Here is a 57671-nt window from a genome sequence, read left to right as displayed (position 1 = left end):
CATTGCATAGGAGGTCTATCAATGAAGGATCCGAGTTATACGTGCAAGATTCGTCGGATTAAACTGGAGCATACTTATTTTCCTGAGGGGCTTAACTCCAACATGATCAGCTTGATGGATGAAGTGGAAGAGCTATTGTCTAAGGCTTACTACGCTGGTTATGAGCAAGCGAAAGATGAACAGTCGCAAGTTTGGAGCAATCAAGCTGCACTTGGCTATGTAATTTCTGCTGCTGAACAAGTAGGGATGGAGAGTGATGCAATAACCCAACTAATAAGATCGATTCACAGGGTATTTGATACATTGACATTATCGGAAGCAGCAGTATGTTACCGTCAATCTCAGTATTGATTAGAACATATCAATAGCGATGAAAGGAGCAGCAATGGTGAAATACTTTGGGATTAGATTCAATGGCAAGTTGTATGTACGCACTATCAAGGGAAATCTTATTGAATTACGGTTATTGGCTCAACAATAAACAAATTAGGAGGGTATTGAAATGCAGACAAAAGAACAATTGATGAAGGATGTAGTTAGAGGTCTCATTCAATGTGAGACAAGTCCAAAACATGCTTGTATGGGAATGGAACAATTGGAGACACAAGTGAAGCAGTGGTTTTCTGGCAAAGACAAGAAAAGGTTGATTACGTTCAAACAGGCGCGCTTGAATATGGGAATGAGCTTAGCAGACGTATCTAAACTTGCTGGCTTACATATTGAAGCACTTGAAGCCTACGAAGAAGATAGCACCAATATGCCCCTGCAAGAAGCAGTGAATCTATGTAGAATATACAAGCTTTCAGTGGATCATGTTTTCTGGGGAAAGACTCCTGATGGAAGTGTGAGGGAAGAGGAAGATACGACATCAGCTTTTCTAGAGTTCGCTCGTAGAAGAATCGAAGAAAGCATATCAATCCACTCTAATTATCCACTCTATATCGAAAAAGACGAAAAAATTACGGTACTGCTGCCTGAGCTGCTAAAAAAGAGTCCAAGTAGTGATTTTCGATCAAAGCTACTTGCCTTAGAAGACGCTTACTGTTTTACTTCAGCATGCGATCAAGAAAATGCATATTTCCAAGGATTCACAGATGCTATTCGGCTCTGTAAATAGAATAGGAGGGATTAGCTTGAAAAAGATTGTCCACCTTGAACAACTGATCGGAGAGCTAATAAGACAATTCGATATTGGTCAGATTGATGCTGCTATTGAGCAGTTAGGTGAACCGCAAAATCACATTATCGAATACTTTGTAAAGACTCTTGAAGAAAAGAAAAAGGGCCTCGTCCAGGCCACTTAATTTACAAGACAACGACAGTATAACAGATATTTACTAGATTCGTATAGTCGGAATACATGTTCGGATTTCATAGGAGGGTATGGATATGAGTCAAATTACTAAAATCACACTTGATGTTAAGGAAGTCGCTCAATTAATCGGAGTATCACCCAACTCTATTTATACGATGGTTGCTCAGAAGCAGATCCCGCACGTTCGTGTGCGGAGTCGTGTTCTGTTTCATCGTGACGTTATTGAGTCCTGGGTGCGTGGTGAGCAGCAAAAGGCCTAAGGGGTTGAAGTTATGGAGGGCTGGATTAAAGTGCACCGAGCCATTTTGGATAAACCGATATGGAAAGACTCGACTACTGAGCAGAAGGTTATTCTTATGACTCTTCTGCTCATGGCCAGTCACAAAGAAAATCAATGGGAGTTCAAGGGGGAAAAGTATGTAGTTCAACCGGGTCAGTTTATTACTAGTTTACCCTCAATTGTAGATAAGGCTGGAATAGGGATTTCAATACAGAATGTAAGGACTGCCTTGAAGAGATTCGAAAAATATGAATTTCTAACATGCCAGTCAACAAACAAAAATCGTCTGATAACCATTGTAAATTGGGCAAATTATCAGGGTGATGAAGCTGAACCTAACAGGCAAACTAACAGGCAGTTAACAGGCAACCAACAGGCAGCTAACAGCTATCAAGAATGTAAAGAATTAAATAAAGAAATAAAAAAAGAAGTAGAAGATAACGCGTGCGCGCGCGTAAATGACTCTGATAACTCTAATCTGAATCTATATGATCCACCTGCAGATACTGGACTAGGTTGGCTTTCTCCAGAAGTGGAGAATATCTCGACAGAGAATGACTGTGTGCGCGTATATGATTTCTATCAATCCAACTTCGGAATGCTATCGCCGTATCTTTCCCAACAACTTGGGAAGTGGGTTGATGACATGAATGGGGAGATAGTCATCCTGGCAATGGAACAAGCCTTGAAGAATAACGTTAGGAAGGTCTCATACATCAATAGCATTTTAAACGACTGGCATTCACAAGGGGCTAGGACTCTTGAACAATGTCAAGCACTCATAAACGACTTCGAATCGAGGAAAGGATGGGGAGCGCATGAAAAGCATCAAGCAGGCAACAAAGGAGTTCGACATGGAGGAGATTCGGAGGAGAGCAGCGGAAGCAAGAAAGAAGGCCCGTTTGCGTTCCTCGACGAGCGATACAAAAAGAGATGGGAGCCACCAGAATTCCTACAGGTGTCCAAAGTGCAAGGACGAGGAGGGTTTTCTGACCCGCTCTGAGGATGGAGCGGAGATATGGCGTATATGCGACTGCAAGGGTGCTAGGCGGTCTGAGCGGCTATTTAAGTCTTCTAGCATTACAGAAAAGTTTCAGCAGAAGTCCTTTAACTCCTTCAGTCTCAACGTAGATCCGGGAGTGCTAAGCGCCTATCACTGTGCGAAGGAGTATGCGAAGACCTTTGGTGATCTGATCAAGAGTAAAGAGAAGAACAATGGCATTGCGCTCCTTGGACAAGTCGGGAGTGGGAAGACTCACCTGCTTATGGCCATCGCCAATCACTTGATCAGACATGGAGTACAGGTTGTGTATTTCCCGTGGGTGGAAGGGTTCAACGAGATCAAGGACAACCTTTCCTTGCTGGATGAACGCATACAGCAGCTGCAGAAGGCTGAGGTCCTGTATATCGATGATGTATTCAAAGGCCGTTCTCGACCTACCGAGTTCCAAATCGAGCAGCTATTTGCAATCGTGAATTATAGATATCTGGAAGGTAAGCCGATCATGATTAGCTCGGAGAAAACCATGAACGAAATGTGTGAGTTTGATCAAGCTATCGGCAGTCGAATATCCGAGATGTGCGAAAACTTCACAGTCGTGATTGACAGGGAGATGACATCCAACTATCGCTTGAGAAAGGATAAGGTTGTTCTGTAATTTCGATTCTAGATGGTCTGGAAGGTGTTTTTATAGTAATAACGTCTATTAACCCTAAGCAGATTAGAAAACGCAATAGAACGGCAACAGATGAGCAATGAGAGCTTGATTTAACTTGAGGTGGATGTGATGTATGTCGTCATTCAAAAAATGAAGAACAAAAGACAGAATCAATACGGTGCCTATAAAACGTTGGAAGTAACAGAGTTCTCTTACTCGATAAACGGAGTGACCAAGACTAAATATAGCTATACCCGCTCTGGAGAGCGCTTTGACCGTCCTAACAAGGATGTATACAAGATAAGTGTTCATAAGAGCTTCCGTGAGAATGGCAAAGTCAAAAAGAAGCAGTGGGTTATCTGTACGATGGATTATTACTCGTTAGTTGATTCTTGGCCAGGTGATTGTATCCGTCAAGACAAACTCAATGCAAAACTCGAACAAATGGGCATAAGCGAGGGAGAGCTATGGGACCTTGTTTACGAGAAATTACAACCCATTATTGATCAGGTGAAAAGTGAATTTGAACAGACGGAAGAGTTTAAAACGGAACAGCATCATAGAGCCATCCTAGATGAGTACCGGCGCAATGAGAAGGAGTTTGAAGACAAATATGGTGCAGACACCTATGACTACTGTTACGACATATTCGGGGTCCTTCGTAATGCGGAATACCTAAACGATTTGAAAGCTCAATACAAAGCTAAGCAGGAGTATCAACAACGTAGTTACTACAGCCAATCACAGAGTAACTACAGCTATGAAGATTTCAGTAGTTACTTCGGTTCTGGTTGGAGTAACTACACCGAAAGCTCTAGTCAGATTACCTACACCGAAGAGGACAAAGTGCTGCTCAAGAAAATAACAAGAGCTTTGGTGATGCAATTTCATCCAGATCGCGGCGGTGATCCAGAAGTCATGAAGATGGTAACCCGCCTAAAGGAAGATTGGGGCGTTTAATCCGAGTGTAGTTACTGCTTCTGTATTGTGGTAACTACACATGGAAAGGGGGTGATTAACTGGATCCGTATCGTATGGTGCGTAAAAAACTTCTAATCTATAACGCGTACAGAGCAGACAGAGATGAGATATTAGAACGTTTGGAACAGATGGACCAAGATATACAACCAAGGCTATCTCATATGCATGGTCTTCCACGAGGAAAAGGTGGTCTTCCGCGTTCATCTGTGGAGCATGCAGTCATCAATCGCGAGGAGACGACTCAAGAGCTGAATGAGCGGCTTAAACGGATTGAGATGCACATGAAGCCAATTGAACTAGCTTTAGATTCTTTATCTTTTGTGGAGAGAAGCGTCATAACGGCCTTATATCATAGTCTTCAACATAATACCTACACCGAAATTGCTGAATCGTTAGGCTTTACTGTGAACGAGCTAATGAGAATCAAGAGAGAGGCATTAGTGAAGTTTGGTTGCGTGTACGGTGGATACTGGCTGAAGGCAATCGGTTGAATAGGTCGTAAATTCAATGTAGTTACTAGATTTAGAATGCAGTACCTACAGGATACATGAAAGGATTTTATGAACGTAAAGAGCATTAACAATTGGTTGAAGAATATAGGCGGCTACAAAGTTAGACGGTGTTTGTGTGAGCTGCGGCTTTCAAGAAAGATACCGTTTGAAGGAAGCGATCAGTTAACGGCAGATGATATTCAAAAGCTGCAGAATGTCATCGAGTTCCTCAAAGGCCAGGAGGCAATGTTCATAGATGTTTGCTCTTCACTCCAAGATGAACATAGAGCTGTTCTGACTGACAGATTACTGAATAATGATCGGAATGTAGATAAGGAAACATTGAAGCTGGCCAAGAGAGAACTCGTTAGGGAATTGAAACGACTACTTAAAGCCCAACATATTGAGTTTGAAGAGTTAAAAGGGAACTACTATGTCCGTTCACAAATGCCATTAGCGGAAGGAGGGACAACTGAATGAAGACCATCAAGCTAACAACAACTAAGGATGATGGGATGGTATCAATTGAATGGGACGGCTTTAAAACCCGATGGGATATGCTGGAGATGCTGTTGTTCTCCATATTCAGGCACTACAACATGAAACGTCCAGGAGAGGTTCGATACCTTATAAAGCTCATGCTTGCAGCTTATCGCAATAGCATCGATGAGATCGGATATAAAAAGTACAAAGAAGGTGAACAGAAGCAACTCACCAAGTACAGGGGAAAAGGGCCGGCTGCATCTAATCACAAAGGTAACGCTCCTTGCACAAGCAACATTATCAAAACTAACTCAACTCAATATGAGGATGGATTAAAGCTGGATCGATAAAGTATGCACACAAAAATGAGAGAGGGTGCACACGTATTGTCTAAGAGTGTTCAGAATGAGAACCTAACAAAACCAGACATTTCAAGGACAAGGGACTTGGGAATTGATTATTAGATGGCACCAGTGCACCTCTCCTTTTACAAAACAACACAATAGGGTGCAAGGTTCTTGATTCATGATGATGCGAAATTAAGATTGAATATTCAAAAAAAAAGTGTTGACAAAACGACACTTTATCGTGATGAAGTGGCAGGGGGAGGGTCAAAAATTTCCAAGGGCCTTTTTGAAGACCGCGTATCCACATTCGCACATAATTTTTTCGTTTTTTGAAAATTCCTGAGCTTCCCCTATTAAAGTTAAATGATTACAGGGTCATGGGGACCAGGTTAGGATGTCTTTTTCAATAGAGCCCCTACTTAATAAAATACTATCTCGATTCGGCACTTTCGGCAGCCCTAAAAGAGAATTAAATATGGCCTTTCGACTGTTATAAAAGCAATAATACTGAAAACAATCTATTAAATTAAGGATGGTGGAATTCATGAGCTTATGTATTTGCTTACAAAATAACGATGGACTAATGATTGCTGCTGACACTGCGTTAACAATTAATGCAGGAGGTCGGAGTTATCGATCGAGACAACCTTATCAAAAATTAGTTCAAATCGAGAATTTCTTGTTATTTATGAGCGGGAATGCAGAAGCTGCTCGGATGGTGTTAAAGGGATTTTTAAGAATGCCGGTTAAAGATGTGAACACCTTTAGATCAGCTCTAGTGGATGGATGTAACCAATTTACGAGGGAGTATCCTGACATTTACAATACATTAGATTCATTCACTCGTGATGTTGGAGCTTTATTGGCTGAGTTGACTCCGACAGGTGTACTTGTACACACTATGCAACCAAAAGATAACTTTGAGCTGCATACCCATCAAGCGACTCCTGCAAATACAATTCCACATACAGTTGGGATTAACGCTAACGAGGCTCAACAATTAATGGAGCCCTGGCTAAAGCAAGTGCAGAAAACTAAACCTATGGGGCAATGCGTTAAGGAAGTATTCGAGGCTTTAGCCGGTGGAAATATAGGTGGAACAATGACTGTAGCGATGATGAATAAAGAGGGGATTACATTTCTGCCCCCACAGATCATAAATGAAAAAGTTTCATTTCCATACTTTGAGGATCAGTTTGAACCATATGGCTCAATCTACACAGGGTCACTGATTGGTTGTCAAATTTCAACTGGTGAAGCAGGTATATTCCCGCGAGCAGAAATGAGCAATACAGATAAAACATTTTCAGTATGGTCAACACCAGATAAAGGGATTGAGATCCGCTCTTGGGGAGAAAACGGTGCTCCTAACTTTAGATTCGTGAATGGCAGTGACTATGCAACTGTTAGCCTACCTAACAGCGAAGCAGGATTGTATATGAACGGAAATCGAGATTTAACACTTGAGTTCATGAATATAAACCTTCGGGGTTACGACTCTATCAGGGTCATCGATTGGTCACGTGTCAAAAACGAACAAACGGGGGTATCCCTTTTATCAGAGCTAGAGGATAAAGCAAAGGTTACAGAAGCGGCATTTAACATGACGTTTGATGAAGCGACTAGAAACTTAAAGCTTTGGAGTAAAACAGGAAATTTGTTGGCACAAGTGCCAATTCCGAAATAATTCCAAATTAGTCCTTGCTGATAAAACATAAGCCGCCAATAATAAAGATATAAACGTTCAAGAAGGAGTGGAGTGAATGAAAAAGTTTATATCAGGATTTATTGTTGGTGTGCTTATGTTTGCTGGGACCGTAGTATTTGCTGATTCAGTAGGGCTTATAGGGAAGAAAGTGACAGGGATCTTCATAATTGAACAAAATGGCGAGAAGGTGGCGGACGCTGTGATTATCGATGGTTCAGCTTACGCTCCAGTTAGAGCTGTGGCAAAGGCATCAGGGACACCGTTGACGGTTGAAGGGAAAAGGATTGTAATGGGAAACTACGCATCTACTAATGCAAGTAATGATGGCATTCCAAAGGAAGTTGCGATTAGCAGAACAAAACTAGAAATAGAGTCTGTCAAAAAGAAAATTATGAATGTGCAGGGAGGAATAAGGTTATACGAAACGGACGTGTTGCCTCGTTCAGAAGAAGCCTATAAAAATTCAATAGGCACCAGAGAAGAAGCGGGACGCAAACAATGGCTAGACGATCGTAAGGGTGAATATGAGCAGTATAAAAAGGACTTGGTTGATCAAGAAGCGCAGCTAAAAGAACTTGAAGCTCAGTTATCTGAATTAGAAAAATAATGTGGTATCCAAGGCCTCGGTCATATCGGGGCTTATTTCTATATAACGGCCTTACGACTCTATTGCTTATCACGTAAGCGCGCTTCACGCTTTTCTCTTTTAATTATTTCAACAATTTCAGGAACGATTATTTTTAAAACACGTTCCATTTGTTCCTGACTAAGTTTAATTTTCATTAGACATACTCCTTCAATTAAGGGATCGCTCAGAAATTTCATAAAACGAATTTTCGCGTGAAAAAAGGGGATACGCGGTCTCCAAGAAGGTGCTTAAAACATTTTTGCATCCCCCTGCCTCATGTTTTTTCTTGAGGGTACTCAGAATTATAGCCCATCCAGCTAAATGATATTTTCTTAAAGCTGCTTGTATTTCCTCTTCTGTCTTAAGTACACAATCATCGCAGATATGTATAACGCTATCTCCTGAGTAGAATGTTTCAACAATATTGCCTGTTTCTTTACGCCGGGAACGTTTATTAACCATAGGAATTACCCCTTAGTTTACATTTATCATTAGTGCAGATATAGGTATTGTCCATTTATGAGCAGTTTAAACTGTATACTGCAGTATACTGAAAAGATCCGTTCTAACGGTATTCCTAGACTAAGCGCCTTGAGGGGAATTTTGTATAAAAAGTTATTCAAAATGAATCTGGGCTTTTATAACTGCATGATGTAATAACGCATACCCTTCATTGGTTGCAGGAGTATCTATGTAGCTTTTTGTTATGAGCTTAAAGGCATGGGGGGATCCTTTGAATTAAATTAAATTGAATATAGACAAAGAGCTGGAGAGAAAGAATCCCACAGCTCTTAAGGTAAATATATAATTAACATTTATTTCATGTGAATATTCTGCAAATTGCTGTAGAATACAAAAAAATAGACATTAAGGCGTAGGCCGAATGTCCATTAAGGTGCTTTCATTAATCGCATAAATATTATACTTCATTTTTACTATGTAGTCTAGTGCTTAGTGGACAAGGTGCTACCCTTAAGTAAAGGGGGTTATTATCTATGCAGGTTAATAGACTGGAATTTGAACGTGTAGTAAAGCGTGATCGAATAGTTCATGCTATCGATACTGAAAAGGTAAAATGCGACAAAACGAGCATTCAAACGATGTATAAGGACTTAAATGAGAAAAAACCTGACGTTCTTAAGAGGCTTTATTCTGAATATAAATACGCAGGGAAGACAGCTGTTAATATTTTTGAAGCTCCTGACTTCCCCTTCGAATTAAATAACAAAGATGCATTTCTAAAACACATAAAGGGAAAGCTGGGTATTAACTCAAGGGTTACAGGCATAGAATTTAGACCAGTATTATCACTCATGCCCAAAATAAACTTTGTTGACGATTTGGGAGATGCAATCCTAATTCAGTGGGTATCAGGTGAACCAAAAGTAGGATGGAGTGGATACGAAGTTGTTGAGCAGATAAAACCAAGCTTCGAAATAATGTTAATCAGATTCGGATCACCAGTGTTTGTGGAGGTACGATCTGGTTACACGAATAGTAGGAAGTTTCTAAATCACTTTGAACAGTTGATTTCCACCGATGAAAGGGGCATTATATCTATCAATTGGTTACCTGTAACACAAGTAACCGAGAAAGAAGCAGAGAAAATTGCTTCGATTCTCAATGCTGGTTTATTAGAGTCTGAAGTTATTGGAGAAGGTTGTATTGGAAGACTTTCCCTTTCGGCAGCTCCTGGGATAGAGGATTTAAATGAACAACAGCAATACAGGGACATGGTAAGTGGACGTGCTTATCTATCGCAGGTATTTCATGTAAATTATCAGGAACTCGATACTGGATATTCAACGAAAGTAAAATTTAGAATTAACCATAAAGGCGGATTTGAGTTTAAAAATAAAGTGAGCGAAAGAATTATTAGAAGGATTTTAGATGTATTTGTTGAAGTTAGGTATGGTTTTGAATCTAAGACTGATAGTGACGGAAATGAAGCAGTAGGCCTGTAACTTGCTTTGGAAGATAGGAGGGATACAGTGAGTATAAATGTATTCGAGGTGGATCAGGTACTTGAACAGTTGGCTTTAAACGGTGCAACTAGGTTTAACGCTTACTATGTATCCCATCTTTCAAAACAGGAAGATGTAGATGAAGTCAATGATTATCTAATGATGAAGGCGAAGTTCGGGGTGCTTATAGTAAGAGTTGAAACCATATGTCCTAATAGTCATGTCGATCAGCAATTCGATGGCCCACTACCGAATTATGAGATAGAATGTCGTTTTTGTGAAGAGATGTACACACCCGATCCTCTAAACACAAATGTAGTTTTTTATTTTACAACTACATTTGCAGAATCTGTTAAAAAAAAACAAGCTCTAATCAAAGTAGCAATTTAGAAGCAAGACGTGAGGGGTACATAAGCAATTTCTATACACTAGAGCGCGCTCACGAACGTGGCCACGTTATAAATATGTATTGTTTTTATGGAGGGCAGAATCAAATGACTAAAAATGAATTCGGAGATGTTAGTATATCTGCTTACGGCAGTGCTTTCGCAGTTGGATCAGGAAATACAGTGACTAATAGTAATCAATCAGTTCCGGAACTAGTGGAGTTAACTGAAAAATTACTAGCTGCTTTGGACGATCATGAAATAAATCATGAGAAAAAGGCAGAAATAGTTGAGGCTGTAGCTGCAATTAATGAGAATGCAAATAAATCAAAACCCAATAAAACCCTTTTAAAAGGTATGGTAGACGGCCTTAAGGGAACGATGGATGTAATAACCAAGTCCCCTGCATTAATTGAGGCATATGCAAAGTGGAGCGATTTTATTGGTTCTCTATTGTAAAAGTAAATCTATTACCGGTGACATCCACATCCATAAAGGAACCGTAGGAAGAGATGATACGTTCCCCCTAAAGCAGACAGGTTAAATAATTATACCTTTTGCTTTAAGGGAAGCATATCAAAGAATCCCACGGCTCTTTTGCTGTTTGTACATATTGGTCCTTAATCCCAACATTTCACTGCAAAGTAACGTGAAAAAAGTGGAAAACTTTATCCATGATACATTTTTTAATTGGAAGAGCCTCTGTAAATAAGAGAGACTCTTTTTATTCTTGTCTACTTGACAGGATTATGACCAAGGGACTGTCCCCCCCCCCCTAAAGTGAGTCAAATGCTCATACATAAATACAAAAAGTCCTTACAATATGGGTCGACTTTTTGTATTTTTATTGGAAGCACTCAATTGTTGGGTTTAATTAGTCTTAGAACAATATTTTAGTTGTAACTCTATACATTAAAAAAGAGTATAGCAACGTAATAATGACAATTATAGCAACCAATATACGGTATAACAAAACCAAAACAATAGCACTTGTTAACGTCAAGGACAACAAAAATAACGCAATATTAACAACTATATAAAGGATTGTCATTTGAATAAAGACATGTATCTGCTTTTTAATTTCACAATCTTGTAAAGTATTGTGTTTTGCGATAGTGGTAGTCGCTAACATTATAGCCGCATATCCAACTGCAATAGTTAAATCAAACGAGACAAATTTTTCAATAATTGCTTTTAACTCATTTACGTCAGTTGGTCCTACAAAGCCTACAAGAAAAAATAATATTATTCCCATAGCTATACATATGCAACAAAGTGCTGAGATAAATTTGATTGAGTTTTGTTGAATAATATTCCTAATATTCAAGATGTTTTTCACCTCTTAAATTGTAAGTAGCTTCTCATGTAAATAGAGGATGGAAGTTGAAAATTATTGCACTATAATGGATTCATAAATTCTACAAATTTTTTCCATAGTTTACGTTCATATTCATCTACTGGGATCAGTAATAATCCTAAACCGGAAGCTAAAGTCATAAGGCCACTTATTAGCGTACCTTCATATTTTATAGAGTCATAAACCACTGATGCTGTGTTTTCTAAGCTTGACCTTAAATATTCATCAGGATTGTTGATAAATGCTATATTAGCAGTATTCATTCGAGGATTTTCGATTAGTTTTGGAAGAACTTCGAGAGGTTCCATAATTTGCTCCTGAAGTTGGATAACATCATTCTTTAATACATAGCTTTTATAGAACAGAATGAGACTCACTACAATTAGGATTGCGACAATTACATATTTTGGTGTTCGCCAGCTCATCAGAAAGCCCCCTTATCTAGTATACTGTCTTACTCTTTGTTTACGACGGGGGCTAACTTTGGTTCCGTAAATAATTACATGGCTACCAATAATGACTTCTGTAAAAACGAAAAATAGCCGTGAGGTTCTTCCTCAACGGCTACCGTGTACCGGTGCTTCCGGATAGGTATAATATACCATTTAATTCGTTGGTTGTCTATAATTCTTGGAAATATCTCAAAAATTAACTCTTTATACTTAATATGAAAATGAGATGTTTCGTAGAAGAATACCTTATAGACCTCGATGCCACGGAAGTAGCAATAAGGGCAGGATACAGTAAAAAAATAACCTATAGTATTGGGCAAGAAAACCTGAAGAAACCTGAAGTGCATGAATATATCCAAGGCTTGAAGGCAGAACGTTCTAAACAAATTTTTAATTCATACAGGATACGGCACTAATGGTTGCTTGATAAAACTTGTTAGATTATAGATATTAGTATGAGTTAGTTGTCAGGGAGGGGTAGTATGCTTTCGATAGAGGAATACATAGCAAAAAGAAAACGAGAAGACAACTTGAATGAATTTAGTTTGGATGACCGTATGGAGAATTTGAGAATCTGTGTAAACTATGTATTTGAGTACTTCAATCAATATTTAGACATTTCGAAACTTGATAAGAAAACGGTATTGAATAATGAACGACTCGCGAAGTATAAAAATAATTTATCCAAGTATGATGAAGAGCTTCAAGAATGGTTAGTAGATCTCTATGATAATTATGGGAAGAAGTTCGATCGAATAATTATCAATATCCTAAATAAAGACGACTTATTTTATCTCAACAGTTCTGAGAGTGATTTCAGAAGTGTATCGTATGATTGTTATGCTCAACTTGTGAAAAAGCATCCATTCCTTAAAAACAAAACGGAGCTGTTATACCTGTTTATAAAAGATTATCACCAGATCCAAAGCCGACCAGATGGAGAGGTTCTGAAATTACAAATATCTGAGGAAGTACATGATTGGGTCGAAAATACATGGCAACGTTTCAACGTAAATATGATGAAATTTTGCTATGACTGGATCGATCAGTTTTATGATAAAGAAGACAGCTGGCCTGCAAGTCATAGAAGAAAGAGTTCTTCTCAATTCACTAAGTATGATTATGACTATAAACAAAAGAGCAACCTATTTAATCTCGATTTTCTGTACAGACGAACTTCTGACAAGCCATTCATTAAAGGCAAAAAACAGTTTCTTGAAATCTTAATGATGTATTTTTGGCTGCACGAAATGGTACCGGATGAAGATAATTATTGGGATGAATATTTGATAAAAGTAGGTCATTCGCATTAATCTTTTGTGATGATGATGTTTTCGGAGTTTTCAGAGTTTTCAGAGACCCAAAAAAGATGTATTACTAAGAAACCCTAAGATTATTTATAGCAGTACTCGACAGATTGTCTAGTGCTTGATCTGCGTGCTCACGCTCTATAATTTTCCTATTGGTACATAATATGTGGATCATAGATTTCTTGAGTTTTTCATGTGCACACCAATAATGATGCTAGAGCTGCCTGCAGTTTGAAATGACGCCAGACTATTACTCAAGAAATTACAGTAAGCTATTGCTCAAAAAAGAGCGACAGCTGGGTTGCTTAATTCTGTGGTATTAGCAGTTTCACTTAGTCTAGGGTTGACTAATCTGCGTACTCGCTCATATTTCGAATTTCAACCCCTGCACAATGCATTCTATCCTAGGCAGCATCACTTATTCCCATATCTAATATTAAACGCCTTAGATCGGGACACAGAAGCAACTGAGGTTATAGAGGTTTTCGTCAGTAGTGCCGAAAACTCTAAGATGCAAGGGAGTAGTTTGAATCGACATCCTTACATTACTCCTAGTCCAAGATCAAAGCGGTCAAAAATGACCAGGTTGCCCTACATGGATATATAGTGGGTATCTCCAATTTTGGCGGTACCTTCTTAACCTATCTAATGATGATTGGTATGAGACGAAAGGGTTAGTGCAGTTAAAATCGGCGATACTGATATATCATACAAATCATTCTAGATAATACTCAAAAGAGAGGTTAACGATTTGGACAATAAGGAGTTACCTAAGGCACCTGTAGTAGACGGAATGTCGCCAGAAGCTAAGGAAAATCTAGCTCGATTTTTAGCCAAGTTCTACTCGAAGAGAATTAATTTTTCTAATAATAGTGATCCATTGAAAGGAGATACAAGCAGAAGTGAATGAATGGATGAAAGTTTATAATAAGTAATTAATTACGATTCAAGACAATAACGGAACGGCATATTTGAATCTGGAGGATGTAGCACGCGGGCTTGGTTTTACTAAAATCGAGAGAAGCGGTAACGATATTATTCGTTGGGAACGAGTAGAAAGGTATTTGAACGATTTAGGCTTTGCACCCACAAGTGGGCGCAATAGATTTATTCCTGAGAACATCTTTTACCGTCTAGCAATGAAAGCAAAGAATGCAGCAGCTGAAGCATTCCAAGCCAAAGTGGCTGATGATGGTGTTCGGGGACACCTCCCCCCGGGTCAAAAGTTTTGCAAAGTTTTCACCCTTGGGCACCGGAGGGGGGCTCGACTGGCAAGTTATTTTGTTTCTCGCGCGATACAAACAATTGGTAATAAATGTTGGTTGTTGAATAGGCAGAAACAAATGATTTAGAACAGTTACAGTCGGCGATACTGATATTGAATACAAACCATACTAAATAATATTTAAAGGAGAAGTCAAGGAGTTGGACAATCATGAAATGCCTAAGGCACCTGTCGTGGACGGAATGTCTCCGGAAGCAAAGGAAAAGCTTGAATGGTTTTTGGCCAAGGTATATTTACGCTTAATGCGAGAACAAGAAGAGAATAATGGGAATCTTACAAAGAAAGAGGATGTTCCTCGATCAGATTATTGACAGTCTATAGGCGACTAACGACTGCCAATTAGCAATGGTGTTCTAAATTTGTGCATATAAACAGTGGCGTCCATCCATAAGTTTGAGAGCAATATCGAGAATAACCTGAAGAAATCTGAAACAATATACCTTCCTCGAAATCATAACAAGTTCGTAGTCGTCCCCACTTGTGGGGATTATGAATGAACCTTGTCTTTCTATTAAGCCCTATGCACATTGTGGCTTACGCTCAAACAGAATAACGGACTATGGTTACTCAAAAAGGAGCAGCCAATAATTCAAGGATGTGTGTTCAATACAGATCCTTGTTTTGTCTTTTCCTTCATGCCCACTTGTGGGTACGGACAATTCGTGAGTGTTAAATGGGACCCTTAATATGCATCTAAGCTCCCCGTCATATTTGACGGATAGATAACCAGTACCTCTAGATGAGTTTGTGTCGATCGAGCGCTTATATACTCATTGAGTGAGTATGGAAATGTAAACCAAAGGGATACTCGTTAAGTGAGTACCTTCATATGGATGATGCATCATCTCACATGGGCTTACTATAAGTAAGGTCATTGAAGTAGAGATATGTAATGGATGGCATACCTTAAGCAGCATGTCGACTGTGCTCTCGATTGAAACGAGATCATCCTATCTAACTTTCAGTATAAAGGGGAGGGGAAGATCAAAAATTTTCAAGGGCCGTTATGATGACCGCGCATCCACTCGTGCATGAAAAAAAGTCCCCGTTAACTTCAAAGAAACATGTGTTAGTGCCCTCTGTTCAAGCATCTTCCTTTGATGTGAATCTGATGTGAAAATTGATGTGATGAGATTGCAATTCAAATGAACATAACATAAGAACAACAAAAAAAGCTTGATTTTATAGGGTTTTATAGGACTATAACAGAACACAAAAAATCAGAATTCTACCTGGTAGGGGTACAAGCCTTTGTTTTGTTGGATATGTGATGTGGAAGGTATGTTGATGGTAATATGTGACGTTCTTGAAGCAGAGAAGTTGTTCCTCCATTTCGAATCTACATGAACATAAGGGGTTTACATATTAATAACGTCTTATTCATGAATAGGACGGTAACAGAGGATTTGTTTTGGAGAAATCACAGCAAACCATTTGATTAGGTGAACAATCAATTGCTGTTCGATTATCATCATCGTCATTAATTCCTACATCAGCACGAGTACTGTTTCCTACATATAAGATTTTTGTTTTAGAAGGATCATCACCATAACCCAATAGACGGAGAGGTATAAATATGAAAAATTCCTTTAAAATGTTCTCTATTACTATAATTGTTATAGTAATCGTGGTTATAGCAGCTTTGCTGTTATTGGGACGTAACAGCCATAGTGATTTATCAGGAAGCATTTTCGAAAAAGTCGATCAATATTTGACCAATGAGAAATTTCAAGGAACCGTCCTAATTGCAAAGGAAGGTGATGTGTTATTTTCAAAAGGTTACGGATTGGCAGCCGCTGATGTACCTAACAGCCCAAGCACGCTCTATCCGATCGCTTCGTTATCGAAAACATTCACTGCAGTAGCAGTCCTGCAACTAGTAGAACAGGAACGCCTAAGCCTAGATGATGCAGTTTCGCAATACTTTCCAGACTTTCCGAAGGGAGAGTCTATTACAATAAGTCATCTACTAAGCCATAGCTCGGGAATTCCGGATTATCTAAAGCCGAATTTCAAATTCGACTACAGCCAAGAATGGAATCCATATGATATTGTAAAAACCGTTAGCGATTCTGAATTAGAATTTACCCCAGGCCAAAGCTTTCGTTATAGTAATACGGGTTATGTGATGCTAGGACTTATTATTGAAAAAGTCAGCGGACAGTCATATGCCAATTATATCGAAGAGCATATTTTTGAGCCGAGCAGCATGTTTCATTCTATGTTTACGGTTCCAGCAGGCATGCCGCAAGCGGAAGGACATATAGAAGAAAAAGTCGGGCCCTTCATGCATCATTCTGCAGCGTACGCAGCTGGAGATATTATTTCTACAGCGGAAGACTTAGAGCGGTTTGACAGAGCCTTGCGCAATCATGTGCTGATAAGCAAAGAAACATCTGAGTTGATGGGTATGACCCATGCTAAAAAGTTTCCGCATCGATATGGATATGGATGGTACACTCAAGACGTTATGGGGAAAAAAGCAGTTGGGCATCCAGGAGGATATCCAAGTGGTTTCCGCCATTATGTTGCACGGCTGATTGACGAGGATTTAACCGTGATCGTGCTCAGCAACGAGATGACGGTAAATGCAAAAAGAATCAACCGTCATCTTACATCCATCGTTCTTCAGCAGCCAATTTGGATATGGGAAGAGCGACTTTAATGACTTGATTTCCCATCGTCTCGCTATTTTGTTGTCATTGGATTTTTGAAAAAGTTGAAGGATTGGCTTGCTCTGTCAGTAGGAAATGGAAGAGACGCGAGAATCCAAACGCCAATTATGGGGTTTATTTGGATACTTAGCGTCTTTTTTGTGCAAAAAGGGTTTTTGCAGAATTAAGATCAGTATAGATGGGTCAGTGATAAACACTTGGGGACGTTTTTACGATTACCCAATCTCTGGGGAACTGATACTGTGGTTATTAGTGAAGAACGTAAGAAGATGGAAAGCTTGAATCATCGATAAGCATGAAGATAACGGAGAATGAAGCAAAGAACCGAGTTCTAGTAAATAGTTAAGGAAGCAATAAGAAGCCAGAGACCGGAGTAGGTCCTTCGTTTATAACGTAGACAATTTATTATGAAAAGGGGGATAAGACATATTTAATGATGTATGTTAATTTCAATGTTTATATACATAGACATATGTTCATATGTATTATAGCATTGGTGTTTGAACGCATTCATAAAAACACGAAAAGGGTGGAAAAAGTGAAATTAAAAAGAATCAGTTTAATTTTGTGCGCTTTGTTTATTTCAATGGTAAGTTTCCAGCAGGTGTCTTTTGCTGCAACGGATGTGCCAGGATGGGTTGTAAAAACACCTATGCCTTCTGAACGAGCGTTATTCGCATCAGCTACTGTAAACAATAAAATATATACGATAGGTGGAAGAAGTAACTCAGTAGAAAAAAATAAGGATGTTAGAGAATATGATCCCATTAATGGAACGTGGACAAGTAAAGCAAGTATGCCAGGTGCTAAATCATACTTTAAAGCTGCAGTAGTCGATGGAATTATTTATGTGGTAGGTGACTCCACAACATCGGTGTATGCTTTTGATACGGTGGCAAATACTTGGACAACTAAAGCGTCCATACCAAATGCAAGAGAAAACCTCGGAGTGGTAGAGTTAAACGGTAAGATATATGCTATTGGCGGATATGACAGAGGTAATAATATTGAAACGAATAAAGTTCATGAATATGATCCTGCTACAAACTCGTGGACAACCAAAGCTGATCTAATTAAAGGAAGGTATAATGCAACTGTTGAATCATACAATGGAAAAATATATGTGGCAGGTGGATTTAATAAAAACGATGTTTTTATAAAAGAAGTTGAAGAATATGATCCTGTCACTAATAAATGGGCAATCAAAACAATACTACCTTCTGAAAGAGCAACAGCTTCTTCAGTAGTTGTTGGAAATCAGATGTTTCTAATTGGTGGAAAAGATCAGAACTTTAAAGATATTAATACAGTTGATGTATATAATTTTACAAAAGACGAATGGACATTAATTCAACCTTTAAATTATGCCAGATATGGCTCTTCAGCTGAAGTTGTGGATAACAAAATATATGTATTAGGTGGAGGAGCAGGAGGATATTTAAATTATATTGAAGAATATGATCTATCACAACTTGGTGGCGTTGATCCAGATCCTGAACCAAATCCAAATCCAGAACCTACTGGTGACAGAGCACTTTTAACTATTACCTTAACTACAGGTCTTGAAAAAGAATATGACCTTTCTATGGCAGAAGTAAATTCATTTATTGCTTGGTACGAAGCCAAGCAAGCAGGCACAGGTACAGCATCGTATGCAATCAATAAACATAACAACAATAAAGGCCCATTTGTTAGCCGTAAAGACTATGTAATCTTTGATAAGATCCTTACGTTTGAAGTAAGTGAATACAATTTGTCTAATTAATGCTAAGCCGCTCCTCATTGGAGTGGTTTTTCTATTTAAAACTCAATAGTTGATATAAACTTACAATATCTTACTTGAAACTATTGGATAAGTGGATTAAGGTGTAATTGGAACTAATTCCTATTATTAGGAGGTTATAATAGGAAGTTCAAAAAGATGTTACTTACAGTAATTACTGCAGTATGTGTACTCTCTATGACTCAATCAGCTTTTGCACAAACAGTCTCCCCAAGAATACAAGGTATGTATGACACATGGCAAGACGCTAAACCATTGTCTAATAGTGAGATTGTTGGATTAGCACTTACAAGTGCGAATGATGTAGATTGGTTAAAATGGACCAATGATACAGGTGTCACGAAGTACGTGTTTGCATCTTTACTTATGATTGAGCCAGATAATTTTACAAACTATAATTTGGACTTTACAATTGATTATCCTGATGGAAATTCAACAGGCCCAATGCCTACACCTGATTCAGGTCCTGGTAGTACAAATCCTGATTCACTTAGCTGGTTTCAGATCCCACCTAATGCAACAGTTTATCTTAAAGTCTATGCCAAAGAAGGAGCTTTCTCTGCTAAAACATATAAACTTTATTGGGGTACTCAAGATATTTAAAACTAGGCCAATTAATAGCCGCTCCACATTGGGGCGGTATTTTATTATGCTAACGATTCACAGCTTCCAGAATAATTCTTGATCATTCAAAGATAGAATGATAGATTTGACAGTTGGAGGAGATTTTCTTGGCAAGAAGAAAAAGTAAAGCAAAACAACAAGAAGAATTAATTCAAGGGGTAACAGGATTAATCATTTTTGGGTCATTATTAGGTACATATTATTTGACCAAGTCGGTACAGGCTTCTTTGATTGCTTGTGTTCTTTCATTTGCATTATTTATTGTCGTATTGATTATCTTAGGAGTAAGAAGAACGGAACGGCTTAAAAAATCAGGCATTGCTGATATAGATAAAATGGATGGAATACAATTTGAAACGTACTTAGGTTACGTATTCAAAGCACAAGGTTATAAGGTAGCGGTAACTAAAGCTAGTGGAGATTATGGTGCTGATCTTGTTATTCAAAAAGCCAATAGAAAGATAGTTGTTCAGGCTAAACGTTATAGTAAAAATGTGGGAATAAAAGCAGTCCAAGAGGCACAAGCGGCAATTGCCCATTATTCTGCTTCTGAAGCATGGGTAGTAACAAACAGAGATTATACATCTGCTGCATATGATCTAGCGAAATCAAATAATGTGAGATTAATAAATCGAGACGAACTTGTTGAAATGATTTTAAATTTGAATCCGAAAGCAGTTCCGACGGCTAAAGTATTTATCGCTTCCACTCCTAAAGATCAATTAGTTTGTCCAAAGTGCGCAGGTAAATTAGTATTGCGAAACGGATTAAAGGGTGAGTTTTATGGTTGCAGTGCCTTTCCAAGATGTCGGTATACACAAGATATATGATTGAGGCCGCTGATAACAGTGGCTTTTTTATTTCAATAAAGAGAGGTTTATTTCTAACCTTTAAGTAGACAATAATTTTTTAAATCATGTACAATCTAGCACCTTTCTATTTACTTTAATTTTGAATGGATTTTATGTGGAAATATATAGTTTTAATTCCTAATAAAGTGACGGAAATTTATCATTGATAGAGTTGCAGTATAAGATTCTCAAAATTAGATAATAATGTTTTGATTTTATGTACTCACATTATGTAACGTCACTATGGACACAACATAACTAATGAGTAAGGAGCAACGGGAAAAATGAAGAAATCAATCAGTCTATTACTTGCAATCCTCGTTTTCACAATGTTTTTATTACCAACATCAATTTTGGCAGAGCAATCAAGTACAGCAGTGAACGGAATGCTAGGATTCTCTCCTCCAGAAGGAACATCTATTACAGCCTCACGTGTATATCAAAACAATATTGCAGCGAATGTTCTTGATGGAAATCTTGAGACTTCTTGGAACGCTGGGCTTGAATCCGGAACACTAGAACTTACTTTCCCAACAAAGGTCAGCATTTCCAAAATTCAGATAGCTGCTTCATCAGTTCCGAGAGGTTCGAAATACTCATTTACCTTTAAAGGTTTAGTAAATGGAAGTTGGGTATCCATAAATAACCCTGGTGATGGTGATGTAACATCAACAGCCGGGGGAAGTAAGATCTTCGAACCCTTTCAAGTAAATCCAGGTAGCTATGAAGGTCTAATGATAGAAGCAAAAAATGATTCTTTCTGGATTGGAATAAGTGAACTTACGTTAATTAACGAGCAGACGCCTGAAGCACCGAGTAACTTAACTGCTATAGCTGGAGATCAATCCGTTACTTTAACTTGGGATGAAGTAGAAGAATCAACTAGCTATATTGTTAAAAGAGCTGTAACCGAAGGTGGACCATACTCCACTCTTGCAACGAAATTAAGTGAAACAACTTTTACTGATATTAATGTAAAAAATGGAACAACATACTATTATGTAGTTACTGCTGTGAGAGATAATATAGAAAGTAATAACTCTATTGAAGTACAAGCAACACCACAGGCTAGTACAGCAACTTTAAACATTGAGGCAATAAAAGATAAAGTGTTGTTAAATGAAACCTTTACAGTTCAAACTGTTTTAGAGAATGTTTATAGTATCTATGCAGAAGACTTCACTATTCAGTATGATAAAACGCGTTTTCAATTGATTAAAGTAGAAGCAGTAGATCATATGGGTGTTTTTCATAATGAAGTTATTACAGATGATACAATAAGGCTTATTACAGCAAGCTTAGGTAAAGCACATGGAATCAATGACAAGGGTACCTTGGTTAACCTTACTTTTAAAGCTGTAGGATTAGGAAAAGGTAAAGTGGATGTGATAAAGGGGAAAATTGCCGATAACGGAACTACTGAAACAACGTTATCAGAAGAGAACTTGGGAGAAACAGAAATTGAAGTAATAGCAGGAAATTTTACTTTAAAGCACTTAGGGTTATTAGGGTACCATTATTACGAAGATAAATCTATATTATCAGATGACCTAGCATCATTTTTGGGAACTACAGGTAATATCTCTGAAATCGATCTTACTGAGCTAACTAAGATAATCCTTGCTAACCCTGAATATGATTTTAATAAATAAAATCCTTGCCGCTCCTATTATGGAGCGGTTTTTCATCATTTGGGATTAACCTGCTATGACTTAAAAGGATATTATACAAGAGTGGTGCAAGTAGATGCTTCGTAAATGTCTAAATGTAGTGTTTTATTTATATATGATGTTTCTCCTCATTGAGCTTGTGGTGTTCTATTGGAAGTCCGTTCATGGTGGGTGAGGGATGAAAGATAAAAAAAGCTGCCAAAAAATCAGCAGCTCCATAATAAGCCCGCATACCGCAATCCTTTACCCAACGAGTATGGTAAAAGATCAAAGCGTTTAAAGAATGCTCTAGCACTAGTTTACTTCTTCTTGCACTTCTCGCATTCACACTCGATGATGATCACGATTTTCTTCGCACAGTGCTTCTTCTCTTTTTTATCTTTCTTTTTCTTGCAATCTTTTTTCTTATGATCATCGCATTTTTTATGTTTCTTGTGCTTTTTCTCTTTGCACGGATCGTATTCTTCATCATCGTCATCATCTTCTTCGTAATCTTCTTCGTAATCTTCTTCACACTTGTGATGATGCTTCTTCTTGCAAGGGTCATAATCATGGCATCTCTTTCTATGATCGTAGCCGTATCCCATGCATGGCACCTCCTTGTCCAGTGGTTGCTATATTCTATTCGCAGCTCGTTCTTTTGCTTGAGAGAGCTGTCTATTCCGAGTGAAAATAGGTTAGTCCACTACGCAGTGCAAGGAGAAAAACAGACAAGTGAGAGGAGGCCCAAAGCAGGGAGCGAATTCGGGTATGAAAAAAGCCTGTCTATCAGGAAAGATAAACAGGCTTAAGATAACGAATGTATTGCGAAATCAATCTACTTGGAACATTAAAGCATGTGGGTATGACCCTGTACCCATACGGCTTGAATATCAAAATCAGCATTTGTCAGCACTAGATCAGCTTGCTTGCCGACTTCAATGCTGCCGGTTACATGATCGATGCCGATCTGCTTTGCGGCATTGTAGCTTGCCAGCTTGGAAGCTTCTTCTACAGGAAGTCCCAGATGAGTCATCACGAACTTAAGCGCGCCGATCATCGTCAATGTGCTGCCTGCCAAGGAGCCGCCTTCTGCAAGACGAGCCACGCCTTCCTTAACCGTAACGTTAAGTCCGCCAAGGGAATAACCCTCGCCGTCTGGCATGCCTGCTGCAGACATCGCATCTGTAATGAGGACGAGCTTGCCTGGCGCTTTAGCACGATGCAGAATCTTAATGACGGCAGGATGCACGTGATGTCCGTCTGCAATGACTTCAGCTGTAATGCGATCGTCCGACAATACAGCACCCGCGGTGCCTGGATTGCGATGGTTGATTGGCGTCATGGCATTAAAGGTATGGACCGCTTGGTTCAAGCCGGCATTAACGGCAACTTCGATCTGGTCGTAGGTGGCATCGGTATGCGCTGCGGCAACATTAATGCCATGCGCACGGCACCAGCGAATCGCTTCAAGCGCCATATTGCGTTCAGGAGCAAGGCTTAGCTGCTTCATTACGCCAGGGTAGCGCTCGTGCCAGTCCTGAAGCCAGTCGATTTGCGGGTCCATCATGTAAGCATCGTTTTGCGCACCTTTATACTTCGGATTCACAAACGGACCTTCGAGATGAAGACCTGCCAGCTGTGTATACTTCGATCCGCTCTTCTGATAAGCGTCGACAGCGGATACGACAGCGTCCAGCGCCTCACGGGATTGGGTCATCGAAGTGGCAAGCATGGCTGTTGTGCCGTGCTCCATATGGAACTTGGTAATCGTGTCATAGGCTTCCGCTGTCGCATCCATAAAGTCTGCGCCTGCACCGCCATGCACGTGAATATCGATAAATCCTGGAAGCACATATCCGTTCTTCGCATCAATAGCTTCAGGAAGATAAGCTTGCTCTTTCCCGGTCAGCTGAGAAGCCGTACCGATATAGGCTATGCGACCATTCTCTACGTGAACGACCGCATCATGAAGCACACCAGAGAGCGTAACTACGCGAGCATTCTTAATCGTAAAGGTTGAATTAGCCATGGAATTTTGTTGATGCCTCCTTGTCGAGAAGTACGACTACATTAGGATGCGTTTGAAGCAAGGATGCTGGAACCTCTGTTGTTACAGGGCCAGTCAAGGCACGATGTACAATCTCCGCTTTTTCCTTGCCGCGAACGACAAGCATAATCATTTTTGCTTTTAGGATGGAGCCGATTCCCATCGTTACAGCATGAGTAGGAACTTCATCAATGGAATTAAAGAAGCGTGCATTCGCCTGACGAGTATCTTCTTTCAACGTCACAATATGAGTGCCAGCATGAAGCTGAGAGTTCGGCTCATTGAACGCGATATGACCGTTATGACCGATCCCCAGAATCTGAAGATCAATGGATTCCTTCGCGAGCGCTTCATCATACTCTTTGCAGGCTGCTTCCAAGTCATCTGCCATGCCGTTTGGCACATGCGTATTCGCTTTATCAATATCAACATGATTGAACAATTGATTGTCCATAAAGGCGCGATAGGTTTCTTTGTGGCCTTCAGGCAAGCCTACATATTCGTCCAAGTTGTACGTGCGGACATTTTTGAAGCTCACATAGCCTTTTTGATTCAAGCGAATCAGCTCTTGATAAATGCCGATTGGCGTACTTCCTGTTGCCAGGCCGAGCACGGCGCTAGGCTTTGTCTGGATAAGGCTTGCAAAGATGCCTGCTGCAATCTGGTCCAATTCCTCGTTCGTGTTAAACGTCATGATGTTCACTATGAATTACCTCCCTTTATCTTTACGGTACTTGCGTACCAGGTGATACGAATGCTCAAGCTTCGGAATATGCTCATCGAACTTCTCGCTAACCATGCCGGCAAATATAATATCAATGACATGCAGCTGCGCAATTCGCGATGCCATATCGCCGCGCCGCATTCCTTCTTCTAATGAAGAAGCGAAGAGATTGATATCTGCCACACTTGCTAGAGTACTGGAGCCGACCTTTGTCAGGGATATGGTGATGGCTCCCTGCTCCTTCGCGCATTGAAGCGAATCAATGGTCTCTAGCGTCTCGCCAGAATACGAGATGCCAATGGCTACGTCCTGCGGGCTAAGGTTCGCAGCAGAGGTGACCTGCATATGCGGATCGGGAAAGGCAGTAGCCTGCTTGCCAATCCGAATGAGCTTCTGATAGAAGTCCATCGCGACAATGCCGGAGGTCGCTACGCCGTACAGATCGATGCGGCCTGCTTGATTCAAGGCGCGGATGGCCTGTTCGAGCGCTTGAAGATCCATCAATCGGGTCGTATCCGAGATAGACCTAAGATGATTCTGTTCCATGGCAGATACGATCTCGGCAAGCGGATTGCCTGCGATGATGTCTTGATACGTCATCGGAGCGGCAGCCTGCGCAAGATCAAGTGCAAGCTTCGTCTTGAAGTCCGGATAGCCTCGGAAATTCATGCTCTTGCAGAAGCGGCTAACCGTTGCTGCTGATGTGCCTGACTGCTCAGCAAGCTCTGTGATGCCCATTGTCACTACATTACCCGGATGATGCAGAATGTAGTCAGCGAGCTTGCGTTCTTGCTGATGAAGCTGCTCCAGTTCTTGCTTGATTGCGTGTAGAATGCTTGACATCATCATCATCCAATCTTTTATGCCGATACGGAAAAAATTTTAATTAAACTTTACTTATTCATGAAAATAATTTTTAAGATCACTCTCATCATATAAGAGTTATGCCTGTACTGCAAGGGATAACGGGATTTTGTCACTCTTTGTTTAGAAAGCCCTTTATTTCTTTATTGGATCTCTCCCTGCAGCTGGCGTTGGTCGCGGAATTGCCGCGGGGACAGTCCCAGCCGATTTTTGAAGGTGCGGTGAAAATAGGTATAGCTTTGGAAGCCGCAAAGTTCTGCAATCTGCTCTAAGGACATGTATTCATGCTGGATACGCTCGCAGGCAAGTGCAATTCTTGCATCAATGGCATAATCCATAATGGATTGCTGGAACTCTGCTTTGAAGATATGAGCTGCGCGCGAGGCGCTGAGCTCCACGCTCTCGGCAACATCGTTGACCGTAAAGCTCTCAATAAGATTGCGATCGATATATTGCTTCATTTCATGGGCAATCCTCGTTGTGCGGATATCAATGTTCTCAATGCTCGTCTGCTTAAGCTTCCGATCGAACATCTGAAATAGTGCAAATGTCAAGTACATAACAATATCGTTCATGTGCATCTCCTGCAGGCGCTGCTCCTGCATAATCTCTCTCCACAGCGTCAGCATGCGGTCATCGAGCGCATGAGCGGACAGTGAGGCAGGCTGATGCTCGTCCCACCAAGCATCGAGCCAAGGGCCATTGATAATGAAGTAGTAATCGAAGCTGTGCACCTTCGACAGCGGTTCGAGCTTGACCGGATCTTTATAGCCGATGCGAAGATCATACGACTGCCCTGGATGAAGCATCAACAGATGCCCAGGGCTCATGGCCACATACTGATCTCCCACGGCAATATGGGCAGAGCCCTCGATCTGAAGGCGGATCAGGTAGTGCTTCAGCGTGGGGATCGCCATATGCATCGGCTTGCGATGTCTGGCATAGCCCGCATACAGACGACTGAAGGCCGTATGAAGGGGTGGCGACAGGCTCATAGCGTCATGCTCCTTTTTTCTAAGAATCGCGTTATTTTGTAAGTATTATAGCATGCGATAGCAGAATTGTTCATGTTAAGGGTGTATCCTTCATACCAATCTGCGGATAGCTATGGCACAATGTAATCGTTCTCTTGCAAGCCTTTTCATAAATGGCGATATTGGATAACGATAAGAGGTGGGTTTATTCATGCGTATTGGATTGCAGTTGTATACCGTTCGTGATGAGATGGAGAAGGATTTTGTCGGCACATTGGAAAAAGTAGCGGCAATGGGTTATGAAGGAGTAGAGTTTGCCGGATATGGTGGCTTGACACCAGCCGAGCTGTCTTCTACGCTGAAGCGCTTGAACTTGAAGGCAGTTGGCAGCCATATTGGACTTGATCAGCTGATGAACCATCTGGATGAGCAGGTGGACATGAACAAAGCCATCGGCAACGAATACCTCGTCTGCCCATGGATCGCAAAAGAACAATACGAGACGAAGGAAGCTCTTGCCAAGACGGTCTCCTTGCTGACAGATGCAGCTGCGCGCGTACAACAACACGGCATGAAGATCGGTTATCACAACCATGCATTTGAGCTGGAACACGAAGTGGACGGCAAGACCGTTTTGGAGCAAATCTTTGAGCTTGCCCCTCAAGTTGTGACAGAATTAGACGTATGCTGGGTACAATACAGTGGTCATGATCCGCTTGCATGGATCGAACGCTATCAAGGCCGGCTGCCATTTGTGCACTTCAAGGATCTTGCCATTGCAGAAGATGGCTCTCCAGTCACAATGGAGCTTGGCAAAGGAACGCTGGATCTGGTGAGCGTGGCTCAAACAGCCAAGGCTGCTGGTGCTGAATGGCTGATCGTGGAACAGGACTTCACGCAGCGGGGCTCCCTTGAGAGTGTGGAAGCGAGCCTGCAATGGATCAAGGATAATTTGAAGGATTTATAAAGCATGGACTGCAATAAAATGCACATGAGAATGTGCAGGAATTGCAGACAGCAATCTTAAGGGACATCAGCCTTTCATCTTCGCATGTCCATCATTGCGAATATTGCATGTACATGAAGCAATAGATTTAACCATAACATTCTATTCCTAATTGGAGGGTATTCATATGTCAAAAACATTTCGTATTGCAATTATCGGTTGCGGGGGTATCGCTAACGGCAAGCACATGCCAGCATTGTCCAAGCGCCCAAATGCTCAAATGGTCGCATTCTGCGATATCATCGAGGAGCGCGCTGTTGAAGCAAAAGAGAAGTATGGCGCTGAAGGTGCCAAAGTGTACACCGATTATCAGGAATTGCTGAAGGACAAAACGATTGATATCGTTCACGTCTGTACGCCAAACGATTCTCATGCGGAGATTGCGATTGCAGCGCTGGAGAGCGACAAGCATGTAATGTGCGAGAAGCCAATGGCGAAGACAGCGGCCGACGCTAGACGCATGGTGGAAGCGGCTGAACGTACAGGCAAGAAGCTGACTGTCGGTTATAACAATCGTTTCCGCAGCGACAGCCAATACCTGAAGAAAGTGTGCGAGGACGGCACGCTTGGCGAGGTTTACTACGCGAAGGCCCATGCGATTCGCCGCCGCGCTGTTCCTACATGGGGCGTATTCTTGGATGAAGAGAAGCAAGGCGGAGGTCCGCTCATCGATATCGGTACGCATGCGCTTGACCTGACGCTGTGGATGATGGACAACTATGAGCCGGCGGTTGTACTCGGCAGCTCCTTCCATAAGCTTGGCGGCAAAGAGAATGCGGCGAATTCTTGGGGGCCGTGGGATCCTGCGAAGTTCACGGTCGAGGACTCTGCTTTTGGCATGATCAAGATGAAGAACGGCGCAACGATTGTGCTTGAGTCGAGCTGGGCGATTAACATGACGCAGATTGGCGAAGCAAAATGTACCCTTTGCGGAACAGAAGGCGGAGCTGACATGTGGGATGGACTGAATATCAACGGCGAGAAGCACAGCCGTCTCTATGAACAAAAGATCGAGCTGAATGCTGGCGGCGTAGCGTTCTATGACGGAGAGACCATTCGCGATATTGATCTTGAAATGCAGCTGTGGCTGGAAGCGATCGAGCAGGATAAAGACCCAGTGGTAACGCCGAAGCAGGCTTGCGTGGTATCTGAGATTCTAGAGGCGATCTATGAGTCTGCCCGCACAGGTCAAGCGGTAGTATTTGAATAAGGAATCAGGCAGGGTTAGAACAATAGAATAGATCATGGTGTTCTAAACGATCTATATAGAAGGAAGCAAAGCGGGCAGAAGAATCCGGACCATACGATTGAGGGCCAACTTTGTTGAGCGGCAGTCGGCAGGATCTTCTGCCTTGCACGTGAATAGAAGAATTGAGGAGCAGGAGGGTTTATAATGAAACTTGGCGTATTTACTGTACTTTATGGACAACTATCGCTTGAAGAGGCTCTGGATACGATTGCTGCAAAAGGAGTTGAGGCGGTGGAGATCGGCTGCGGCGGCTATCCCGGCAACAAGCATTGCAATCCGCATGAGCTGTTGAAGGATGAGGCGAAGCTTCAAGCCTTCAAGCATGCGATTGATTCGCGCTCCATGACGATCAGTGCGCTTAGCGCGCACGGCAATATGCTTCACCCGCAAAAAGACATTGCACAGGCGTTTCATGATGATTTGATCGCGACCATTGATCTTGCGGCGAAGCTTGGTGTCCCTGTCGTGAATACGTTCTCCGGCTGTCCAGGCGATCATGAGGGAGCGAAATATCCGAACTGGCCGATCGCGCCTTGGCCGAATGACTTCACAGAAGTGCTCAATTGGCAGTGGTCAGAGAAGGTCATTCCATATTGGAAGGAAGTAGGAAAATATGCTGAGGAGCGCGGCATCAAGATTGGGCTGGAGCTGCACGGCGGTTTCTCGGTGCACTCCCCAGCAACACTGCTTCGCCTTCGTGAGGCAGTAGGCGATGTGATAGGCGCGAACCTTGACCCTAGCCATATGTGGTGGCAGGGCATTGATCCTGTGCAAGCTATTCGCATCCTTGGCAGAGAAAATGCGATTCATCATTTCCATGCGAAGGATACCACGATTGATCCAATCAATGTGAATATGCATGGCGTAACAGACATGCAGCCTTATACAAAGATGCTGGATCGGGCATGGCAGTTCCGTACAGTTGGATACGGCCATGATGCCAAGACTTGGGCGGATATCATTAGCGAGCTGCGCCTGGTCGGCTATGATTATGTGATTAGCATCGAGCATGAGGATGGGCTGATGTCCATCGACGAAGGCTTTACCAAAGCCGTTCAGGCGCTTCAGCCGCTCTTGATGAAGGAGCCGCTTGGCGAGATGTGGTGGGTGTAATCGAATCACCCTGCATGGCTGTAATAAGGAAGGAGTAATGAATGAATGTCACAACCTATTAGCGTAACGGTATGGAATGAGAACCGTCATGAGAAGCATAATCCGAAGGTAGCAGAAATCTATCCAGAAGGCATTCATCATGCGATCGGTGCGCCGTTGGCAGATGCTTATCGCATTCAGTATGCGACATTGGATATGCCAGAGCACGGCTTGACCGAGCAGGTGCTTCAGGATACGGATGTCCTGATCTGGTGGGGGCACATGGCCCATCAAGAGGTTAGTGAGGACATCGTAGAACGCGTATACCAGCGCGTGATGCATGGCATGGGACTGATTGTGCTTCACTCCGGACACTTCTCGAAGATCTTCAAGAAGCTTATGGGGACCTCCTGTGATCTTAAGTGGCGCGAAGCAAACGATAAGGAGCGCTTATGGGTGGTATCTCCTGGTCATCCTATTGCCGAAGGCTTGGGCGAATACTTTGAGCTTCCGGAAGAGGAAATGTACGGCGAGCACTTTGACATTCCAGCACCGGATGAGCTAGTATTTGTAAGCTGGTTCACGGGCGGCGAGGTCTTCCGAAGCGGGTGCTGCTATCAGCGCGGCATGGGCAAGGTATTCTATTTCCGTCCAGGACATGAGACTTACCCTACTTATCATGACAGCAATGTGCAGCGTGTCATTCGCAATGCCGTAGAATGGACGAAGCCTGTTCAGCGTCCATATCCGAGCTATGGCAATGCCAAGCCGCTTGAACCCCTGCCGCAGCAATAATCAGAAGCAGGGATTCTCATGACAACTCGTTCAGCATGGTGAGAAATGCACAGCACAGGATTGATATGAAAGGTTCGTTTAGATACCTAGCCGATTATGTATAATCCTCGTAATGAGGATAGGAGCCTGTAGAGAAGGGCTATAAGCAAACACCGATTCAACTCTTGTTTAATGAGTGATTCGGTGTTTGTTTTTTTTGATAATTTGGCTGGAGACAGCAAATTCCCTCAATTCACAGCGTTATTCCTGCAAATATCCCTTTTTTCATCCTCTTAGCTCGATTTAATCGCGTTGCACGAGCGAATTGGGTTATGACATAATCAAATAATATGTCAATTGATAGATAAGCATCGATGCTCTGCAGAAGATGGGAAAGGGGATTGGAATGGAACAGCAAGGAGCGGTTAAGCATACGTTGGCAGGAATTCAATGGCTGTTCTTCATGTTTGCCAATACGATTGTAATTCCATTGACGATTGGGCATGCTTTTGACTTGAGCAGTGGAGATATTGCCACTTCTATACAGCGTGCCTTCATCCTGACAGGAACAGCCTCCTTGCTACAGGTATGGATCGGACATCGCTGGATTCTGCTCGAAGGCCAATCAGGATTATGGTGGGGGGTTATCATTAGTCTGTGCGCGTCAGCGCCTTCTATGGGCTTGAGCCTGCCAGAGGTCGGCGCTTCGATGATAACCGGAATTGTATTGAGCGGGATTACCATTATTGTGATGGGGCTGTTTGGGGTCGGAGATCGAATCAAAAAGTGGTTTACGCCTCATGTCATGTTTGTCATCATCTTTCTTATTGCCTCACAGTTGATCTTCATATTCGCGAAGGGCATGCTTGGCTTAAATGCAGAAGCAACGGTTCATCCCATGACCTCGCTCTTTATACTGGCTGTGATCGTGCTTGTGCTGCTGCTGACGCTAGCGGGGCCCGCTAAGCTGCGCAACTTTGCGATATTGATCGGTATCATCGTGGGGTGGATCTTCTACACGCTCATTTTTGGCACGGAGGCGCAATCCTTTGATGGCGGAGGGCAGCTGTGGACGCCTTTTACATGGGGAAGCCCATGGGAAGTCCCGCTTAATGGCGGAATTGTGGCTGTAACCTATTTGACAGGCTTGTTGAACCTGTCCAATACGATGGCTGCCATGAAGGGATCTGCTCAGCTATTTGGCTCAGAGCCTGCCCCAAGGCAATACCGGGGCGGATTTATCGTGACCGGATTCATGAATATTTTAGCGGGGATATTCGGCGTCGTTCCTTACGGAACCTATGCATCAACGATCGGATTTTTGCAGGCTACGCGAATACTCAACCGCATTCCGTTTATGATTGGCGCCTCAGGCTTAATTTTGTTCGGATTTGTTCCGCAGCTGGCGGAATTCTTCTCTACTCTTCCATTAACGGTGGGCAATGCCGTGCTCTTTGTTGCTTATCTGAGCATGATGAATTCGGCACTGACGCAGCTAAGAGGAATCACCTTTACCTCGCGTACCATATACCGAGTCGCACTGCCGGCGTTTATTGGGCTCTCGTGGATGACTTTCCCGAGCACGGTATGGACCGAGGTGCCGCTGCTGATTCAGCCGCTGATCTCTAACGGCTTGCTGCTGGGCATCATCCTTACGCTGCTTGTGAACCATCTTATCCCGTGGGATCGGATGGAGGAGCAGGACCGCAAGGAAAGCCAGAAGGCTGAGAAACCAGAGAAACCAGAGAAAACAGAGAAGCCAGCCATAGCTGAAGCAAAAAGCGGATAAGTAAAGCAGGAGAGGTCAGTCAGCTGGCCTTCCTGCTTTTTTTATTTCTATGATCCATTCTCATAAAGAGGCCTTTTTGCAAGCTTAAGGATAATTAGATCAAGGGGACTTAAGTGCGTGAACATGAGCGCAAAACTTTATCCTGAGAGCTTGAGCCTTAAGCCGGACTTTCGCTTTTGTAATGAGCATCGGGTTTGTATGATGGATCAATCACTTGCTTGTGAAGCATTTACAAGCATCTCCACCAATTTGATCCGGTGCCGCTCCTTGCGCTTCACGATGAAGGTCAGCGGGCCGTAAGTTAGCTTCTGCCCAACTCTTAATTCTGAGTTCCGATGAATGAGCCAGCCGCCAATCGTATCTGCTTCATCATCATCAAAGGCAACCTGCACGAGCTGTGTCACATGAACAAGCGGCGTTATGCCATCCATTAGATAGCGCCCTTCAGTAAGCTTCGTAATTTCACGCACCTCGTCTTCATCGAATTCGTCCCGAATCTCGCCTACAATTTCTTCAAGAATATCTTCGATGGTGATGAGTCCCGCCGTCCCGCCATATTCATCCAATAGCACCGCCATATGCAGGTGTTCTCGCTGCATCCGTCGAAGCACAGTCTTGATAGGCGCGGTCTCCGGCAGCATGAGCACAGGACGGATGACGCGCTCCCACGGATAATCGAGCTGATGATCGGCTTCTAGAAACAGCTGCTTCGTATTGATCATGCCGATAATCTGATCCTTGTTGTCCCTTGCGACAGGGAAGCGGGTATACTGCTCGCGTCGCACGGTGCGCCAGATGTCTTGGAGCGATCGGTCCGCATATAGACAGACCATGGCTGTTCTTGGCACCATGATTTCCTTAGCGGACAGTTCATCGAAGCTGAAGATTCGATTGACATAGCCGTATTCCGTATTGGTAATCTCGCCGCTCGCGAGACTGTTGCTCAGAATAAGCCGAATTTCTTCTTCGGTATGTGCCTGATCATGGATGCGCTCGGGATGGAAGCCAAGCAGTCTCGCAAGGGCGTTGGCGGATTCATTCAGCAGCCAGATGAATGGGAAAAGAATGCGGTAAAACCAAATGATCGGTACGGCAAAGCGCAGCGCCATCGCTTCTGCATGGACCAAGGCGACGGTCTTCGGCAGGAGTTCGCCGACGACAACGGATATATAAGTAATGACGCTGAAGCCGATAATGAACGACAATAGATGCATCACCGCGCCGGACAGGCCAACGAGCGTTAATAGCGGTGCAAACAGTTGAACGAACGTAGGCTCGCCGAGCCATCCAAGACCAAGCGATGCGATCGTAATGCCGAGCTGACAGGCGGACAAGTATTCATTCATATGGGTGGTGACCTTCTTGACGGCTAAGGCATGCGGAACGCCTTCATCCACAAGCTGATTGACGCGGCTTGGGCGAAGCTTAACGATTGCAAATTCCGTCGCGACAAAGAAAGCGGTCATGGCAATAAGAAACAGAACGAACAGCAGCTTCCACAGGATCGCGCCCACCTCCAATTGGAGCAGTAATAAGATCATGACTGGGTCCGGTGCTGCAAGGGAGCTATGGACAATCATGGCTTTCATTGTTTTCATATAGGTTGTGTAATGAGGGAGGCTTTATCCTTGCGGCTGTGTTAACAAAAGTTGCTAAAGTTTGTACAATAGAAGAAATGAATTCGTAGAAAGGCAAGTGTGATGTCATGAGCATAGAAGCGCAAGAAGGCGAAGATCAATGGCCATATAAGCGCAAGGACATTGATCTGTCAGACAATGTGAAGGTTATCGGCTGGGAGCATCATGCAGGTGGAGGAATCATCTATCAGATTCAGGTCCCGGTCCCCAATGCACTGCGCTGGGTGAATGCTTATGCCCTCTATACAGAGGGAAAAGGATATACCATCATTGACCCTGGCATGAGAACAGTCGAAGCGGAGCAAGCTTGGGCAGAGGTGTATCATGCATTGGATATAAGCGGCCAGAGGATAGAGCAGATCATCCTAACGCATTATCACCCGGATCATCTTGGACTGGCAGGCTGGATGCAAGAACAGCATCGTTGCCCTGTTTATTTGTCAAAAGTCGGGTACGATCATGCTTCTCGAATGTGGGGAAAGAATCGCACCATGAGTACAGCGATGGGGGAACTGTTCACGCTCCATGGAGCGCCTGTGGAGACGCTTATGCAAATCTATGGCCATATGGAGAGCTTTGTTGCGCAAGTCACGCCGCTTCCGGCCATCTCATGGCTGGAGGAAGGCGACCAGCTGTTCTTCGCTGAAGGGCAGTGGCAGGCTATTGAAACTCATGGCCATGCGCCGGGTCATATGGCGTTATGGAATGCTGAGCTTGGCACATTGATTGCAGGTGATCATGTGCTGCCGCGCATTACGCCTAATGTAAGCTTTTTGCCGGATAGCGATCCCGAGCCGCTTCATTCCTTCATGGAAGGCCTTGATCGGCTTCATCAGCTGCCGGTCACCTTTGCTTTTCCTGGACATCGATATCCCTTTGCCCATTTTCATGCTCGAATTGAGTATTTGCTTCAGCATCATGAGGAGCGGCTGCTGTCCTTTATGGAGGAACTCCATTTGCCAACAACTGCTTATGCGCTTTGTGCAAGCACATTTGGTGTTCCGCCTCAGTTGTCCGTTCACGAGTTCCGATTTGCGATGGGAGAGACGCTTGCTCATCTGATCGAGCTGCGGCGAAGAGGGTTGATTCAGGAAAGGGAATGGGATGGTGTCAGGCAGTGGCAGATCCTGTAGAGCCTGTAGATGACGCTGGATTCCATCAATCCAAGCAGGTCGTTCTTAGGAGAGGGAGAACGTCAAGCCTTATTCCCAATGCTGCTTGAATGTAGTTAGCAAAGAGCTGCATATCGAGGAGTGAGGCATATTGTGTGTGCTCCTTTTCTTGCTTGCGTTATCTAGCAGTACAGTTTGTTTTTTGCATGATAAAAGGACCATTGCTGCCAATGCCGCAATGGTCCCTTTTCATATCAAGCCATGTCTCGTGAATAACGAATTCACGAATTGCAGGCTTTGCCATAACTTATCTGCAAACCGTCTTCAAGCATCGTTGAAAGCTGTTCATATCAGCTCTCGTACCCCAGCATGAGGTGCTCTTACTTGTCATTCATCTCTTCTTCAAAATGCGCCTGCTTGCGGTGAGCGATACGGCTGCTTGCCGCGGCTGCAATCGCACCGACAATATCATCAAGGAACGTATGGATATTGCCATCAGTCTTATCATTAAGATCTTTAAGGATGCCAGGCTTCAATTTGTCTACATAACCATAGTTGGTGAAGCCGATGCTGCCATATACGTTCACGATGGAGAAAGCAAGCACCTCATCGACTCCGTACAGGCCTTCATCATGCTCAATCATATCCTGAAGCGCGGGTATCAGCTGCTTCTGTTCTGCGAGAATGTCTAACTGTATGCCAGTGAGCACTGCGTTGTGCACTTCGCGCTTACGCAGCACCTGCTCTACATTATGTATGCAGAATTCCATCGTTAGATCAGGGAAATATTTTTGCTGCAGAAACATGACGAGCTCTGCAATCTGCTCTACGGTAACGCCTCGCTTGCGAAGCCATTCTCTAGTTGCTGCTTCCACCTTTTCACTGTCTAGGCTGTATGGCTTTTTGTTCTCTTCTGTCATAAGCTCATCACCTCACTAAGAATATTAATGAAATCATACTCTATTATTGTACATGATTCGCAGGAACTAATCACACCTGCCTCATCCGTCCTCAGAAAAGCCGCAAAAAAAGAGGGACAAAGTCGTCATGTTTTCAAAGACAGGCTCGTATACATAGGACAACAGGTGACGAGACAAGCGTCGTCCGCATGACTGTTACCAACCATCTTCAAGGAGGCTGAAGAATAAAGATGAAGAACACGTCCTACTCAAAACCACGCCGCAACCGACTGCGAATCGGTGTATTGGCTTGTACGCTCGTACTAACGGCAGGTCTTACTGCATGCGGAGGCGAGAGCGCTATTGATCAACCTCCACAAGACATTGAAGATCAAATGCTACGTGCGGTCGATGGCCAATCGATAACCACAATCAATACGAGCGGTGAACAAATTGATGGCAATGAGGCATCAAATGCGAACTTGACCGTATATTTGAAGGATCGCCACGGCTATCTGGCTCCTGTGTCGTACCAATGGGGAGATAAGGATCCAGAAGGGCTCGCCAACGCAGCACTGTCCTTGCTGACAGAAGGCAGCACAGAGTCTGGAAGATTGCCAACAGGCTTCAAGGCGACACTTCCTAAGGGCACTCAGGTGAAAAATATGACCTTCAATCCTGAGCAGAAGCTGGTAGTGGTAGAGCTCTCCAAGGAATTCGCCAATTATGCGCCAGAAGATGAGCGAAGCGTGATGGAATCCTTGACCTGGACGCTGACCTCGCTTCCAGATGTGGAGCAGGTTCAGCTGTGGATGGATTCAAAGAAGCTAAGCGAGATGCCTGTAGGTCATACTCCGCTTGATGCGAATATGACGAGACATGCGGGCATCAACTTGGAAAAAGACGAAACGGTGAGCTATTATCGCTCTATGCCGGTTCAGCTGTACTTTACTTCCTTGACTGAGGAAGGTAAAACTTACTACATCCCGATCACACGCCTCGTCGAGCCATCGGATGATACCGTCACAGCGACCATCAATGAGCTGATTGAAGGGCCGCACAATCTGAAGGCGATGTCAATGGTCGCCACAGATCAAACGAAAGTGACCAGCGTGGAGCACAAGGAGAATGGCGAGCTTGTGGTTCATATGAGCGACCCGATGTTCGAGGAAGGGGACAAGGTTCCGGCAGATCTGCTCAAATCCGTCATCTTCTCCTTGACAGAATTAGGCGATGTGGATCAGATCCAGATCACGATGAATGGCAAGACGGATATCCAAGGAACAGATGACATAGACTATTCGAAGCCGGTGACACGCCCTGCGATGAACCCAATGATTAAGGGCTGACAACATACATGAGGCTGATTTGACAAGCGCAATATGTGCAGGAAGGGCACACCTATTCTCCGACGAAAGATGCTTTTCGCTTCTGACTTTGGTAGAATAGGTGATGTTCATTTTATAAGCGGATTGGAAATCTAGGAGGAACAACCATGAGAAGCAACGGACGCAAGGCGGAGGATATCCGGCCTACTACGATCATTACAAATACGAACAAATTTGCAGAAGGTTCGGTCACGATTGAAGTTGGAGATACGAAGGTCATTTGTACCGCAACAGTAGATGAGAAAGTGCCCCCTTTTATGAAAGGCCAAGGAAAGGGCTGGATTACAGCAGAATATTCGATGCTTCCACGCGCTACGCAGACACGCAATCAGCGTGAAGCGGCTAGAGGCAAGCTCACTGGACGCACGATGGAGATTCAGCGTCTTATTGGACGCAGCCTTCGTTCAGTGGTGGATCTTCATGCACTTGGCGAACGAACCATCACCCTTGATTGCGATGTCATTCAAGCGGACGGCGGCACGCGCACAGCATCCATTACGGGGTCCTTTGTGGCGATGACGATGGCTATACATAAGATTGCAGAGCAGCACAAGCTCGCTGTATTTCCGATCACTGACTTCCTCGCTGCGGTGAGTGTCGGCGTTGTGCAAGAAGAGCCGGTATGTGATTTGAACTACGAAGAGGATTCACAGGCTAAGGTGGACATGAATGTCATTATGACAGGCAGCGGCAAATTCGTCGAAGTTCAAGGCACTGGCGAGGAATCACCGTTTACAAGAGATGAGCTGAATCAACTGCTTGCGCTTGGCGAGCAAGGCGTGAAGCAGCTGGTGGAGCTGCAGCGCAGCGCGCTTGGAGCGGTTGCGAACAAGATTGATGCACGCGTAAGCAAGGAGGCTTAATCATGCCGATTAGCGGAGATACGGTATTCGTCGCAACACGCAATGCTGGCAAGCTGCGTGAATTCCAACTCGCCTTCTCCTCGCTCGGCTTAAAGGTAAAGAGCCTGGCTGACTTTCCAGACATTCCAGACGTTGTAGAGGATGGAGACACCTTTTTGGATAATGCGCTGAAAAAGGCTAAGACGGTCGCAGAAGCCCTGCAAGTGCCTGTGCTGGCAGATGATTCCGGTCTATGTGTAGATCGGCTGAATGGGGCGCCTGGCGTCTATTCCGCACGTTATGCCGGTGAGCATGGCAACGATCAGGCCAACAACGAGAAGCTGCTGCAGGAGCTGAAGAAGCTGCCGGCATGGGATACCACGTCTCAGAGCCAGACAGAGCGCATTTCAGAACATTGGCTGAGCCCTGCTCAGTTCGTATGCTCCCTTGTGCTGTACGATCCAAAGACGAAGCAGGCTTATGAGGCAATGGGCACAGTGGAAGGGTTTATTACGGATCATCCTAGAGGGGAGAATGGCTTCGGCTATGATCCATTATTCTATGTGCCGGCATATGATTGCACGATGGCACAGCTAAGCGCAGAGGAGAAGCAGCGGATTAGTCATCGCGGGCGTGCGCTGGATGTATTGCAGGCCAGATTATCTTCTTCCGCATTTTCTGAGTAAACCACTAGACATTTAAGAAATAATTGGATATTGTTATAAGAAAGACACCTTGCAAGGCAATCTTTGTACAGGTGTCTTTTTTATAACTACAAACGATATTCACATAGGACGGGGAGGTAGCAATCATCATGAGTAATCATCCTAACACGTACGACTTAGAGACACTGGCCATACATGCTGGCCAAGAGGTTGATCCAGTAACACTATCACGCGCAGTTCCTTTGTATCAGACCACATCCTACGCATTCCGTGATGCGGATCATGCCGCTAACTTGTTTGCCCTGAAGGAATTCGGCAACATCTATACGCGCTTAATGAATCCGACGACGGATGTATTTGAGAAGCGCGTGGCTGCGCTGGAAGGCGGAGTAGGCGCACTGGCAACGGCTTCTGGCCAAGCGGCGATTACGTACGCGATCTTGAATATCGCAGGAGCAGGAGATGAGATTGTATCTGCCTCATCGTTGTACGGAGGAACGTACAATTTGCTCTCCACTACACTTGCAAAGCTCGGCATCAAGACTCATTTTGTCGATGCATCGGATCCGGAGAACTTCCGCAAAGCCATCACGCCGGCTACCAAGGCGCTGTATGCGGAGACGGTGGGCAACCCTAAGGGAGATGTGCTTGATATTGAAGCGGTAGCGAAGATTGCTCATGAGAACGGAATCCCGTTGATCGTGGATAATACCTTCCCGAGTCCATACCTGCTTCGTCCAATTGAGCACGGAGCGGATATCGTGGTGCATTCGGCAACGAAATTCATTGGCGGCCACGGCACATCGATTGGCGGTGTCATTGTAGATGGAGGCAAATTCGACTGGGCGGCAAATGACAAATTCCCGGGACTCACAGAGCCCGATCCAAGCTATCATGGCGTGGTCTATGCGGATGCGGTAGGTCCGATTGCGTATATTATCAAGGCGCGGGTGCAGCTGCTTCGCGATATGGGTGCTGCTATTTCCCCGTTCAATGCCTTCTTGCTTCTGCAAGGGCTTGAGACGCTGCATCTTCGTATGGAGCGTCACAGCGAGAATGCGCTCAAGGTGGCGCAGTTCCTAGAGCAGCATGATGCTGTGCAATCAGTAAGCTATTCCGGCTTAGCCAGCCATCCTTCATACGAGCTGGCGAAGAAGTACCTGCCGAATGGTCAAGGTGCCATTATGACCTTTGAGGTCAAGGGCGGTGTTGAGGCTGGACGCAAGCTGATCGAGAATGTGAAGCTGTTCTCTCATCTGGCGAACGTGGGTGATTCCAAATCCTTGATCATCCATCCTGCGAGCACAACGCATCAACAGCTTGAAGAAGCTGAGCAGCTGTCCGCAGGCGTAGGGCCGGGCATGATTCGCTTGTCGATTGGAACGGAATCGGCCAAGGATATTATTGCAGATCTTGACCAGGCGCTGCGTGCAAGTCAGGCTTAGTACTCATCCTTTAGTTCAATTAAGAAGACGCCTCTCTAAGGGAAATAGTATCCCGTAGCAGAGGCGTCTTTTATGTTCATACGCGAAGTGGAGGCGAAGCTCCGTCCAGGTCGGCAATTGATGCATGCTGATTCTTAAAGCGTGACTTTTACCTTGTAATGGGTAAGCCACCAATCTATTTGAAGCAAATAAGCGAATAGCTGCGGGCCAGACATGAGCTGGCCGAACCACGGCAGGTTCGAGCTTGCTTCTTCGGACTGGGCGATCTCGCGAATGCGAGCGGCATCAATAAATTGATGCAGCGGTGAAGATGAATCATCCAAGCGTTCCAACGCCATCGCCCTAACCGCATTCAGATAGTTCGGGTTATGCGTCTTTGGATAAGGACTCTTTTTCCGATACAGCACATCGTGCGGCAGCAGCCCCTCCAAGGCTTTGCGCAGCAGCCCTTTTTCTCGATTGCCATAGGTTTTGATCTCCCATGGAATGTTAAATACATACTGAACGAGCCGGTGATCGGTGTAAGGTACCCGCACCTCAAGCCCTGCACCCATGCTCATGCGATCTTTGCGATCAAGCAGAGTAGGCATGAATCGGGTAATATTCAGGTAAGACATCACCCTCATTTTTCTGGCCTGAGCATCTTCTCCAGGAAGATGGGGCACCTCCGCTATGGCTTCCTGATAGCGATCTGCAACATATTCGTCCGCATGAATTGCTGCTGCAAGCTCTGGTCTCAAGAGGCTCTTGCGAAGGGGGACGGCAAGCGCCCATGGGAAGGTATTGGCATTAAGCGCCTCCTCCCGATGGAACCAAGGGTATCCTCCAAATACTTCATCAGCCGCTTCTCCAGATAGGGCAACCGTCGCTCCTTTTTTAATTTCATGGCAAAATAAGTATAAGGAACCATCAATATCGGTCATGCCGGGCAAATCCCGCACAAAAACCGCATCCTTTAAGGACTGAACAAGCTCAGGCGTATCAAAGGTTATGGCGTGATGATTCGTGCCGAGTTCTTCAACCATCCGCTCAATCCAAGGCGCATCGGCATTCGGCTGGAAGCTGTGGGCTTTGAAGTGCTTGTCGTTATCGACGTAATCGACCGAATACGTATTCACCTGACCGAGACCACGCTTATTATAATGGCGCACCGTCAGTGCAGTCAGCGCGCTTGAATCGAGCCCTCCAGAGAGCAGCGTGCACACCGGAACGTCAGAGATCAGCTGGCGCTCTACGGTGTCAATGAGCAGCTCACGAACGGTCTTGGCCGTCTCATCCGCGTTCTCCTCATGCTCCTCGCTCTGAAGCTTCCAGTAGCAGGTAATGCAGAGACCACTCTGATCAAATGTCAAGAGGTGACCCGGTCGAAGTTCCTTCATTTGCTTATACACGCCGTGGCCTGGCGTCCGCGCAGGCCCGACCAGAAAGATCTCGGCCAAGCCCTCTGCGCCTATCTCAGGCTCGACGTCAGGGTGCTTCAGAATCGCTTTAGGCTCGGAGCCAAACAAGAAGACTCCTTCATCCGCTTGGTAGAAGAGCGGCTTTACGCCTAAGCGATCACGTCCCATATAGAGCTTATGTTCCGCTTCCACCCATATGGCAAAGGCAAAAATGCCATTGAAGCGCTCCACACAGCTTTCTCTCCATTCTATAAAGGAGACAAGCAGGACTTCCGTATCACAGGTGGTCTTGAAGGTATGTCCTCTCGAGATAAGCTCTTGCCTAAGCTCAGGGGCATTATACAGCTCTCCATTGTAGACAAGCGCATAGGTGCCGCTCTCATGCTGCTTAATCATTGGCTGCGCGCCGTTCTCGGGATCGATGACGGACAGCCTGCGATGGCCAAGCGCACAAGAGCCCGAGATCCAGGTTCCCTTGGCATCAGGTCCGCGAGCGGTGAGTGTAGCTGTCATCTGTTCTATAATGGAGGAGCTGTCACGAAGATCCTGATGATAATCAATCCAACCAGTTATTCCACACATGTAGGTTTCATCCCTCTTTCGCTCCGGTATCCCCGAAGGTTGATGCGCGGGGGTAAAACGAGATAATAACATGGGTATGCACGAGGGCGTATAAAATGTATGTCCACCTAGAAATCAACCAAAAAAAGACATAGGTAAGGACAGCTTGTTGAATGCAAAAATGCCCGCAAGTTATCCGTTCACTTGCGGGCATCGTTTCTTGTACTTATTATATAATCGTCTCAAATCGCGTACATGCCTCATGAAGGTTGAAGCACTTTCCTTGTTTTGTACACGATCTTATAGATGCTGTCTCGAGACAGATGATAGTGATTGGCCAACTCATCAATAGATGTTCCTTTGGCATAGCGTTCGTAGATCTCGCGATTGCGTCGTTCGAGGCTCTGTCTTGTTCCGTTCAGATCGCCCCATCCTGCACGCACGCTGTCGTCCTCGCGAGGAATATAGATCAGTTCACTTTGAACGTATTTTTGAATCTCCTGAAGCAGGCTAGCCGGAAGTACATCCTTTCCATTTATATAACCCATAGAGGCCCTCCTTGATTTCGCGCATATTCCGAATAAACGAGTTACGAATACGATTAGTGTCCATGTTCAACATGTGACAGCCTCCTTTCTGTAAAATGTGTATGTGTTTCCTCTTTATGCTACAACGAAATGACAAAACAGACAATGCTGTAAATTATATGAACATCAGCAAGCTCGTCAACAAGCTGACCGAAGCTGCTGGTATAGGTTATTCTTAGGGGCAATGTTTCTTGCCTGATTCCATGTTAGATAAGAATCATTTTATTGAAGCACCATCTAGGATGGCTAATCCGGTATAAGAGGGGCGTTATCGCAAGCAAGATGATTGCGCATTCAAGCAAGCCACTTCTTCTTATATGATCAAAAAGGGGAGAGAGGTGTCTCAACTCTCTCCCCACTGCAGGATTTCCGCTTACGCGGAAATCACCTCGTTATAAAATTGAATCACTTCAATCAGCTCCTTTCACATGGATTAGCCGGCGTACTTCCATTTAATCACGCTCATGAGCAGGGAACAATGGAGAGAATCATTACATTTATTCTTACCAATTGGATACGCTATAGGTGTAAGGAGGGAGACGATGAAGAAGCAGAGGATGTATGTATCTATTGCTGATCGTACGATACTTTCGGCTCCAGATCAAGCTGCATCTCTTGAAGTGATGGTCAATGATGAAGAACTTCAGACGCTGTATCGGCAGCTTGGTCAACTTGCAGATGCGGACGATGATGCATTGTTCGAGGAATTTGCCCTACTTCATTTTAAACCATTAGATGAAATAAACGCCCCTTATCAAGCAAGGCTGGATGAACTGTATCAGTCGATCTACCGCTGTGGAACAGCGGGAACAAGACAGGTGATCGCAGCAATGGATGAAGGGATAAGCAGGATGGAGGAAGCCTAATGCTGGAGATTCAAGCCGCCCATGTACGAGGCGTGGAACAGATTAACGGAAGAGCCTGTGCTGAAGTGGAAGTCATCCCATTCGACTCCAATATGGGAAGCTTTACCGTATATGTGGCGAAGGTGCCTAACGGTGGCTACGAGATTGTTGAGACAAGGACCTATCAGACCTCCAATCAGGATAGCGGTGCTTATGACAACAATATGGGGCAGGTCTTATCTGCTTCTTTTGGAGAAGAGATGGCAGGCATCGATTTTGGTGCAGAATGGCAGGCAAAGGCGTACTTTCTGGATAATTTGCTGGGCTGTGCCGAGGTGTGCAATGCCTTAGATAAGCAGCTTGGTGAATAATCGCGCGTTCATAAAGGAATGAAGGATCAGATAGGAAGGCATAGCAATGATTATATCTACACAAGGAGACGGTATACATGACAGAAAAATTCAAGCAGAACAAAGGAAATAAGTATGCGCATCAGCAGAAGCATGCCGAAGCGGTTGTAACTAAAAACCTGAAGCACCCAGGGGAAAAAAATCCATGGGAAAGCGGCCGGCGTTAATCATATTGGCTTAAAAAAGGACGAAGACCCCGCTCTCCATGTGAGTATGGTCAACGTCCTTTTTAGTTTCTCTTTCAAACCCTATTGCCTACCATGCGCTGCTCGTATTCTCCTGCAGCACCTTAATTCCCATAATAATGTTCCAGATGAACAAGATCAGGCTTAGCAATCCGAATATGACAAACAAGGCAATGCCAACAAATACATTTTGAATGAAAAACACACCTGACATGAAAAAGATGATTGCCAGAACTAAAAATACCGTTGGCACGATATGAGACAGCAGTGCGCTCTTGGCATGGCGGGCGACATAGCGATCATTGGTGATAATCCAGAGTACAAGCGGAATCAAAATCGGTGCAAAAAAGATGCTGAAATAGCTTAATGAAGCAAGAATATTGCGTGTGTTCATCGGTAATCCTCCTCGAACAGTCTTTACTTAAGTATTACCCTCTTTTCAGCATTTTGGTTTCATCAGAAATGAAAAGTGCTTGTATTGTGATTTATGCATTATGCTCTGGCTGTACGCCTTGCGATATAATACCTGTAACTTCAATCAAAACATGTTCTAGGGGTGGAACACGTTGCATGAGAAGCAAAAGTATCAGATTATTATGCAGGGAATTACGAGTAAAAATGTGGCGCAGACGTGCAAAGAGCATAATATCTCGCGATCGATCTATTACAAGTGGTATAGGGCGTACAAGAGCCAAGGGATGGAAGGGCTTGCGGAGAAGGAACGCTCCAAGCCGAACATGCCGAATCAAGTAGATAAGCGAACAGAGAGGGAGATTCTAAATTATGTGAGACAGTTTCCGGAGGACGGGCCGAAGCGAATCTTCTTCCAACTGCAGGATGAAGGCATACAGGTAGGGGAGTCGGGTATCTACAATGTACTAAGGCGCAATGGGTTAAGCAGGCGGGAGCAGCGCGAGTCTTATGCTGAGAAATGTCGGATGAAGCGGCGGTTCTCTGGAGACGATAAGCGCAATGTTTTCAGCCAGAAGCGGGAAGCGCTTTCCTTGGATGGCAAGCTTGATCGGATGCAGAACGAGAAACACATGAGGAATTCAAAGAATCTAAAAAATCTAAAGAATTTAAAGAAACTAAATGACCTGAAATATGGTCATCCCGGGTATGTATGTCAGCAGAGCATTACGTATTTGGGAACGTTTCCGAAGATCGGCAGGGTGTATCAGTATGCAATCTATGATGTGTATTCCAGATTAGGGATTGTGAAGCTGTACAGCCGTAAGGCTGCCATTCACATTATGGACTTCATGCAGTTTAAGATTATTCCGCTCATGAAGACGTTCAACTTCAAGATCGAAGTTCTCGTTACGAACCAGAGTCGGGAATTCACAACCAACTGGGAACGGGGAAGTCATATGTACAGTGACTTTTTACATCAGAACGGCATTCAACAGGTTACCTATACAGCAGGAACGAAAGAAGTATTCGAGCCGCTGCATGCTTTTTTGGTTGGATTGACCGAGGAGTTCTATGAGAAGGCATGGACGGATGATTCGATCGAATCCTTTGAAATGCTGGAGACGCGGTTAGTTCAATACATGCGGCATTACAATTTTAATCGGGTTATTTCAGACGGACCTCACCAAGGAAAAGTACCAGCGGATGTTGTGCTTGCCTATACCGGTCAACAAGAGGACATGCCGCTGTGGCTATTTACAAGGAGATAAGGAACCATGTCATTCGTGAACGCGGAACAGGCGATTGGTATTCAGGATATGGGTAGGCACAAGATTGGGATTATCGGCGCAGGAATATCTGGTGTGGCTGTTGCGCATGAGCTTAGCAGCAAGGGATATAAAAATATTACAATTCTCGAAAAAGAAGATCGGGTAGGCGGCAAGTGCCACACGATTGAATATAAAGGCAAAACGTATGAGATGGGAACGTTAATGGGCTTGCCTTCTTACAAGAATACGATGGAGCTGATGAAGCGATTTGGCCTTACGGATGCAGGCCCGCTGTTGGAACGAGGGTTCTTCAGTATGGAAGGGAACAGGACATCTCAGATTCCCATCCAGCAGGCAGAAAGATTCGCACAGGAATTCAAACGTCTGCCGCAGCTGCTCAGCCGATATGAGTGTCTGAAGGAACCGGGCTTTCTTCATCTCTCTGAAGAGCTGTGCCAGCCATTCTCTGCATGGTGTGATCAGCATGAGTTCGTGATTATGAAGCAGGTGTTTATGCATTATTTCAGTACGTTTGGATTTGGTTGTGTTGATGATGTGCCTGCCGCATATGTATTAAAATTTTTGAGTTATGATAATTTATTATCCTTTATTGAGATCACTCACATGATTACTTGGCCCAAAGGGGCACATGAGCTGATTAAGCGAATGGCGGATCAGGTTGAAGATCTTCGGCTTACTTGCGAGGTATATCGGATAGAGCAGGAAGCGGGCGGCAAGGTGCGCGTGGAGACCAGTCAAGGTGTGTTTTATTTTGATCGTGTTATTTATACAGGTTCAATGCGCCTTCTTCATCAGATTATGCCTTTGCCGCTTGAGGATAAGCAGCTGCTGGAGCAGATTATCTATGAACGGTTTCGAGTATATGCTTACAGAGTGGAGGGAATTCCTGCGCTCTCTGGCTACATTCCAGGCAATATGAGTGCGGAGCGCAAAGGCCATATGATGGCTTGGTACTATCGCTGGGCAGATAGGGGGGATACGGATCTCGTCACGGTATATGTGGTGGAAAATGAAGAGATGAGCGACTTCGAGATGAGAGAGCATGTTGAGAATCAGCTGCGCAAGCTAGGAGGAACCCGCATTCAATTCTATATGATGAAACGCTGGGAACACTGCCCTCATGTGAATGCTTCCGCGCTGCGCAACGGGTTCTATGAACGGCTTGATCAGATGCAGGGAAGGGACGGTATTTATTATGCTGGAGAGATTATGAACTTCCCTACGCTTGAGAATTGCATTATATACGCGAAGCATGTAGTTGATAGATTCTATTCATGAAGCCCGTTCATATTGGATGAACAATGCATTTGCCTTGTTGACAACGGATAATGTTGTCGGCAGGGCATTATTTTACTTTCGAGATTGGTTTACAGATTGGAAGAGGCATTGCACGAAGTTTTTCTTGCGTTCATCTAATAATGAGGGGCGGTGAAATGGACATCTTAACGGCTTGATCTGGAGTAAAAAGCAGGTTTATCGCTCCTCATACAGCTTGAATGCTTATTTTTGTGCGCATGTTGGTGAGTCTCATTGGACTAGATTGAATACATATCGCAGCTGGTGCTGTGCTGCTTGGTGTGCACATCACTCGACATAAGAGTTTAAAAACGTTGATATAACAAGGTTTTTGCTAATTTGATCGTCCTGATTCCATCTTATACATTGGAGGTGAGCTAACCAGAAGATAACTACGTAACAAGGGGAGGGTTACATATGTTTTTATTTGAATCCATACCGTGGTATTCCGCATTGATGTGGGTTGTTGTACTTATTGCTCTGATGTTTTTTAATGAAGTTACTCGCAGAAGCAAGTGGGCTGGAATTGCTATTTTCTTAGTATTGCCGTTCGTGCTCACCGTTGCCGTATGGCCAGAAACGGCTGGCGAAGGCTCCAGCACAGGCACTTGGTTCCACTGGGTCAAGGTTTACTCGGCATTAGCGGGATGTCTTGGATTTATGGCGATTCGTTATGTAAAAGGATGGGGCACCAACAAGTATCTATTAATGTTCCCGCCGATTATATTGGCTATTAACATTATGGAAGCGGTCATTCGTGATTTCCAAGTATACAGTCTGAACGGCATGATTGATGGCGTCATGATGATTGGCGGACCTTGGAACATTATGAATGGAATCGCTGGTATTTTGAATATTATTACGATCTCAGGGTGGATGGGAATCGTTATTAGTAAGGATAAGTACAAAGATATGGTGTGGCCGGACATGCTCTGGTTCTGGATCATTGCTTATGACCTGTGGAACTTCGCTTATGTCTACAACTGCGTATCTGACCATGCCTTCTATGCAGGTGCTGCCTTGCTTATTTCCTGTACGATTCCAGCATTCTTCATAAAGAAAGGCGCTTGGCTGCAGCATCGTGCTCATACTTTGGCACTCTGGATGATGTTCACCATGACATTCCCTGCCTTCGTAGGTGATTCGAAGTTCGCAGTTGATTCCTCTCATAACGAGACAGCATTATGGGTGGTAAGCGCACTGGCGCTGGCAGCGAACATTGCGGTATTTATCTATCATATTTATAAAATATCCAAACACAAGCGCAATCCGCTTAAAGTGGAAGTATATTCGGATTTGGCTGCTTATAAAGTGATTGCGCAGAGCAATAAATAGTTAGCTGGCTAATCTAGTATCTAGTATCTTTACAGAAGTAAACGTTTACTATGATTGCGGTTCGTTCAAAGTGGATATAGAACTTCACATGCTGGATAAGATGGTTGGGTAGGTCCAACTATCTTATCCAGTATTTTTATTTAGGCGTTAGCCAGTTGGGTGCGCGAAAAGCTCGAAACACAAAACTACTCGCTATGCAGCTTTGAACTAGTTAGTACAGCGGATAAGCTGAAACAGTCAGAAAGAACAGACGTACAGGTGATGACAGAAATTAATCCGTTGCTTGACCAATCAAAAGATTGATCTCATTAGCAGATCTGATAGATGCTTATATTGAGACGCTCACATCAAATCGTTCGTGAAAAATTAACATTACCGTTGTAAACGCGCGTTCACAAACTTGTTTTTCTTCGTTATAATGGAGATATCTGGAGGGGCATCATGCTCCTTATATGTAGAGTTGTAAGCGTATGCCAACTGAATATCATACCGCAAGAGTGAGGAGTGGGAAATCATGAGTATCAATCAATTTCCAGTAGACTTTATGTGGGGAACCGCGACTGCCGCTTATCAGATCGAAGGCGCGTACAATGAAGATGGGAGAGGCATGTCCATATGGGATACCTTCTCGCACACGCCAGGCAAGGTGAAGAATGGAGACAATGGGAATGTTGCTTGTGACAGCTATCATCGGGTAGAGGAGGATATTCGACTGCTGAAGGAGCTTGGCGTCAAGACCTATCGCTTCTCCATCTCATGGTCGCGCATTCTGCCTAACGGTACAGGAGCAGTCAACGAGAAGGGCTTGGCTTATTATCATCGACTGGTGGACGCTCTGATTGACAATGGAATTGAACCGTTTTGCACGCTGTATCATTGGGACTTGCCGCAGGCGATTCAAGATCAAGGAGGATGGGGCGACCGGCGCTCTATTGCTGCGTTTAAGGCATTCGCTGAGGTCATGTTTAAGGAATTCGGAGCGAAGATCAAGTATTGGATTACGTTCAATGAGCCTTGGTGCCTTGCTTTTCTCTCGAATTACTTAGGCATTCATGCGCCAGGTTATCGTGATCTTCAGCTCGCCATTGACATTAGCCATCATATTCTTGTTGCTCATGGCGAGGCTGTTAAGCGGTACCGAGAGCTGGGATTTACAGGTCAGATCGGCATTGCACCGAATACGTCATGGGGAGTTCCTTATACGCAATCCGAAGCGGACAAAGCCGCTTGCCTGCGTCTTAATGGCTGGTCCGGCGATTGGTATCTTGACCCGATCTACTTCGGCACCTATCCTGCCTTTATGCTGGAATGGTATGAGAAGATTGGCCATCAGCCTCCGATTGTCGAAGGGGATATGGAGACGATTCACCAGCCAATTGATTTCATTGGAATCAATTATTATACCTCTTCCATGAACCGCCATCATGATCAGGCGGGCATGCTGCAGGCAGAGTATATGAATATGGGGGCTGCCAGAACGGATATTGGCTGGGAGATCTACCCGGAGGGACTGTATCAGCTGCTGCGCTACACGGCAGACAAGTATGGCAATCCCGATATTTACATTACGGAAAATGGCGCCTGCTATAATGATGAGGTCGACAACGGCCGCGTATGCGACCAGCGCCGGATCGACTACTTGTCCCAGCATCTGGTGCAGGCGAGCCGGGCGATTGCGGACGGCATCAATCTGAAGGGCTATATGGCCTGGTCCCTAATGGACAACTTCGAATGGGCAGAGGGCTACGGCATGCGCTTTGGCCTTGTCCATGTGGATTTTGATACGCTTGTGCGTACGAAGAAGGACAGCTATTACTGGTATAAGCATGTGATCGCAAACAATTGGTTTGAGCTTAGATAAAGTAAGGGTTATAGCGTTGAGCAATGATGAGCAGTGATGAGGCTTTACTTCAACCCATATGTGAGATATCAAAGAGGCGTTTGACACTATGGTCAAACGCCTTTGCTTCATAAGAAATTATTCCCGTACTTGTACACCGTGTGGAATCATATCCTTGCGGCGATAGATGCTTAGCATCAGCCCGATAATCGCTAACGTTAGTACCGAGTAGGTGCCGCCATATGAAATAATCGGTGGACTAATGCCGGCTTGTGGAGCGAGACCAAAGATCATGAGAATGTTGTACACATATTGGAAGCCGATGTAGGCTGCCAGCCCAGTTATGATGGTTCTCCCATAGTTATCCTTGACTTGCTTGCTCATTCGGATGAATTGAACGATGACATAACCAATGACAACAAGGCATAGAGCACCGATAATCCAGCCAAGGGAGTGGAAGATGTAGCTGATTGCGTACTCACTATAGATAAGGGGATACTCCTGTGAGGAGTCTTGGATGCCTTGTCCCCACCAGCCGCCAGACAAAATGGCGGATCGTGAGCGTCCCAGCATGAAGCTGTAATTCTCATCTTGACTTAAAAAGGATAATATTCGATTTGTCGCTGGGCGACTGGAAAACATGAAAATGTATAAGGAGGCAACAAGGGTATGAAGCCCTGTTACAATGTAGAAGTACACCTTTGACTTCAAGCTTTTCCATAGGACTGCCAGCAGGGCGACAAGATATACCAGATAGTATGATTTTACGTTGGCTGATGAGAATAAAAATAGTGGCAGCAGCGTTATAGCCATTAAGCTGAGCGAATGCCTCCATTTTGAAGTTGATTCCTGTTGTAGGATGCCGCTGATTCCAATAAGTAATAGGATGGAATAAGCCAAGATAAGATTTATAGAGAAAGAACCAATGGCCAAATAGAGCTCTTGTCCATTCATAGTTATGATCCAAGGTTTCACAGCTGCATGGATGACAAATGGAAGCATAAACCACACCCAAGAGTATTTTTTCAGCATCCGATAATCAAGAAAGATAACAGCAAGCATGATCGCAAGCCCAATAATGGAGTAAAAAATCTTATGTGCGACTAGATTGGCATAATCCAAGCTAATTGTAGAATAATAGGAAACCGCAATTCCTAATATAACGAGTATGCCTACTGTAATGAGAAGTCCCCAGTTCATTTTTGGTCGGTGCACCTGATTGAAGCTGCGTCCGATCTCCTCTGGGTCTCCCATTTGCTGCAGGACGAGGGCCTCCACATTCTCTCTTGGACAGCCATTATCCAATGCATCCTGTACCAGCTCGTCCCAGTGCGTCAGCAGTTCATTCCTAATATCCTCATGCATGTCCTTGGCTTGGATGTGCTGGCATACGTTCGATAGATATTGATCCCTTATCGTATTCATGAATGCCTATCCCTCCCCAAGCACATGATCAACGGTTGAGCGGAATAAACGCCATTCCTGCTTTTTCTCCTGCAGCTTCTGCCGCCCTCGATCAAGCAGCTTGTAATATTTGCGTTTGCGCCCGTCTTTCATTTCCCAGTACGCCTCAATCGAGCCTTCCGACTCCAGTGCATGGAGTATCGGGTACAAGGTGCCCTCCTTAAATAAGAACAGTCCATTTGACAGACGTTCCATTTCTTTGGCCATCTCGTAGCCATACATCGGCTTCCTCTCAAGAAGGTTTAGTATCAAAATTGTTGTGCTTCCCTTCATGAGCTCCTTATTAATGGACATTGTCCTCCTCCTCAACATGAAGCTGTATTCAAATTAAATTGAGTTATACCTTTGTTTTCGATACATCGAATATCTATGTATATTATAAACACAATTTATTCCTGATGCAAATGAAGCGTTCAAGCAGGCGCGGTGCATTGCCGTTCAGGATGTTACATGGGCAATCTTTTTGCATTTCGATAAGGACAGCATCAATCCTCACTACAGGAATCATGAACATCGTGTAGAATAATAGGATGGACAGTATAATCGTATATCCATTTGTATCAAGATGGGTATGGGGCTTATAGTAGGATTAATCTAGATCGATTCGCGTAATTTTTATAGGGAAACGGGTTGTGGTCATGGATCTCGAGAAGCAAAGATTAAGCATCGAAGCAGCAAGATTGTATTATATGTCGGATTATAGCCAGATGGACATTGCGACTAAGCTGGGGGTATCGCGTCCAACGGTATCCAGGCTACTTCAATTTGCGAAGGATCAAGGATATGTGCGAATCAGCATCGTGGACCCGTTGGAGGATCTGGATGCCCTTGGCGATCAGGTGAAGCAGAGATACAATCTGGACACCGTTATCGTGGGGTATTCGCCAGTAAACGAGTATGCGGAGATCCAAAAGCATATTAGCCAAAAGGCTGCGGACTATTTGCACGAGACGGTGCAGGATACCGATATTATTGGCGTGACTTGGGGACGCACGATGCATCATGTTGCTCTTTGTCTTCAGCAAAAGGATGTTCGCGGCGTAGAGGTCGTGCAGCTGAAGGGAGGCATCAGCCATTCCCATGTTAATACGTATGCGGCTGAGACGGCTAATCTATTCGCATCCGCCTATCGGACGATTGCAAGATATTTGCCGCTGCCTGTTATCTTCGATAGCATCGAAGTCAAGCAGATGGTAGAGGAGGATCGTCATATTCGACGCATCATCCAGCTAGGCAAGCAAGCCAATATCGCGGTCTATACGATTGGGACGCTGAATGATGACGCGCTTTTGTTCCAGCTTGGCTACTTCACCGAAGATGAGAAGAAGATCTTACAGAGTACGGGAGTAGGCGATATCTGCTCACGCTTTTTCGATCAGCAGGGACAGATTTGCAGCGAGGAGATTAACAGCCGAACGGTTGGCATTGACCTTGCGGATCTGCGCGACAAGGAGAAGTCGATCCTAGTGGCAGGCGGGCAGCAGAAGGTCGAGGCGATTCGCGCGGCATTGATCGGGGAATATGCCAATATTTTAGTGACGGACCAATTTACGGCACAGGCCTTGCTGCAGGAATAGAATACGGAATGAACAAGTCTCTTGAAGGAAGCTGCGGAACCCGCGTCCTGCACTTCTTACAAGAGACTTTTTGCTGCTTAAGCCCCAATAGCAGTGAGATGAATACTGCTACATCGCGTCCTGAACATAATTTCAAAGTTGTGTTTACAAATGTTCAAGTGTCGTGTTATGATACCGATGAAACCAGTTACAACATGTTTCGAGTGAAAAGCCAATAGATTGCAAGGAGTGTGCAGCATGAATATTGCAGGTATGATTGATCACACGCTGCTTCGTGCAGATGCAACGCAAGAAGAGATCACGAAGCTGACAGCTGAAGCGAAGCAATATGGCTTTGCGTCCGTATGTGTCAATCCAGCATGGGTGTCTTACAGTAAAGAACAGCTTAGTGGCACGGACGTAAAAGTTTGTACCGTTATAGGCTTCCCTCTAGGGGCTTCCACATCAGCCGTGAAAGCTTATGAGACGCAAGATGCCATTGCCAATGGCGCAGCAGAAGTTGACATGGTTATCAACGTTGGCGAGCTGAAGGCTGGCAACGATGCATTGGTTCAGCAGGATATTGAAGCGGTCGTTAAGGCTGCATCTGGTAAAGCGATCGTAAAAGTCATTATTGAGACTTGCTTGCTAACCGATGATGAGAAGGTGCGTGCTTGCAAGCTTGCTGTACAGGCAGGAGCGGACTTTGTGAAGACCTCTACTGGATTCTCGAAGGGCGGCGCAACGAAGGAAGATGTCGCTCTGATGAAAAGTACCGTTGGCGAGCAAGCCGAAGTAAAGGCATCGGGCGGTGTTCGCAGCTTGGAAGATGTGAAGCTCATGATTGAGGCAGGAGCGACGCGCATCGGAGCAAGCTCAGGGGTAAGCATTGTGAACGGACTGACGTCCTCCTCTTCTTACTAGAATAGCGCAACCAATAAGCATCTTAAACAATACGATTAATGCTTTATATAATCATCGCTTGCTTCTGTCTCTTTCCTTTCAGGGGCAGGAGCGATCGGATGATCGAAAAGCACAACGAGTGGCGTTTGGCTCCATTCTTGTTTCATTCAATTTGTAAGCGTTAACACCCATCATCAGACAATTATTTCGTGCATCCATGAGCATGGGAGGAATAACAAATGAAATTTGCAATTGCTATTGTAGGCTTGTTGGCGGTGTTTGGGTTGACCTACATTGCAAGTAAGGATCGACGCAGCATCCGTTATCGTCCGCTGGCTCAGATGATCATCTTGCAGGCGGTGCTGGCCTTTGTGCTGCTGAATACAAGCGTCGGGGAGAAGCTCATTCGTGGATTCGCCAAAGGCTTTGAAGCGATCTTGGGATATGCGGCAGAAGGAATCAATTTCGTATTTGGCGGGATCGTAAATGATGGACAAGCGACCCAATTCTTTTTGTCGGTCTTGCTGCCCATCGTCTTCATCTCAGCTCTAATCGGAATCCTACAGTATATTAAAGTGCTTCCCTTTATTATTCGATACATTGGTCTTGGGCTCAGCAAGATAAACGGCATGGGCAAGCTAGAATCCTACAACGCGGTAGCTTCGGCCATTCTAGGACAGTCTGAAGTATTTATCTCAGTCAAAAAGCAGATCGGACTGCTGCCTGAACGCCGCCTATATACGCTGTGTGCTTCGGCTATGTCCACGGTGTCGATGTCTATCGTTGGAGCTTATATGACGATGATCGAACCGAAGTATGTCGTGACAGCACTTGTCTTGAACCTATTTGGCGGCTTTATTATCGCTTCGATTCTTAACCCGTACAAGGTGTCGAAGGAAGAGGACATTCTAGAGGTACAAGAAGAACACAAGCAATCCTTCTTTGAGATGCTTGGCGAATATATCATGGATGGCTTCAAGGTCGCTATTACGGTAGCAGCGATGCTGATCGGGTTTGTGGCTCTGATTGCCTTGATTAACGGGATATTTGACAACGTCTTCGGTATTTCGTTCCAAGAAATTCTAGGCTACATCTTTGCTCCATTTGCATTCTTGATGGGTGTGCCTTGGAAGGAAGCGATTGATGCGGGAAGCATCATGGCGACGAAGATGGTAGCCAATGAGTTTGTTGCGATGCTTGATTTGTCTGCGATGACGAAGAGCGGTGCCTTGTCTGACCGTACAATCGGTATTGTATCCGTATTTTTGGTTTCGTTTGCGAATTTCTCCTCCATCGGAATCATTTCTGGGGCTGTAAAAGGATTGAATGAGAAGCAGGGCAACACGGTTGCGCGCTTTGGCCTTCGTCTTCTCTATGGCGCCACGATGGTCAGTGTATTGTCCGCTCTGATTGCGGGATTGTTCTTGTAAAAATAGTTGCGCAAAACCGCATGATTATTCACATTTGGTGTTTTGGATTAAGAATATAAAAACGAACGGAAAGGAGTGCTTGTTGTATGGATTCATTCAAGCGCATTCATGTCATTGTAATGGACTCGGTAGGTATTGGAGAGGCTCCGGATGCAGCAGAATTCGATGATGTCGGAGCGGATACGCTCGGTCATATTGCGAAGTCGCGCGGCGGATTGAAGCTGCCGAATATGGCTCGGTTGGGGCTGTCGCATATTCGCGAGATCGATGGCGTCGAACGGACGGAACATCCTCTGGCTTACTACGGCAAGATGCAGGAGGCATCACGGGGGAAGGATACGATGACAGGGCATTGGGAGATCATGGGGCTCTACATCGATACCCCGTTTCGTGTATTTCCAGACGGCTTTCCTGATGAGCTGATCACTCGCATCGAGAGCAAGACTGGACGCAAGGTGATTGGCAACAAGCCAGCCAGCGGCACAGAAATCATGGCGGAGCTTGGCGAGGAGCAGATGAAGACAGGCGCGTTGATTGTATATACATCTGCTGATTCGGTGCTGCAGATCGCTGCTCATGAAGAGATCATTCCACTCGAAGAGCTGTACGAGATTTGCGAATACTGCCGTGAGATTACACGCGATGATCCCTATATGCTGGGACGAATCATCGCTCGGCCATTTGTTGGCGAGCCCGGGGCCTTCACCCGAACGGCGAACCGCCATGATTATGCCCTTAAGCCATTCGGACGTACCACGATGAATGAGCTCAAGGATCAAGGCTATGATGTCATTGCGCTTGGAAAAATTTCAGATATTTATGATGGGGAAGGAATTACAAAGGCCATTCGAACAAAGTCTAATCAGGATGGCATGGACAAGCTCGTGGAGACACTGGATGAGTCGTTCAACGGAATAAGCTTCCTCAACCTCGTTGACTTTGATGCGCTGTACGGCCATCGCAGAGATCCACATGGCTATGCGGAAGCGTTGGAAGCCTTCGACGCCCGCCTGCCTGAGGTGCTGGATAAGCTGCCCGATGAGGATCTGCTCATCATTACAGCAGACCATGGTAATGATCCTACCTATAAGGGCACCGATCATACACGCGAGTATGTGCCCTTGCTCGTTTACTCGCCGCGATTTGTGAATGGCGGCGCTCCGCTAGCGCTTCGTCAGACGTTTGCGGATATTGGAGCCTCGATTGCGGATAATTTTAAGATTCAGATGCCGGCTTATGGCAGCAGCTTCCTGCAGGAGCTGTCATAAGGAAGATGCAGCTCATTTAGGAATAAGAATAAAAGAAGATTTCTACTTGGAGGGATAAGTCTGAAATCCTTAGTCAACGCGCGTAGTAGAGGAAATGAGCAGGCCAAATAAGCCGTTTACACGACCAATAAATGGTAAAATATGGGTGTAT

Annotated in this window: 61 protein-coding genes (1 of these 61 running past the window's edge); 46 read left to right on the top strand and 15 right to left on the bottom strand. The window is 44.4% G+C overall.

The window, feature by feature from the left end; all coding sequences use genetic code 11:
- From B9Y93_RS20140 to B9Y93_RS20085, 13 genes are all read left to right on the top strand, one after another.
- Window positions 1–10, top strand: the 3' portion of a protein-coding gene (locus B9Y93_RS20140) for a hypothetical protein (RefSeq protein ID WP_085497578.1). It extends 362 nt beyond the left edge of the window; only the last 10 of its 372 coding nucleotides appear in the window; its start codon lies off the left edge, out of view; the stop codon is at window positions 8–10.
- Window positions 11–21: 11 nt separating this feature from the next.
- Entirely contained in the window at window positions 22–351 is a 330-nt protein-coding gene (locus B9Y93_RS20135; protein ID WP_244903508.1) for a hypothetical protein, read from the top strand.
- A 151-nt stretch (window positions 352–502) separates the two neighbouring features.
- Entirely contained in the window at window positions 503–1117 is a 615-nt protein-coding gene (locus B9Y93_RS20130; RefSeq protein ID WP_085497575.1) for a helix-turn-helix domain-containing protein, read from the top strand.
- Between the two features lie 16 nt (window positions 1118–1133).
- Entirely contained in the window at window positions 1134–1304 is a 171-nt protein-coding gene (locus B9Y93_RS24695) for a hypothetical protein (RefSeq protein ID WP_176228989.1), read from the top strand.
- Between the two features lie 85 nt (window positions 1305–1389).
- A complete protein-coding gene (locus B9Y93_RS20125) occupies window positions 1390–1575 on the top strand; it encodes a helix-turn-helix domain-containing protein (RefSeq protein ID WP_206110193.1) in 186 nt (61 codons plus the stop codon).
- A gap of 12 nt (window positions 1576–1587) precedes the next feature.
- Entirely contained in the window at window positions 1588–2598 is a 1011-nt protein-coding gene (locus B9Y93_RS24960) for a DnaD domain-containing protein (protein WP_085497573.1), read from the top strand.
- Entirely contained in the window at window positions 2498–3253 is a 756-nt protein-coding gene (locus B9Y93_RS20115; RefSeq protein WP_244903507.1) for a DnaA ATPase domain-containing protein, read from the top strand. Before B9Y93_RS24960 ends, B9Y93_RS20115 begins: the two co-directional genes overlap by 101 nt.
- A 129-nt stretch (window positions 3254–3382) precedes the next feature.
- A complete protein-coding gene (locus tag B9Y93_RS20110; RefSeq protein ID WP_085497569.1) occupies window positions 3383–4213 on the top strand; it encodes a hypothetical protein in 831 nt (276 codons plus the stop codon).
- Between the two features lie 74 nt (window positions 4214–4287).
- Window positions 4288–4725, top strand: a complete 438-nt coding sequence (locus B9Y93_RS20105) for a sigma factor-like helix-turn-helix DNA-binding protein (protein ID WP_085497567.1) — start codon at window positions 4288–4290, stop codon at window positions 4723–4725.
- A gap of 69 nt (window positions 4726–4794) precedes the next feature.
- On the top strand, window positions 4795–5205 hold the full coding sequence (locus B9Y93_RS20100) for a hypothetical protein (RefSeq protein WP_085497565.1): 411 nt from the start codon (window positions 4795–4797) through the stop codon (window positions 5203–5205).
- Window positions 5202–5558 carry a hypothetical protein gene (locus B9Y93_RS20095; protein ID WP_085497563.1) on the top strand — a complete coding sequence of 119 codons (357 nt, stop codon included), beginning with the start codon at window positions 5202–5204 and terminating at the stop codon, window positions 5556–5558. The genes B9Y93_RS20100 and B9Y93_RS20095 overlap by 4 nt, the downstream gene beginning before the upstream one ends.
- A gap of 541 nt (window positions 5559–6099) precedes the next feature.
- Complete coding sequence (locus B9Y93_RS20090) at window positions 6100–7242, top strand: hypothetical protein (RefSeq protein ID WP_085497560.1); 1143 nt, start codon at window positions 6100–6102, stop codon at window positions 7240–7242.
- 76 nt (window positions 7243–7318) lie between these two features.
- Window positions 7319–7870 carry a type 2 periplasmic-binding domain-containing protein gene (locus B9Y93_RS20085; protein WP_085497557.1) on the top strand — a complete coding sequence of 184 codons (552 nt, stop codon included), beginning with the start codon at window positions 7319–7321 and terminating at the stop codon, window positions 7868–7870.
- A gap of 189 nt (window positions 7871–8059) precedes the next feature.
- Here the strand turns inward: B9Y93_RS20085 and B9Y93_RS20080 are convergent, their stop codons facing one another.
- Entirely contained in the window at window positions 8060–8353 is a 294-nt protein-coding gene (locus tag B9Y93_RS20080; RefSeq protein ID WP_085497555.1) for a hypothetical protein, read from the bottom strand.
- A 533-nt stretch (window positions 8354–8886) separates the two neighbouring features.
- Here B9Y93_RS20080 and B9Y93_RS20075 point away from each other — a divergent pair.
- From B9Y93_RS20075 to B9Y93_RS20065, 3 genes are all read left to right on the top strand, one after another.
- Window positions 8887–9855 (top strand): hypothetical protein, encoded by a 969-nt coding sequence (locus B9Y93_RS20075; protein ID WP_085497553.1) that lies wholly within the window; start codon window positions 8887–8889, stop codon window positions 9853–9855.
- 27 nt (window positions 9856–9882) lie between these two features.
- The gene (locus B9Y93_RS20070; RefSeq protein ID WP_085497551.1) at window positions 9883–10245 is read left to right on the top strand and encodes a hypothetical protein; all 363 of its coding nucleotides are present in this window, start codon (window positions 9883–9885) and stop codon (window positions 10243–10245) included.
- 104 nt (window positions 10246–10349) lie between these two features.
- On the top strand, window positions 10350–10700 hold the full coding sequence (locus B9Y93_RS20065; RefSeq protein ID WP_085497549.1) for a hypothetical protein: 351 nt from the start codon (window positions 10350–10352) through the stop codon (window positions 10698–10700).
- A gap of 421 nt (window positions 10701–11121) precedes the next feature.
- Here B9Y93_RS20065 and B9Y93_RS20060 read toward each other — a convergent pair whose 3' ends face one another.
- On the bottom strand, window positions 11122–11568 hold the full coding sequence (locus B9Y93_RS20060; RefSeq protein WP_085497547.1) for a hypothetical protein: 447 nt from the start codon (window positions 11566–11568) through the stop codon (window positions 11122–11124).
- Window positions 11569–11639: 71 nt separating this feature from the next.
- A complete protein-coding gene (locus B9Y93_RS20055; RefSeq protein ID WP_085497545.1) occupies window positions 11640–12023 on the bottom strand; it encodes a hypothetical protein in 384 nt (127 codons plus the stop codon).
- 242 nt (window positions 12024–12265) lie between these two features.
- Between B9Y93_RS20055 and B9Y93_RS20050 the strand changes: the two genes are divergently transcribed.
- From B9Y93_RS20050 to B9Y93_RS20015, 9 genes are all read left to right on the top strand, one after another.
- Window positions 12266–12466 (top strand): terminase small subunit, encoded by a 201-nt coding sequence (locus tag B9Y93_RS20050; RefSeq protein ID WP_085497543.1) that lies wholly within the window; start codon window positions 12266–12268, stop codon window positions 12464–12466.
- Window positions 12467–12532: 66 nt separating this feature from the next.
- Entirely contained in the window at window positions 12533–13363 is an 831-nt protein-coding gene (locus B9Y93_RS20045; RefSeq protein WP_085497541.1) for a hypothetical protein, read from the top strand.
- Between the two features lie 935 nt (window positions 13364–14298).
- Window positions 14299–14712, top strand: a complete 414-nt coding sequence (locus tag B9Y93_RS25270) for a BRO family protein (protein WP_139829202.1) — start codon at window positions 14299–14301, stop codon at window positions 14710–14712.
- Window positions 14713–14785: 73 nt separating this feature from the next.
- A complete protein-coding gene (locus tag B9Y93_RS24690; protein WP_176228988.1) occupies window positions 14786–14956 on the top strand; it encodes a hypothetical protein in 171 nt (56 codons plus the stop codon).
- Window positions 14957–16221: 1265 nt separating this feature from the next.
- On the top strand, window positions 16222–17310 hold the full coding sequence (locus B9Y93_RS20035; RefSeq protein ID WP_085497537.1) for a serine hydrolase domain-containing protein: 1089 nt from the start codon (window positions 16222–16224) through the stop codon (window positions 17308–17310).
- Between the two features lie 548 nt (window positions 17311–17858).
- Window positions 17859–19085 carry a Kelch repeat-containing protein gene (locus tag B9Y93_RS20030; RefSeq protein WP_176228987.1) on the top strand — a complete coding sequence of 409 codons (1227 nt, stop codon included), beginning with the start codon at window positions 17859–17861 and terminating at the stop codon, window positions 19083–19085.
- A gap of 156 nt (window positions 19086–19241) precedes the next feature.
- Window positions 19242–19706 (top strand): hypothetical protein, encoded by a 465-nt coding sequence (locus B9Y93_RS20025; protein ID WP_085497533.1) that lies wholly within the window; start codon window positions 19242–19244, stop codon window positions 19704–19706.
- A gap of 128 nt (window positions 19707–19834) precedes the next feature.
- The gene (locus B9Y93_RS20020; RefSeq protein ID WP_085497531.1) at window positions 19835–20557 is read left to right on the top strand and encodes a restriction endonuclease; all 723 of its coding nucleotides are present in this window, start codon (window positions 19835–19837) and stop codon (window positions 20555–20557) included.
- Window positions 20558–20862: 305 nt separating this feature from the next.
- Complete coding sequence (locus B9Y93_RS20015; protein ID WP_085497529.1) at window positions 20863–22230, top strand: cohesin domain-containing protein; 1368 nt, start codon at window positions 20863–20865, stop codon at window positions 22228–22230.
- A 317-nt stretch (window positions 22231–22547) separates the two neighbouring features.
- Here the strand turns inward: B9Y93_RS20015 and B9Y93_RS20010 are convergent, their stop codons facing one another.
- From B9Y93_RS20010 to B9Y93_RS19990, 5 genes are all read right to left on the bottom strand, one after another.
- Window positions 22548–22835 (bottom strand): hypothetical protein, encoded by a 288-nt coding sequence (locus B9Y93_RS20010; protein ID WP_085497528.1) that lies wholly within the window; start codon window positions 22833–22835, stop codon window positions 22548–22550.
- A 242-nt stretch (window positions 22836–23077) separates the two neighbouring features.
- Window positions 23078–24259 (bottom strand): N-acetylglucosamine-6-phosphate deacetylase, encoded by a 1182-nt coding sequence (gene nagA, locus B9Y93_RS20005; protein WP_085497526.1) that lies wholly within the window; start codon window positions 24257–24259, stop codon window positions 23078–23080.
- Entirely contained in the window at window positions 24252–24980 is a 729-nt protein-coding gene (nagB, locus tag B9Y93_RS20000; protein ID WP_085497523.1) for a glucosamine-6-phosphate deaminase, read from the bottom strand. Before nagB ends, nagA begins: the two co-directional genes overlap by 8 nt.
- Before the next feature lie 6 nt (window positions 24981–24986).
- A complete protein-coding gene (locus tag B9Y93_RS19995) occupies window positions 24987–25844 on the bottom strand; it encodes a MurR/RpiR family transcriptional regulator (RefSeq protein ID WP_085497520.1) in 858 nt (285 codons plus the stop codon).
- A 164-nt stretch (window positions 25845–26008) separates the two neighbouring features.
- Window positions 26009–26860 (bottom strand): AraC family transcriptional regulator, encoded by an 852-nt coding sequence (locus B9Y93_RS19990; protein ID WP_085497518.1) that lies wholly within the window; start codon window positions 26858–26860, stop codon window positions 26009–26011.
- A 190-nt stretch (window positions 26861–27050) separates the two neighbouring features.
- On the opposite strand from B9Y93_RS19990, the gene B9Y93_RS19985 reads away from it, so the two are divergent.
- From B9Y93_RS19985 to B9Y93_RS19965, 5 genes are all read left to right on the top strand, one after another.
- Entirely contained in the window at window positions 27051–27806 is a 756-nt protein-coding gene (locus tag B9Y93_RS19985; RefSeq protein ID WP_085497516.1) for a sugar phosphate isomerase/epimerase family protein, read from the top strand.
- Window positions 27807–27972: 166 nt separating this feature from the next.
- On the top strand, window positions 27973–29055 hold the full coding sequence (locus tag B9Y93_RS19980; protein WP_139829199.1) for a Gfo/Idh/MocA family protein: 1083 nt from the start codon (window positions 27973–27975) through the stop codon (window positions 29053–29055).
- Window positions 29056–29238: 183 nt separating this feature from the next.
- The gene (locus B9Y93_RS19975; RefSeq protein WP_085497514.1) at window positions 29239–30207 is read left to right on the top strand and encodes a sugar phosphate isomerase/epimerase family protein; all 969 of its coding nucleotides are present in this window, start codon (window positions 29239–29241) and stop codon (window positions 30205–30207) included.
- Between the two features lie 45 nt (window positions 30208–30252).
- Window positions 30253–30981: a ThuA domain-containing protein gene (locus tag B9Y93_RS19970; protein ID WP_085497512.1), complete on the top strand. Its 729-nt coding sequence runs from the start codon at window positions 30253–30255 to the stop codon at window positions 30979–30981.
- Window positions 30982–31366: 385 nt separating this feature from the next.
- Window positions 31367–32749, top strand: coding sequence for a uracil/xanthine transporter (locus B9Y93_RS19965; RefSeq protein ID WP_085497510.1), 1383 nt, complete (start codon window positions 31367–31369; stop codon window positions 32747–32749).
- Between the two features lie 206 nt (window positions 32750–32955).
- Here the strand turns inward: B9Y93_RS19965 and B9Y93_RS19960 are convergent, their stop codons facing one another.
- A complete protein-coding gene (locus tag B9Y93_RS19960; protein ID WP_244903505.1) occupies window positions 32956–34329 on the bottom strand; it encodes a hemolysin family protein in 1374 nt (457 codons plus the stop codon).
- A 125-nt stretch (window positions 34330–34454) separates the two neighbouring features.
- Here B9Y93_RS19960 and B9Y93_RS19955 point away from each other — a divergent pair, with 125 nt between their 5' ends.
- Window positions 34455–35519: an MBL fold metallo-hydrolase gene (locus tag B9Y93_RS19955; RefSeq protein WP_085497508.1), complete on the top strand. Its 1065-nt coding sequence runs from the start codon at window positions 34455–34457 to the stop codon at window positions 35517–35519.
- 359 nt (window positions 35520–35878) lie between these two features.
- On the opposite strand, the gene B9Y93_RS19950 is transcribed toward B9Y93_RS19955, so the two are convergent.
- Complete coding sequence (locus B9Y93_RS19950) at window positions 35879–36418, bottom strand: phosphatidylglycerophosphatase A family protein (RefSeq protein WP_085497506.1); 540 nt, start codon at window positions 36416–36418, stop codon at window positions 35879–35881.
- A gap of 230 nt (window positions 36419–36648) precedes the next feature.
- On the opposite strand from B9Y93_RS19950, the gene B9Y93_RS19945 reads away from it, so the two are divergent.
- From B9Y93_RS19945 to B9Y93_RS19930, 4 genes are all read left to right on the top strand, one after another.
- Complete coding sequence (locus tag B9Y93_RS19945; RefSeq protein WP_085497504.1) at window positions 36649–37746, top strand: GerMN domain-containing protein; 1098 nt, start codon at window positions 36649–36651, stop codon at window positions 37744–37746.
- 146 nt (window positions 37747–37892) lie between these two features.
- Complete coding sequence (gene rph / locus B9Y93_RS19940) at window positions 37893–38648, top strand: ribonuclease PH (RefSeq protein ID WP_085497501.1); 756 nt, start codon at window positions 37893–37895, stop codon at window positions 38646–38648.
- A gap of 2 nt (window positions 38649–38650) precedes the next feature.
- Window positions 38651–39313: an XTP/dITP diphosphatase gene (locus B9Y93_RS19935; protein ID WP_085497499.1), complete on the top strand. Its 663-nt coding sequence runs from the start codon at window positions 38651–38653 to the stop codon at window positions 39311–39313.
- A 128-nt stretch (window positions 39314–39441) separates the two neighbouring features.
- Window positions 39442–40737, top strand: coding sequence for a homocysteine synthase (locus tag B9Y93_RS19930; protein WP_085497497.1), 1296 nt, complete (start codon window positions 39442–39444; stop codon window positions 40735–40737).
- A 134-nt stretch (window positions 40738–40871) separates the two neighbouring features.
- Here B9Y93_RS19930 and asnB read toward each other — a convergent pair whose 3' ends face one another.
- Window positions 40872–42719: an asparagine synthase (glutamine-hydrolyzing) gene (asnB, locus tag B9Y93_RS19925; protein ID WP_085497494.1), complete on the bottom strand. Its 1848-nt coding sequence runs from the start codon at window positions 42717–42719 to the stop codon at window positions 40872–40874.
- 239 nt (window positions 42720–42958) lie between these two features.
- Window positions 42959–43246: a CD3324 family protein gene (locus tag B9Y93_RS19920; protein ID WP_085497491.1), complete on the bottom strand. Its 288-nt coding sequence runs from the start codon at window positions 43244–43246 to the stop codon at window positions 42959–42961.
- 581 nt (window positions 43247–43827) lie between these two features.
- Between B9Y93_RS19920 and B9Y93_RS19915 the strand changes: the two genes are divergently transcribed.
- The 3 genes from B9Y93_RS19915 to B9Y93_RS25095 all read left to right on the top strand — a co-directional run bounded on the left by B9Y93_RS19915 (window position 43828) and on the right by B9Y93_RS25095 (window position 44707).
- Window positions 43828–44151, top strand: a complete 324-nt coding sequence (locus B9Y93_RS19915; protein ID WP_085497489.1) for a hypothetical protein — start codon at window positions 43828–43830, stop codon at window positions 44149–44151.
- On the top strand, window positions 44151–44501 hold the full coding sequence (locus B9Y93_RS19910) for a hypothetical protein (RefSeq protein WP_085497486.1): 351 nt from the start codon (window positions 44151–44153) through the stop codon (window positions 44499–44501). Before B9Y93_RS19915 ends, B9Y93_RS19910 begins: the two co-directional genes overlap by 1 nt.
- A gap of 77 nt (window positions 44502–44578) precedes the next feature.
- Window positions 44579–44707: a hypothetical protein gene (locus B9Y93_RS25095; protein ID WP_258960881.1), complete on the top strand. Its 129-nt coding sequence runs from the start codon at window positions 44579–44581 to the stop codon at window positions 44705–44707.
- An 88-nt stretch (window positions 44708–44795) separates the two neighbouring features.
- Here the strand turns inward: B9Y93_RS25095 and B9Y93_RS19905 are convergent, their stop codons facing one another.
- On the bottom strand, window positions 44796–45119 hold the full coding sequence (locus tag B9Y93_RS19905) for a magnetosome magnetite crystal formation protein family (RefSeq protein ID WP_085497484.1): 324 nt from the start codon (window positions 45117–45119) through the stop codon (window positions 44796–44798).
- A gap of 172 nt (window positions 45120–45291) precedes the next feature.
- On the opposite strand from B9Y93_RS19905, the gene B9Y93_RS19900 reads away from it, so the two are divergent.
- The 4 genes from B9Y93_RS19900 (at window position 45292) to B9Y93_RS19885 (ending at window position 50920) form a co-directional block, all read left to right on the top strand.
- Window positions 45292–46407, top strand: coding sequence for a helix-turn-helix domain-containing protein (locus B9Y93_RS19900; protein ID WP_085497482.1), 1116 nt, complete (start codon window positions 45292–45294; stop codon window positions 46405–46407).
- Window positions 46408–46413: 6 nt separating this feature from the next.
- A complete protein-coding gene (locus B9Y93_RS19895; RefSeq protein WP_085497480.1) occupies window positions 46414–47706 on the top strand; it encodes an FAD-dependent oxidoreductase in 1293 nt (430 codons plus the stop codon).
- A gap of 435 nt (window positions 47707–48141) precedes the next feature.
- The gene (locus B9Y93_RS19890; RefSeq protein ID WP_085497478.1) at window positions 48142–49059 is read left to right on the top strand and encodes a DUF5692 family protein; all 918 of its coding nucleotides are present in this window, start codon (window positions 48142–48144) and stop codon (window positions 49057–49059) included.
- A gap of 514 nt (window positions 49060–49573) precedes the next feature.
- The gene (locus B9Y93_RS19885) at window positions 49574–50920 is read left to right on the top strand and encodes a GH1 family beta-glucosidase (RefSeq protein ID WP_085497475.1); all 1347 of its coding nucleotides are present in this window, start codon (window positions 49574–49576) and stop codon (window positions 50918–50920) included.
- Window positions 50921–51037: 117 nt separating this feature from the next.
- Here B9Y93_RS19885 and B9Y93_RS19880 read toward each other — a convergent pair whose 3' ends face one another.
- Window positions 51038–52324, bottom strand: coding sequence for an FtsW/RodA/SpoVE family cell cycle protein (locus B9Y93_RS19880; RefSeq protein ID WP_085497472.1), 1287 nt, complete (start codon window positions 52322–52324; stop codon window positions 51038–51040).
- Window positions 52325–52330: 6 nt separating this feature from the next.
- Window positions 52331–52657 (bottom strand): PadR family transcriptional regulator, encoded by a 327-nt coding sequence (locus tag B9Y93_RS19875; RefSeq protein ID WP_085497470.1) that lies wholly within the window; start codon window positions 52655–52657, stop codon window positions 52331–52333.
- A 344-nt stretch (window positions 52658–53001) separates the two neighbouring features.
- On the opposite strand from B9Y93_RS19875, the gene B9Y93_RS19870 reads away from it, so the two are divergent.
- From B9Y93_RS19870 to deoB, 4 genes are all read left to right on the top strand, one after another.
- Window positions 53002–53940 (top strand): DNA-binding transcriptional repressor DeoR, encoded by a 939-nt coding sequence (locus B9Y93_RS19870; protein ID WP_085497468.1) that lies wholly within the window; start codon window positions 53002–53004, stop codon window positions 53938–53940.
- Window positions 53941–54177: 237 nt separating this feature from the next.
- Window positions 54178–54843: a deoxyribose-phosphate aldolase gene (gene deoC / locus B9Y93_RS19865; RefSeq protein ID WP_085497465.1), complete on the top strand. Its 666-nt coding sequence runs from the start codon at window positions 54178–54180 to the stop codon at window positions 54841–54843.
- A 218-nt stretch (window positions 54844–55061) separates the two neighbouring features.
- Complete coding sequence (locus B9Y93_RS19860; RefSeq protein WP_085497463.1) at window positions 55062–56252, top strand: NupC/NupG family nucleoside CNT transporter; 1191 nt, start codon at window positions 55062–55064, stop codon at window positions 56250–56252.
- An 86-nt stretch (window positions 56253–56338) separates the two neighbouring features.
- On the top strand, window positions 56339–57520 hold the full coding sequence (gene deoB, locus B9Y93_RS19855) for a phosphopentomutase (protein ID WP_085497460.1): 1182 nt from the start codon (window positions 56339–56341) through the stop codon (window positions 57518–57520).
- The last annotated feature ends 151 nt before the right edge of the window (window positions 57521–57671 follow it).

It is taken from the genome of Paenibacillus aquistagni (assembly GCF_900177815.1).
Lineage (GTDB): Bacteria > Bacillota > Bacilli > Paenibacillales > Paenibacillaceae > Paenibacillus_B > Paenibacillus_B aquistagni.
Note: the sequence above shows the minus strand (reverse complement) of the source record. Positions and strands in the feature narration are given on the sequence as shown.

What these genes read in the sequence shown, in the direction of transcription:
- B9Y93_RS20055 (WP_085497545.1), bottom strand. Translation starts at nt 12,023, where the DNA reads ATGAGCTGGCGAACACCAAAATATGTAATTGTCGCAATCCTAATTGTA.
- B9Y93_RS19870 (WP_085497468.1), top strand. Translation starts at nt 53,002, where the DNA reads ATGGATCTCGAGAAGCAAAGATTAAGCATCGAAGCAGCAAGATTGTAT.
- B9Y93_RS19860 (WP_085497463.1), top strand. Translation starts at nt 55,062, where the DNA reads ATGAAATTTGCAATTGCTATTGTAGGCTTGTTGGCGGTGTTTGGGTTG.
- B9Y93_RS20035 (WP_085497537.1), top strand. Translation starts at nt 16,222, where the DNA reads ATGAAAAATTCCTTTAAAATGTTCTCTATTACTATAATTGTTATAGTA.
- B9Y93_RS19965 (WP_085497510.1), top strand. Translation starts at nt 31,367, where the DNA reads ATGGAACAGCAAGGAGCGGTTAAGCATACGTTGGCAGGAATTCAATGG.
- B9Y93_RS19885 (WP_085497475.1), top strand. Translation starts at nt 49,574, where the DNA reads ATGAGTATCAATCAATTTCCAGTAGACTTTATGTGGGGAACCGCGACT.
- B9Y93_RS20105 (WP_085497567.1), top strand. Translation starts at nt 4,288, where the DNA reads ATGGTGCGTAAAAAACTTCTAATCTATAACGCGTACAGAGCAGACAGA.
- B9Y93_RS19950 (WP_085497506.1), bottom strand. Translation starts at nt 36,418, where the DNA reads ATGACAGAAGAGAACAAAAAGCCATACAGCCTAGACAGTGAAAAGGTG.
- B9Y93_RS19915 (WP_085497489.1), top strand. Translation starts at nt 43,828, where the DNA reads ATGAAGAAGCAGAGGATGTATGTATCTATTGCTGATCGTACGATACTT.
- B9Y93_RS19975 (WP_085497514.1), top strand. Translation starts at nt 29,239, where the DNA reads ATGAAACTTGGCGTATTTACTGTACTTTATGGACAACTATCGCTTGAA.
- B9Y93_RS24960 (WP_085497573.1), top strand. Translation starts at nt 1,588, where the DNA reads ATGGAGGGCTGGATTAAAGTGCACCGAGCCATTTTGGATAAACCGATA.
- B9Y93_RS19935 (WP_085497499.1), top strand. Translation starts at nt 38,651, where the DNA reads ATGCCGATTAGCGGAGATACGGTATTCGTCGCAACACGCAATGCTGGC.
- asnB (WP_085497494.1), bottom strand. Translation starts at nt 42,719, where the DNA reads ATGTGTGGAATAACTGGTTGGATTGATTATCATCAGGATCTTCGTGAC.
- B9Y93_RS20025 (WP_085497533.1), top strand. Translation starts at nt 19,242, where the DNA reads ATGTTACTTACAGTAATTACTGCAGTATGTGTACTCTCTATGACTCAA.
- B9Y93_RS20100 (WP_085497565.1), top strand. Translation starts at nt 4,795, where the DNA reads ATGAACGTAAAGAGCATTAACAATTGGTTGAAGAATATAGGCGGCTAC.
- B9Y93_RS19905 (WP_085497484.1), bottom strand. Translation starts at nt 45,119, where the DNA reads ATGAACACACGCAATATTCTTGCTTCATTAAGCTATTTCAGCATCTTT.
- B9Y93_RS20075 (WP_085497553.1), top strand. Translation starts at nt 8,887, where the DNA reads ATGCAGGTTAATAGACTGGAATTTGAACGTGTAGTAAAGCGTGATCGA.
- B9Y93_RS20045 (WP_085497541.1), top strand. Translation starts at nt 12,533, where the DNA reads ATGCTTTCGATAGAGGAATACATAGCAAAAAGAAAACGAGAAGACAAC.
- B9Y93_RS19985 (WP_085497516.1), top strand. Translation starts at nt 27,051, where the DNA reads ATGCGTATTGGATTGCAGTTGTATACCGTTCGTGATGAGATGGAGAAG.
- B9Y93_RS19990 (WP_085497518.1), bottom strand. Translation starts at nt 26,860, where the DNA reads ATGAGCCTGTCGCCACCCCTTCATACGGCCTTCAGTCGTCTGTATGCG.
- B9Y93_RS20050 (WP_085497543.1), top strand. Translation starts at nt 12,266, where the DNA reads ATGAAAATGAGATGTTTCGTAGAAGAATACCTTATAGACCTCGATGCC.
- B9Y93_RS20080 (WP_085497555.1), bottom strand. Translation starts at nt 8,353, where the DNA reads ATGGTTAATAAACGTTCCCGGCGTAAAGAAACAGGCAATATTGTTGAA.
- B9Y93_RS20095 (WP_085497563.1), top strand. Translation starts at nt 5,202, where the DNA reads ATGAAGACCATCAAGCTAACAACAACTAAGGATGATGGGATGGTATCA.
- rph (WP_085497501.1), top strand. Translation starts at nt 37,893, where the DNA reads ATGAGAAGCAACGGACGCAAGGCGGAGGATATCCGGCCTACTACGATC.
- B9Y93_RS19920 (WP_085497491.1), bottom strand. Translation starts at nt 43,246, where the DNA reads ATGGGTTATATAAATGGAAAGGATGTACTTCCGGCTAGCCTGCTTCAG.
- deoB (WP_085497460.1), top strand. Translation starts at nt 56,339, where the DNA reads ATGGATTCATTCAAGCGCATTCATGTCATTGTAATGGACTCGGTAGGT.
- B9Y93_RS19895 (WP_085497480.1), top strand. Translation starts at nt 46,414, where the DNA reads ATGTCATTCGTGAACGCGGAACAGGCGATTGGTATTCAGGATATGGGT.
- B9Y93_RS20130 (WP_085497575.1), top strand. Translation starts at nt 503, where the DNA reads ATGCAGACAAAAGAACAATTGATGAAGGATGTAGTTAGAGGTCTCATT.
- B9Y93_RS19880 (WP_085497472.1), bottom strand. Translation starts at nt 52,324, where the DNA reads ATGAATACGATAAGGGATCAATATCTATCGAACGTATGCCAGCACATC.
- B9Y93_RS19955 (WP_085497508.1), top strand. Translation starts at nt 34,455, where the DNA reads ATGAGCATAGAAGCGCAAGAAGGCGAAGATCAATGGCCATATAAGCGC.
- B9Y93_RS19995 (WP_085497520.1), bottom strand. Translation starts at nt 25,844, where the DNA reads ATGTCAAGCATTCTACACGCAATCAAGCAAGAACTGGAGCAGCTTCAT.
- B9Y93_RS20090 (WP_085497560.1), top strand. Translation starts at nt 6,100, where the DNA reads ATGAGCTTATGTATTTGCTTACAAAATAACGATGGACTAATGATTGCT.
- B9Y93_RS19890 (WP_085497478.1), top strand. Translation starts at nt 48,142, where the DNA reads ATGTTTTTATTTGAATCCATACCGTGGTATTCCGCATTGATGTGGGTT.
- B9Y93_RS25095 (WP_258960881.1), top strand. Translation starts at nt 44,579, where the DNA reads ATGACAGAAAAATTCAAGCAGAACAAAGGAAATAAGTATGCGCATCAG.
- B9Y93_RS19875 (WP_085497470.1), bottom strand. Translation starts at nt 52,657, where the DNA reads ATGTCCATTAATAAGGAGCTCATGAAGGGAAGCACAACAATTTTGATA.
- B9Y93_RS20065 (WP_085497549.1), top strand. Translation starts at nt 10,350, where the DNA reads ATGACTAAAAATGAATTCGGAGATGTTAGTATATCTGCTTACGGCAGT.
- B9Y93_RS20135 (WP_244903508.1), top strand. Translation starts at nt 22, where the DNA reads ATGAAGGATCCGAGTTATACGTGCAAGATTCGTCGGATTAAACTGGAG.
- B9Y93_RS20010 (WP_085497528.1), bottom strand. Translation starts at nt 22,835, where the DNA reads ATGGGATACGGCTACGATCATAGAAAGAGATGCCATGATTATGACCCT.
- nagA (WP_085497526.1), bottom strand. Translation starts at nt 24,259, where the DNA reads ATGGCTAATTCAACCTTTACGATTAAGAATGCTCGCGTAGTTACGCTC.
- B9Y93_RS19910 (WP_085497486.1), top strand. Translation starts at nt 44,151, where the DNA reads ATGCTGGAGATTCAAGCCGCCCATGTACGAGGCGTGGAACAGATTAAC.
- B9Y93_RS20015 (WP_085497529.1), top strand. Translation starts at nt 20,863, where the DNA reads ATGAAGAAATCAATCAGTCTATTACTTGCAATCCTCGTTTTCACAATG.
- B9Y93_RS20085 (WP_085497557.1), top strand. Translation starts at nt 7,319, where the DNA reads ATGAAAAAGTTTATATCAGGATTTATTGTTGGTGTGCTTATGTTTGCT.
- deoC (WP_085497465.1), top strand. Translation starts at nt 54,178, where the DNA reads ATGAATATTGCAGGTATGATTGATCACACGCTGCTTCGTGCAGATGCA.
- B9Y93_RS19980 (WP_139829199.1), top strand. Translation starts at nt 27,973, where the DNA reads ATGTCAAAAACATTTCGTATTGCAATTATCGGTTGCGGGGGTATCGCT.
- B9Y93_RS20125 (WP_206110193.1), top strand. Translation starts at nt 1,390, where the DNA reads ATGAGTCAAATTACTAAAATCACACTTGATGTTAAGGAAGTCGCTCAA.
- B9Y93_RS19945 (WP_085497504.1), top strand. Translation starts at nt 36,649, where the DNA reads ATGAAGAACACGTCCTACTCAAAACCACGCCGCAACCGACTGCGAATC.
- B9Y93_RS19960 (WP_244903505.1), bottom strand. Translation starts at nt 34,329, where the DNA reads ATGATTGTCCATAGCTCCCTTGCAGCACCGGACCCAGTCATGATCTTA.
- B9Y93_RS20110 (WP_085497569.1), top strand. Translation starts at nt 3,383, where the DNA reads ATGTATGTCGTCATTCAAAAAATGAAGAACAAAAGACAGAATCAATAC.
- B9Y93_RS19930 (WP_085497497.1), top strand. Translation starts at nt 39,442, where the DNA reads ATGAGTAATCATCCTAACACGTACGACTTAGAGACACTGGCCATACAT.
- B9Y93_RS19970 (WP_085497512.1), top strand. Translation starts at nt 30,253, where the DNA reads ATGTCACAACCTATTAGCGTAACGGTATGGAATGAGAACCGTCATGAG.